The organism is Bradyrhizobium sp. FW305-F6 (assembly GCF_058782905.1).
The window spans coordinates 226,534-283,668 of record NZ_JBYSYD010000002.1; the positions used below are offsets into that span (position 1 = coordinate 226,534).

Below are 57,135 nucleotides of genomic sequence, written 5' to 3' on the forward strand. Positions count from 1 at the left end.
GCGCGGCGAGGTCCGTCAATGCACAAGAAGCAGGGCTCGCTTGCCAAGGGCCGTGACGGGATGCAAGACGGTGCCGGCGAACAGGCGAAAGCGCACCATGGCGGCGGAAGTGGCTGGAACATCATCGGAATCGGTCCCCTCGGACCGCTTGGCGGCGCGTCTGGCCCGGGAAATGACCGGCGACGTCCTGTTCGACCGCTTCAGCCGCGGCCGCTACGCCACCGACGCCTCGTTCTACCAGATCATGCCGGCGGGCGTGGTGGTGCCCCGGACCATGGACGAAGCCCTGCGGGCGCTGGCGATCGCCCGCGACGAAGGGGTCAAGGTCACGCCGCGCGGCGGCGGCACCTCGCAGTGCGGCCAGACCGTCAATGACGGCCTGGTGGTCGATCTCTCCAAGCATCTGAACAAGGTCTTGTCGCTCGATCTCGCGGGCCGCACCTGCGTGGTCGAGCCCGGCATCGTGCTCGACGACCTCAACCGTCAGCTGAAAAAGCACGGCCTGTGGTTTCCGGTCGACGTCTCGACGGCCTCGCGCGCCACCATCGGCGGCATGGCCGGCAACAATTCCTGCGGCGGCCGCAGCCTGCGCTACGGCACCATGCGCGACAACACGCTGACGATGGAGGCGAGCCTCGCCGACGGTACGCTGAGCCGCTTTGGCGAGGTCTCGCGCGATCTTTCCGATCTCAAAGCCGGAGACAGCGCCTGCGCCTTGTTCCGCGACATGCTCGATCTCGGGGCGCGCGAGGCCGAGGAGATCGCGGCGCGTTTCCCAAAAGTGCAACGCCGCGTCGGCGGCTACAATCTCGATGCGCTGGTGCCGCGCAACGCGCCGAACAACATGGCGCATCTCCTGGTCGGCTCCGAAGGCACGCTCGCCTTCACCACCAAGGTCGAGCTGAAGCTGTGGCCGGTGATCCGCAACAAGGCGCTCGGCGTCTGCCATTTCGGCAGCTTCTACGAGGCGATGGATGCGGCCCAGCACCTGGTCAAGCTGAAGCCGATCGCGGTCGAGCTGGTCGACCGCACCATGATCGCGCTCGGCCGCGATATCGCGATGTTCAAGCCGATCATCAATGCAGCGATCAAGGGCGATCCGGATGCCGTGCTGGTGGTCGAGTTTGCCGAGGAGGACCAGCCGGACAACCTAGTGCGCCTGAAGCAGCTCGGCGAGCTGATGGGCGATCTCGGCTTCGGCTGGACCAACGATCAGCGCAAATGGGGCGGCGTGGTGGAGATCACCGAGCCGGCGCTGCAGAGCGGCATTGCGGACTTCCGCGCCGCCGGGCTCAACGTCATGATGTCGATGAAGCAGGAGGGCAAGCCGGTCTCCTTCGTCGAGGACTGCGCGGTGCCGCTGCCCCATCTCGCCGACTACACGGCGCGCCTGAATGAAGTGTTCGCCAGGCACGGCACCAGCGGGACGATGTACGCGCACGCCTCCGAAGGCTGCCTGCACGTGCGGCCCGTGCTAAATCTGAAGCTGGAGAAGGACGTCAAGGCGATGCGCGCCATCGCCGAAGAGGCCTTTGCGCTGGTGCGCGAATACAAGGGTTCGCATTCCGGCGAGCACGGCGACGGGCTGGTGCGGTCGGAATTCCATGAGACCATGTTCGGCGAGCGTCTGGTCGCCGACTTCAAGCACGTGAAGCAGCGCTTCGATCCCACCGGTGTCCTCAATCCCGGCAAGATCGTCGATGCGCCCAGGATGGACGACCGCTCGCTGTTCCGCTTCAAGCCGGGCTATCGCGTCACTGAATTGAAAATGAAACTCGACTGGTCGGCCTATCCGGGCGCGGGCGGCGGTTTCCAGGGCGCGGTCGAGATGTGCAACAACAACGGCGCCTGCCGCAAGCTCGAGGGCGGCGTGATGTGCCCGTCCTATCGCACCACGCGCGACGAGAAGGACGTCACGCGGGGCCGTGCCAACACGCTGCGCCTCGCGATCTCCGGCCAGCTCGGCGCCGACGCGCTCGCCTCCGACGAGATGATGGAGACGCTGAAACTCTGCGTCTCCTGCAAGGCCTGCCGGCACGAATGCCCCACCGGCGTCGACATGGCCAAGATGAAGATCGAAGTGCTGGCGGCGCGTGCGGCGAGCCACGGCCTGACGCTGCGTGATCGGCTTGTGGGCTATCTCCCGCGCTATGCCGGGCTCGCCTCGCGCCTGGCGCCGCTCGCCAACTTACGCAACCGCAGCCCGCTACTGCGGAAGCTGCTGGAGCGCTTTGCCGGCATCAGCGCGCGCCGGGCGCTGCCCGCGTTCCGCAGCGACGTGTTCGTGCCGCCGGCAGAGGTGGTCGGCTCCGAGGGCGGCCGCGAGGTCGTGCTGTTCGTCGATACTTTCAACCGGATCTACGAGCGCGAGAATCTCGACGCGGCGCTACGCGTTCTGGTGGCCGGCGGCTATCGCGTGCATCTGCCCAAACCTGCGGGCGGCGGCCGTCCGCTCTGCTGCGGCCGCACTTTCCTATCGGCAGGTCTCGTCGACGAGGCCAGGTCCGAGCTCGACCGTCTCGTGGCCGCCTTCGCCCCATTCGCCGCGCGCGGCGTGCCGATCGTCGGCCTCGAGCCGAGCTGCCTGCTGACGCTGCGCGACGAGCTCGCTTCGCTGCGCAAGGACAACGACGCCAAGGCGGTCAGTGCCCATGCCCTCACCTTTGAGGAACTCCTGGTGCGCGAGGCCGAGGCCGGAAGGCTGCAACTGCCGCTCGGCATGGTCGCGGACAAGGCCGTGGTGCACGGCCATTGCCATCAGAAATCCTTCGGCGCCTTCAAGCCGGTCGAGCAGGTGCTGCGGCTCGTCCCGGGCCTCAAGGTCGAGACCATCGAGTCGAGCTGCTGCGGCATGGCCGGCGCGTTCGGCTATGGCGCCGACACCTATGATGCCTCGATCGAGATGGCCGAGCTGTCGCTGCTGCCTGCCGTGCGGCGCGTGGACCCAGATACGCTGGTCGTTGCCGACGGCACCTCGTGCCGGCATCAGATCAATGACGGCACGCAACGCGAGGCGCTCCACGTCGCGCGCGTGCTGGCGATGAGCCTCGATCGCGCCGAGACCAACTCCACTTCTCCAGCTGCAAAGGAAACCAATCATGGCTGAACTCACGCTCGACACCGCCCGCAAGATCCTCGATGCCGCCTTCGCGAAGGCCGGCGAGCTCAAGCTGAAGCCGCTGGTGGTCACCATCCTGGACGCGCGCGGCGTGCTCAAGCTCGCAGCCGCGCAGGACGGCACCAGCCTGATGCGCGCCGAGATCGCGCACGGCAAGGCCTATGGCGCGCTCGCCATGGGCATGGGCTCGCGCGCCCTGTTCCAGCGCGCGCAGGAGCAGGCCTATTTCATCGATGCCGTGAACACGATCGCCAAGGGCGCGCTGGTGCCGGTGCCCGGCGGCGTGCTGATCATGGACGGCACGACTCTGCTCGGCGCGGTCGGCGTCTCAGGCGATACCTCCGACAATGACGAGGCCTGTGCGGTGGCCGGCATTCAGGCCGCGGGGCTGAAGGCGAACGCGGGATAAGATCGTCGTTCCGGGGCGCGCCAACTTGGCGCGAGCCCCGGAATGACGGCGGAGGATGCGGCACGCGCGGCGGCGCGTCCGGGACACGAGAGCGGTGCCCTCTTCTACCTTCCCGTCCAGACCGGCTTGCGCTTCTCGCTGAACGCCTTCAGGCCTTCCTTGGCGTCCTCGGTCATGGCGAGCAGTGCGATCTGGCTTTCGGTGTAGGCGATGCTCTCGTCGAACGACATCGCTGAGATGGCGCGCATGGCGTATTTGCCGCGGCGGATCGCGGTCGGGGACTTGTCGACGATGCGGCCGATCAGCCAGTCGACCTTGGCATCGAGCTCGGCGGCGGGCACGACGTGGTTGAGGAGGCCCGCGGCCTGCGCGGCCCTGGCGTCGAACGGCTCGCCCGTGAGCGCCCATTCGTTGACGAGGCGCGGCGGCGCGATGCGCTGGAGCAGGCTCAGCACCTGCATCGGGAACACGCCGACCTTGACCTCCGGCAGGCCGAAGATGACGTTGTCGGCGGCAATCGCCATGTCGGTCATGCACAACAGGCCCATGCCGCCGGCCATGCAGACCCCGCCGACGCGCGCAATCGCCGGCTTGGTGGCGTTCTGCGACAGGCGCAGCAGGTCGGCATAATCGACATTCGGCCTGGAATGATCCATCGCGAAGGCCGCGCCGGAATTCTGCAAGTCCGCGCCCGCGCAAAATGCCTTGTCGCCCGCGCCCGTCAGCACGATGACGCGAACGTCCTTGTCGTCATGAGCCTCGCGATAGCCCTTGGTGATGCCGGCGATGACGTCGCCGTTCAGCGCGTTGCGCTTCTCCGGCCGGTTGATGGTGATCCAGAATGCCTGCCCGCGCTTCTCGGTGATGATTGCTGTGGTGTCGCTCATGGCACGCTCGCTTCCTTGGCTCCGTTTGCGGCCATTTGCGGCAGCTCGGGCAGGAGGTGCAAGGGCTATCTGCAGAGAGGCTCCCGCTTTAGCGCCTCGACGCAATTTGCAGCGCGATCGAAGCGTCAGCGCGCCTCAAACCGCGGCTGCTTTGCTGATCCAGACCTTGTTGTCGTGGAAGGCCGCGCCGCCGATTGGCGCGATGGTGTCCGCGCCCGTCAGCATGTTGATGCCACGGCCGCCGACATGGTTCTTGTTCGGGTGAACAGACTCCGCGATCAGCACGCCGCGCCGCACGCCGTCGAACAGCGTCGCGATCAGCGTGGTCTCGCCGCGGCTATTGCCGAGCGTCACGGTATCGCCATCGGCGATGCCGTGAGCGGCCGCGTCCAGAGGATGGATCATCACGCTGGCCCTGCCCTCGCGCGCTTGCGAGGACGGCGTTTCGTTGAACGTGGTGTTGAGGAAGCTGCGCGAGGGGCTCGTCGCGAGCCGGAACGGATGGGCCTGGTCGATGTGCTCGATCACCGCCCAATGGTCCGGCAGAGCAGGCATCTTGTCGAAATCGCCCATGGTCTGGCCGAACGGCGGATGCGCCCAATCGGCCTTGAAATGGAACTTGCCGTCGGCATGGGCAAATCCGTCGAGATAATGCGAGGTGCGGAAATCCGGCTGCAGGTCGCGCCAGAGATCGGCTTCGAGGCCGGCGATGTCGCCGTGATTGCTCAGCCTCAAGGTCGCGTCGATCAATTCGCGGGGCGTCATCTCGAAGCCCGGATGCCTGGCGCCGAGCCGCGGCGCCAGCGCCTGCAACACCTCGTGGTTGGAGCGGCATTCGCCGGGCGGATCGATCAGCTTCGGCCCCACCGAGATGTGCTGGTGGCCGCCGCCGTAATAGAGATCGTCATGCTCCATGAACATGGTGGCCGGCAGCACGATGTCGGCCATCTGCGCCGTCTCGGTCATGAACTGCTCGTGCACCGCGACGAACAGGTCCTCGCGCGCAAAGCCCTGCCGGACCAGCGACTGCTCCGGCGCCACCGTCACGGGGTTGGTGTTCTGGATCAGCATCGCCTTGACCGGTCCCCTGCCCTGGAGGGCTTCGGCATCGCCGGTGAGGATGCGGCCGATCTGCGATTGGTCCAGCGCGCGCGTGGTCTTGTCGATCGCATCATGGCCTTCGATGATGGATTCGTTGAAGTGCCACAGCGCGAAATTGTTGAAGAAGGCGCCACCGCCTTCATACTGCCAGGCGCCGGTGACCGCGGGAATGCAATTGGCCGCGTGCATCTGCGTCGCGCCGTTGCGGCTGCGCGTAAAGCCGTAGCCAAAGCGGAAGAAGGTCCGCTTGGTCTCGCCGACCGCCTTGGCAAAGGCCTCGATCTCCGCCACCGGTACGCCGCAAATAGCGGACGCCCATTCCGGCGTGCGCGTCTCGAGATGTGCCTCAAGCTCGGCGGGGCAATCGGTGTATTTGTCCATATAAGCGCGATCGGCATAACCGTCGCGGAACAGCACGTGCATCACGCCGCACGCAAAGGCCCCATCGGTGCCCGGACGCAGAATGATCTTGATATCAGCCTGTTTCATCGTGTCGTTGTCGTAGATGTCGACCGCCGCGATCTTCGCGCCGCGCTCCTTGCGCGCGCGTGAGGCGTGGGTCATCACGTTGACCTGGGTGTTGACGGGGTTGGTGCCCCAGATCACGACGAGGTCGGACAGCGCCATCTCGCGCGGATCGACGCCGGCGATCTTGCCGGTGCCGATCGCAAAGCCGATGCGCGCGACATTGGCGCAGATGGTTTGGTAGAAGCGCGAATATTTCTTCACGTGGGTGAGGCGGTTGAGGCCGTCGCGCATCACCAGACCCATGGTGCCGGCGTAGTAGTACGGCCAGACCGATTCCGCGCCGAACTCGCGCTCGGCTTCGTTGAAGCGATGCGCGATCTCGTCCAGCGCTTCGTCCCAGGAGATCCGTGCGAACTGTCCGGAGCCCTTCGCCGCCGTTCGGCGCATCGGATACATCAGCCGCTCGGGGTGATGGATGCGCTCGGCGTAACGGGCGACCTTGGCGCAGACCACGCCGGCCGTATAGGTCTGCTTTTTCGAACCTCGGACGCGGCCGATGCTGCGGCCTTCGATCACCTCGACATCGAGGGCGCAGGCCGAGGGGCAATCATGCGGACAGGTCGAATGGCGGATTTCGATCTTGGCGTGCTGGTTCATGGCCGGATTCGTAACACCAAAATACCAGCCAGCCGAGGGCATTTATCCGGCAGCGCCCATGCTATTTGCTCAAATCGCGCGCGTCGCAGTTCCTGCTGCGACCGCGAAGACGGCCCGGTCCGGCCTAACAGCGGCCGTGACGCGCCGGCCCAAGGCCCAAAACCGGCTGCACTACTTGTGCAGTTGGGTGAGACCGGTGGGCGGACCATCGACGGCGGTCCACCCGCCGTCAACGAACAGCGTGCTGCCGCTGACATAGCTCGCGGCGTCCGAGGCGAGATAGGCGACTGCGGTTGCAACCTCGTCGGCACTGCTCCAGCGGTTGAACACGGTGTGCCCGGCATAGAGATTGTAGATGTCGGGGCGCTGCTTGAACGGGCCGGTCAGTGCGGTCTCGGCGATGCTCGGCGCAATCGCGTTAACACGCACGCCAGCGTGGCCGACCTCCGAGGCAAAGCCCTTCACCAGGAGGCCGATCGCCGCCTTGGTCGAGCCGTAGACGCCGAGGCCGGGCTCGATGGTGACTGCGCGCACCGAGGAGCAGGCGATGATGCTGCCGCCCTTTTGCGCGACCATGATGCGGCCGAAGGCCTGGAAGAACCACACCGTGCCCTTGACGTTGAGATTGAGGACGCGATCGAGATCCTCCTCGGTGTAGTCGAGAATGGTCTTGCGGATGTTGAGCCCCGGTGTCGTCACGGCGATGTCGAGCCGCGGAAACTTCTGCATCACGGTTTTCGCCAGCGCGTTGACGTCCGCAGCGCTCGCGGCGTCGCAGCCAGCTGCCTCCGCCCAGCCGCCCTTGTCGCGAATGCCGGAGGCGGTCGCCTCCACCGCGTCTGGCGCACGATCGGCGCAGATCACGCGGGCGCCGAGATCTGCAAGCGCCTCGGCCGACGATCTGCCGATGCCGGAGGCGGCGCCGAGAACGACTGCGGTCTTGCCAGTGAGATCGAAGAGCTTGCGATAGTCAGTCACTGATTACTTCTCCGTGGTGCTGCCCCCTTGTAGCCCATCAAGAGGCGTCGCAGCCACAGCGACGATGCGAGCTGATCGGCATCGATCTATGCAGGAGTTGCATCGATCGATCTGACGCACCATGAAGACGACGTGACTTGACGCCGCCGATGACGGCCCCGCAAGATGCCGGAAACGCCGGAACCAGGTCGAGGGAATGCCTATGCCGCGCAAGCTGATCGATATTTCGGTGCCGCTCAGGAACGATGTGACGGCCGATCCGCCAGGCAATCACCCGACCATCCAGTATATCGATCATCAGCAGGGCCTGCCGCGCATGCTGCAGTTCTTCGACGGCCTGAAGGCGGAAGACCTTCCGGACGGCCAGGGCTGGGCCGTCGAGCAGGTCTCATTGTCCACCCACAACGGCACCCATCTCGATGCGCCCTGGCACTTCCATCCGACCATGAACCGCGGCGAGCGGTCGTGGACGATCGACGAGGTGCCGCTGGACTGGTGCTTCCAGCCCGGCGTGAAGCTCGACTTCCGGCACCTGCCCGACGGCTACGTGGCGAGCGCCGCCGACGTCGAGAACGAGTTGAATCGCATTGGACACACGCTGTCGCCGCTGGAGATCGTGGTCGTCAACACCAGCGCCGGCGCAAAGTTCGGCATGACCGATTACGTCAGCTCCGGCTGCGGCATGGGCTACGAAGCCACCATGTACCTGCTCGAACGCGGCGTGCGGCTGACCGGCACCGACGGCTGGAGCTGGGACGCGCCGTTCGTCTACACGGCCAGAAAATACGCCGAAACGAGAGATGCCGGCCTGATCTGGGAGGGGCACAAGGCGGGACGGCACATCGGCTATTGCCATCTCGAAAAGCTGCACAATCTCGATCGGCTGCCTTCGACCGGGTTCACGGTCTCGTGCTTCCCGGTCAAGATCGAACGTGCCTCCGCAGGCTGGACCCGGGCGGTCGCCATCATCGACGATTAGGTCAGGGGCGTCACTCGCCGTCGAGGCCGCTCTCGGCGAGGTCGCGCAGCGCATCCGTGTTCAGCACGACGATGGCGCCGTGCTCGAGGCGAACCCAGTTGCGGCCGGCCCAGGCGCGCAATTGCTTGTTGATGCTCTCGCGCGTCATCCCGACCATCTCGCTGATCTCCTGCTGCGTGATGGCAAGCGTTCCGCTGCCGGAATCGAGCTTGCGTTCTTCGGTGAGACCGAGCAGCGCGCTGGCCAACCGGCCCGGCAAATTCTGGAGGATCACCTGCTCGACCTGCTGACTGGTCCAGCGCAGGCGGGCGCAGAGCAGCTCGATGAATTTCATCGCGAGCGCCGGCTGGCTCTTCACGAAAGGCAGGAAGTCCCGGCGATCGATGACGTAGAGCTCGCAATTGGTGTTGGCCGTCGCATCCGCCGACCTGGGCGCGCCGTCGAGCACTGCGATCTCGCCAAAAATCTCCCCCGGGCCGATCAGATTGAGGATGGCATTCCGCCCGTCGGGCGACGAGGACGAGATCTTCACCGTCCCCGCGACGACCGCAAACAGGCTGTTGCCGGGATCGCCTTTGGCGGCGATCGTCGCGCCGCGCTTCACGGTGGTGTGCTTGGCATAGCGGCAGAGCTGATCGAGCGCCTCCGGCTCCAGATCCGCGAAGATCGGGTGCTTGCGCAGGACCGATAGTTTGTTGCCCGCCGACTGTCGGGCGTCTCCGGTCTTGTCCTGAGGCACGCCGCGGGGCTCCCAAGGCTACGAGGCACTGAGAGTCCCTGCCTAGTCAACGTTACCAGGCTTTTCAACCGGAAAGCACGATCGCGATTTGAGACAAATGCCAACAAAGCGGCCGCCAGCGCGCATCCGAAGGATGCGCCAATACACTAACATTGACGCAGAGTTGCAGATTGCGTAAGCCGCACTTGCGTTGAGATGCTGGCAAGCACTAACGCTGGACCGCGCAACGCGGGCCACGTAAGCCGGCTAAATCCTGCGATCTTCAGCTCTTGGAATTGGAATCGAGCCGGCCCGAACTCGTTTGCCGGTCTGCCCAGGCCAGAACACCGGCAAACACGACGAAGATCGCCACGACGGCAACAGTCACCAGCAACGCATCAGCAGGCATCATGCTCCTCCCAGATTTGTTTGCGGCATTATTTTACGGGGCATGACCGGCGTCATTGATCGGGATCAAATCGCCGAGAGCGTTGTGGACGGGACGTCAGGCTGCCGCCATGGCCTCGACGCGAGCCGGATCGAGCAGGCTGATGCCGCCGTGAATGATCTCGATCACACCCAAGCGCTCCAGCTTGGTGAAGGTGCGGCTGACGGTTTCGATGGTCAGGCCGAGATAGTCGGCAATGTCCTGACGGCTCATTGGAAGCGCTATCGTGTCTGACAGCCCCTTGAGCGCCGCAAGCCGCTCACGCCAGCCGAGCAGGAAAGTCGCGACCTTCTCGTCGGCCGAGCGCCGGCCGAGCAGGACCATATGGTCGCGAGCCTGGCTCAACTCGCGAATGGCGAGCTCGTTGATCCGCCTGAGCAGCTGCGGCCGGTCTTCGATGAAACGACTGAAGGGCGTCTTTGCGAATTGACACACGGTGACGACGCCGATCGCATCGGCGGAAAAATTGTGCCGGCCGGACAGATTCATCCCCAGAAAGTCGCCGGGCAAGGCAAAGCCGACGATCTGCCGCCGTCCGTCGGGCAGCAGCTTGTACAACCGCATGACGCCTTCGAGGACGTTGTAGAACGAGGTCGTGATGTCCTCCTCGGAAAACACGGTCGCGCCCGACTCGAAATGGACGCGACGGCCGAGATGCTCGAACTGCCTGAGCTCGACCGCATCCAGCGACGAGCAGACCGCCGCACCGCGCACGGCACAATCGTCGCAAAAATGCCCGTTCGGCTCAATCGTGACCATCCACTGCTCCTCGCGCGGCCGCTCCCGACATGAGGCCGAGCCCAGCGCCGCTGCATTTTACTGCACCGTGGCGCAGCCGATTGACTCAGATCAAATTTGAGTGGCATCCCCGTCTTATTCTGCCCCCACGGTTCGACGGGATCACCTTCCATGCTGCAAAGCGCTCTGCGTCACGGCCTGATCGGGCTGGTTCTGACTACGCCGGCGCTGGCGGCCCCTACGGCCGAGCAACGCGGCAAGGCCTTCGCCCAAGCCAATTGCGCACGCTGTCACGCCATCGACCGCGTCTCCAAAAGTCGGCTCGAGGCCGCGCCTCCGTTGCGCACCCTGCATCGGCGCTATGCCATCGACAGCCTCGGTGAGGCGCTCGCCGAGGGGATCTACACCGGTCATGCCGAGATGCCCGCCTTCGAGCTCGGCCCCGAGCAGATCCATGACCTGCTGTCCTACCTGAAGACGCTGGAATAGAAGGCCTCACACCGCCTGCACGGTCCAACCGATCAGCTCCTTCGCGAGGCGCGCGAAGGCGGCGTCGAAGGCAGCAACTGAAGCGACAGGCTCGAGCTTTTCGAGCTTCTCGCTGGTCTCGAGGAGGCGCGAGGCGACCACCTTGCCGCTCTTGTCGACGATGCGCGCCGACAGGGCGATCTCGGCCCGGGTGTCCCCTTCCGTCGCAATCCGGAAGCGCCGGATGTCGATCAGAAGCTGGTAGTCGGCCTGGCCGAGATCGTTCGTGCGCAGCGGGGCGTGGGCGATGTCAAAGTTCTCGAAGCCGTCGATCAGGCGCGCCTGCACCAGTTTCGGAATGCTGTCGGCCCAGAGGAAATCGGCAAAGCCCGGCCGGTCTCCGGCTGGCGCGAACAGCATGCGCTGGGTCTGCAGCATTGCGACGGCGGTCGGCTCAGGGATGGCCAGCGACGCCGACAGCGTCTTGCCGGCCGGCCCGAGATTGTCCGGCGTGCGCAGGTCGTAGGTGACCTTCTGCGCAGGCGCGCCGCCGCCGGTCATCTTCTCCAGGCCCGCCAGGATGCCGTCGATCTTGCCGGTGTTGCGCGCAAGCCCGTCGGAGAAGGTCTTGAAATTGGCCATGGTGTCCTTCAGCGGGCCGGAATTGTCCTGAAGCACCGTATCGACCCGCCGCAGCGCATCGCGCGCTGCCTGCGTCATGCTCTGGCCGGCGCCGGCCTCGGCGATCAGGATCGGGAGCTCGCCGGATTTGGCGACGATCACGCCGCCCTCCAACGTCACCACGGGCACGCCGGTGAGGCCCTGGAATTCGAGGCCGACCTTGGTGTCGGCCCGGACCGGTGTCGTCGTGGCAACCGAGATCGTCGCATTGACGAAGCGCGGATTATCAGGCGCAAGGCCGAGCTGGGTCACCTCTCCGACCCGAATGCCGTTGAACAGCACGCCCGCGCCGACGAGGAGACCGGGCACGGGACCCTGGAATTGCACGTGGTAGTTCGTGCGCGGCCCGATGCCGCCGGTGTTGTTCAGCCAATAGACGAATCCGAACACGGCGAGGATCGCGGCCAGCACGAAAGCGCCGATCAGCACGTAGGGAGCGCGTGTTTCCATCTTTCATCTCATCTCGTGTTGCAGCATCTGCGAGCGCTTGCCGTGGAAGTAGGCGCGCACCCAGGGATGCTCGGATTGCAGCAATTCGCGCATCGGTCCGATCGCCACGATCTTGCCGTCGGCGAGCGCGGCGACGCGGTCGCAGACGGTGGTCAGGCTCGCAAGATCGTGGGTCACCATGAAGACGGTGAGCCCCAGGGTCTTCTGCAGCGTCTTGATCAGCGCGTCGAACTCGCCGGCGGCGATCGGATCGAGGCCCGAGGTCGGCTCGTCCAGGAACAGGATCGGGGGATCGAGCGCGAGCGCGCGCGCCAGCGCCACGCGCTTGGTCATGCCGCCGGACAGCTCCGCCGGATATTTGTCGGCGTCTTCGGCGCGCAGGCCGACCATCTCGAGCTTGGCGATCGCGATCTCGTCCATCAGCTCCTGCGACAGCACGAGATTCTCGCGCAGCGGAAACTGGACGTTCTGGCGCACCGTCAGCGAGGAGAACAGCGCGCCCTGCTGAAACAGGATGCCCCATGCCATGGCTGCGCCCCGGCCGTGGCCGCCGGCGGGCTGCCCCATCACCTCGATGGTCCCGCTCCGGCGCGGGATCAGGCCGATGATGGTCCGCATCAAGACCGATTTGCCGCCGCCGGACGCACCCACCAGGCCGAGAATCTCGCCGCGACGAACATCGAGCGAGAGATGGTCCAGTACGGTCTGGCGGCCGAAGCCGACCACGAGGTCGCAGACGCGGATCGCGAACTCGTCTTGCGGTCCGTCCATCGTCACATTCCGATCGATGCGAAGAAGATCGCGAACAGGCCATCGAGCACGATCACCAGGAAAATCGACTTCACGACCGACGTCGTGGTCTGCCGCCCCAGCGACTCCGCGCTGCCCTTGACGCGCAATCCTTCGCTGCAGGCCACGATCCCGATCACCAGCGCCATGAACGGCGCCTTCAGGATGCCGACCTCGAAATGGGTGACGGAAATGGCCTCGTGCAGCCGCGCGATGTAGATTGCCGGGCCCATGTCGCCATAGAACTGCGCGACGAGACCGCCGCCATAGAGCGCGGCGATCGAGCCGATGAAGGTGAGGATCGGCAGCGCGATGACCAGAGCGGCAACGCGCGGCAGGATCAGGACGTCGACCGGATCAAGTCCCATGGTCGAGAGCGCGTCGATCTCCTCGCGCATCTTCATCGAACCGAGCTCGGCAGTGTAGGCGCTTCCCGACCGTCCCGCGACCATGATGGCGACGATCAGCACGCCAAGCTCACGCAATATCAGGATGCCGACCATGTCGACGGTGTAGGACTCCGCGCCGAACCTGCGGAAATGGAAAAAGCCCTGCTGCGCGATGATGGCCCCGATCAGGAAGGTGATCAGCGTGACGATGGGAATCGCCTGCCAGCCGATGCGGTAGAGCTGATACACCAGCGAGGTCAGCCGCAGCGAACGCGGCCGGCGCAGCACGCCGATGACGGCCATGAACAAGGCGCCGAGCATTTGAAGGAAGATCGTGACATCCTCCCGCGCCCCGACCGTGGACTTGCCGAGATCGCCCAGCCGCGCCAGAACCGGATTGGGCGCGGCCGCCGGAGCTGGCGTGCGGCGGTTGACCTGACGCACCTCGTCCATCAGCCCGCTGAAATGATCGGCGACGCCGACGAATTCGGCCGACCTGCCCGACGCCGACGCCCTGCGCGACAACTTCTCCAGAACCCAGGCGCCGAGGGTATCCAGCGCGCTGACACCCGACATGTCCAGCGTTACGGCACGCGAGCGATCGACGTCTGCCCCGACCGACCGGGACAAGGTCTCGAGAGCGACCACGTTCGCGGCGGTCCAGCGCCCTTCAGGGCGCAATCTCAGCACGTCGCCGGACGGCGTCGCGCGTAGCAGCGGTTCGTGGTTCACGTCTTCCACCTCGTCGGGACAATTGGTCCCCATTCAGCCGGTATTTCTAGGCCAGCATGTGGCGGCCGGCTTGACCTGTCTCAAGACCCCCGGCGCGATGCCTTTGACGCAAATCAAGCGTGATCGTGGGCCCGGGACTTAGGCTGGTCCCAATTCAACCAGGGCACCGGATCCATGTTAAACACCAACAGGGTAAGCGAAGAGCTGCGGGCGCTGAAGGTCGACGTCGCGCGCTTGTTGAGCACCGCCGGCGAAGAGATGTTCGAGAGTTCGAAAGATCGCGCCGAGGCGCTCGCAGATCAGATCAGAGCCGCGCTCGCCGAACTCGGCGAGACCGTCGAACAGGAGCAGGAGCAGCTCCAGGGCCTGGTTGCGGACCGTCCGATCACGTCGCTCGCCTCCGCCTTCGCGCTGGGCGTGGTCGTCGGTTTCATGTTGAGGAGACACTAGGTGAATACCGAGAACGTCGTTAAACATCTGCGCGTGCTGTGGCGCACCGACAGGATCATCGCCGATATCAGGCTGCGCCATTTGCTGATCGGCCTCGGCCTGCGCGCCTTCGCGGCGCTGATCGCAGCGTTCGGGCTCCTGATGCTGGAGCTGTCGGCCTATTTCGCGCTGGTGCAGATCTGGAGCGCTATCGCCGCGGCTGCCATCCTCGGCGCCGTCAATTTCGCCATCGCGGCCGCACTCTTCCTGATCGCCGGCCGCGCTCCGTCGGGGCGCGACATCGAGCTCGCCAACGAAATTCATGACACATCGATCGAAGCGCTCCAGCTCGAGGCACGTGCGCTCCAGGCCCAGGTGTCAGGCGCGGTGCATCATCCACTCAGCACGATCATGCCGATGCTGGTGCCGCTGATCGCAATCATCATCAAGAACTTGCGCGGAACGACAAAGACGGCCGCCGATGCAGATTCGGCCGCGGCGCGCTCATAACCGTCGCGCTCAGAGCTTCAGCCTGACATCGCAGATATCGGGCTCGGCCGGGTCCGGCTTCACCTCGAAGCCGAGTTGGCGGCACATCTCGAGCATCACGATGTTCTCCTGGAGCACGTCACCCGAGATGGTCTTCAATCCTTCCGACCGCGCGTAGTCGATGATCAATTGCATGAGGGCCCAGCCGAGCCCCCTGCCCTTGAGATCGGACCGCAGCAGGATCGCGTATTCGCCGCTCTCGTAGATCGAGTCGGAATGGAGCCGGACGACGCCGACCATTTCGCCGGTGGACTCGTCGAATGCGATGAAGGCCATCGCGCGCGCATAGTCGAGCTGGGTCAGGCGTGCGATGAACTCGTGGGTGAATTCCTTCATCGGCGCGAAGAAGCGCAGGCGAAGGTCGTGTGCCGTGACGTGACGCAGGAACTCGTGGATGGTTGGCTCGTCCTCGGGGCGCATGGGCCGCACGAAGATGCGCCAGTCCTCCTTGAGCTTGAGGCGGCGCTCCCATTGCGACGGATAGGCGCGAACGGCGAAATTCGACGGTCCGGAGCCGGCGAACTTCCGCTGCGGCGGCCCGACGGCCACGCGAGCGTCGACCGCGGTCACGCCGGTTTCGTCCGCCAGCAGCGGATTGATGTCGAATTCACGGATCTCGGGAATGTCTGCCGCCATCTGCGCCAGCTTGACCAGCACCATGGCGACGGCGTCCTGCTTGACCGCCGGCACGTCGCGATAGGCCTTTAGCAGCCGCGACACGCGCGTGCGGTCGATCAGGTCGCGGGCCAGTTGCAGATCGAGCGGCGGCAGCGCGAGCGCCTTGTCGTTGATGATCTCCACCGCAGTGCCGCCCCGGCCGAACACCACGACGGTGCCGAAGGTCGGATCGTCGGCCAGACCCAGGATCAGCTCGCGCGCCTTTGCCTTGACGACCATCGCCTGCACGATGACGCCGCCGATGCGCGCCTCAGGCCGCAGCTTCTTCGCACGCGCCATGATGCCCGTGGCCGCGCCTCGCACGGCTTCGGGGGTGGTCAGATTGAGGACGACGCCGCCAACATCGGATTTATGGGTGATGTCCCGCGACATGATCTTCAGTACGACGGTGCCGCCCTGCGCGAAAATGTCCTTTGCATAGGTTACCGCCTGCTCGACATCGGTTGCCGCATAGGTCGGCACCATCGCGATGTCGTAAGCTTCAAGCAGCTGTTTGATCTCGACAGGTTCGAGCCACTGGCGACCATCTGCGATCGCTGCGGTGACGATCTCTCTCGCCGCCTGGGCATCCGGAACGAAACTGTCTGGCATCGCGGGAGGCACCTGGCTCAGCTCCTCCACCACTTCGCGATGCCGGACCAGGTGCATGAAGCCACGCACGGCATCGTCCTCGGTCGGGTAGTTCGGCACGCCGGCATTGGATAGCGCCTGAATGATGTGCTGATCGGCGCCGACCCACGCCGCCAGCACGGGCTTCGCCCATCCGCGGTGCTGCTCGCGATACTTGCCGACGAGGTCCGTCAATGTCGCCGCGATCTCGGCGGCCGATGCGATCGCGGTTTGCACGTTGAGGACGAGGACTGCGTCGTTGTCGCGATCGGCCAGCAGTTCCGCCAGCGCCGCCGCATAGCGCGCAGCGTCGGCATCGCCGACGATGTCGACGGGATTTGCACCGGACCAGGTCGGCGGCAGCGCCGCATCGAGCTTCTTGTGCGTGTCAGTCGAGATGGTTGCCGGAATTCCACCGAGTTCGACCAATCGATCGACGGCGAGAACGCCGATGCCGCCACCATTGGTCAGGATGGCCAGACGCTTTCCGGCCGGCGATTCGACGCGGCCGAGCGTCTCGGCGCAATCGAACAGTTCGCGCAGATCGGACACCCGCAGCACACCCGCCCGGCGGAATGCCGCGTCATAGACGGCGTCGGCACCGGCGAGCGCGCCGGTATGCGTGGCAGCGGCCTTGGCCCCCTGGGCCATGCGGCCGGACTTCACCACCACGACGGGTTTCACGCGCGCCGCAGCACGCGCCGCCGACATGAACTTCCGCGCGTCCTTGATGGCCTCGATGTAGAGCAGGATCGCGCGCGTCTTGTGATCCATCGCGAAATGGTCGAGCAGATCGGCAATGTCCACGTCGATCTGGTCGCCAATCGAGACGATACCGGAGAAGCCGACGCCGCGTTGCGCGGCCCAATCCACCATGCCGGCGGCGATGGCGCCCGATTGCGAGATCAGCGCAAGGTTCCCCGCCCCGGGCATGTGCGCGGCGAAACTGGCGTTCAAGCTGGCGCCCGGCATCATGATGCCGAGGCAGTTCGGCCCGATCAGTCGCATGCCGTGCCGTCGGCCAGCAGCGCTCGTGGCCTCGTGCAGCGAACCAGGTCCCTGGCCGAGCCCGGCCGAGACGATCAGCGCACCCGCAGACCCTCGACGCCCGGCCTGCTCGACAATCCCAGGAATTTCGCCGGCGGGGGCGGTGATGACCACGAGCTCGGGCACGAAGTCGAGCCTGTCCAGGCTCTTCACCGCTGCGAAGCCACAGATCTCGGCATGGCGCGGATTGACGAGGCCAAACCGCCCCTTGAATTCGGCCTTGCGGATGTTCTCCAGGACCGCGCGTCCCACGGATGCCGGACGCGCGCTCGCGCCGACGAGCGCGACTGAGCGCGGCGACAGCAGGTTGTTCAAGCGATAAGTTGACATGAAGGAGAATACGCCGCGTCGACCGCGGTTCCGATGGTTGACGGTCAGATGGAAGAAGAAGCCTGGTTCGAGATGATAACCCAGCACGGTGGCTGGCCAATGACGGTCTTTGTCACACCGCCCCAGGCGATCTCGTTCAGGCGCGAATGACGGTAGGCATCCATCACAACTGCCTAGATGCCATGGGAATTCGCCCAGCTTCCCAATGCCTTGCCGATCGAGCTACGGCGTCGATCGGTGGTTTCGAACGCGGTACGGACGCCGTGTTCCCTGCGGGTCTTGTCCTCCGTCGCATCAGCACACAGACCAAGGCGGCCAGGATCGACCCGTGCTGTCGGCCGACAAGAGGCGGAAAGGCATCCCTGATGGGCATCGGATTCTCCTTGTCGCTACAGTAGGCCGGCAATCGCCGACGCCCTTGATCCGCGTCAAGCCAGGGAAAACTCCGGGCGGCGACCCGGGATCGGCGTTGACGGACGTCAAGGGATTGGCCGCCCGTTCAATCTATGAATAATTCTGTCGGAGCGGCTCGACCCGGAGAAACTCATGCGTGCGATGGTTTTGCCCGGCCCGCGGGCAAGGCTCCAGATGCAGGAGCGGCCTGACCCGATGCCGGGCGAGGGTCAGATCCGGGTCAAGATCAGCGCATGCGGTGTATGCCGAACCGATCTTCATCTCGTCGATGCCGAGCTCCCTGACATTCGCTACCCCATCGTGCCCGGCCACGAGATCGTCGGCCGGGTCGATCTGGTGGGGCCGGACGTGACGACCCATGTGCCTGGCGACCGGGTCGGCATTCCCTGGCTCGGCTTCACTTGCGGGACGTGTCGCTTCTGCCGCGAAGGCATGGAAAACCTCTGTGACGCGCCGCTGTTCACCGGCTATACGCGCGACGGCGGCTATGCAACGGACACCATCGCCGACGCACGCTATGCTTTTCCACTCGGCGAGGCCGGCAGCGACGTCGAGATTGCCCCTCTGCTGTGCGCGGGCTTGATCGGCTGGCGCTCTCTGGTTCTGGCCGGCTCCGCCGACAGGCTCGGCCTCTACGGGTTCGGCGCGGCCGGCCACATCATAGCGCAGGTCGCGGTCTGGCAGGGGCGAGCCGTCCATGCTTTCACCCGACGCGGCGACATCGCTGCACAGGACCTTGCACGTCGTCTTGGCGCCGTCTGGGCGGGGTCCTCCGACGAAGTGCCCGATGAGCCGCTGGACGCCGCCATCATCTACGCACCCGCCGGAGAGCTGGTCCCGGCGGCGTTGCGAGCCGTCCGCAAGGGCGGTCGCGTCGTTTGCGCCGGCATCCACATGAGCGACATTCCAAGCTTTCCGTATGAGTTGCTGTGGCAGGAACGGCAGTTGGTATCGGTCGCCAACCTGACGCGGCAGGATGGCGTCGATTTTCTCAAGGTCGCGCCGCAGGCCGGGGTGCGAACGGAGACGACCGCGTTTCCGCTCGATCGGGCCAACGAGGTCCTAAGCATGCTGCGGAGCGGCCAGATTCTCGGCGCGGCCGTGCTGACGCCCTGATGGTGCTTCCAATGTCCGCTTCGATGAAGGATGAAACAGCGGCTCAGGACCGCATCTTCCAGATGCTGACGGACCATCCGGGCGTGAGGCGGATCGACACGCATGGCGCCTCGGTATTCCTGGACGCAAAGCGCGCGCTGAAGATCAAACGCGCCGTGCGGTTTCCGTTCCTCGATTATTCGACCCTCGAAAAGCGAAAGGCGGCCTGCGAGGAGGAAATCAGGATCAACCGGCCGCTGGCGCCGCAGATCTATCGCCGCGTCGTCGCGATCACGGAAGAGCCGGATGGATCGGTGAAGGTCGACGGCGCTGGCCGGCCGATCGAGTACGCGGTCGACATGTCGCGCTTCGACGAAAACAGGACGCTGGATCATCTGGCCGAGACCGGCCCCCTTGACGCGAAACTCGCCTCGGCTGCCGCCGATGCAATCGCGGCTTCGCACGCGGCGGCGACACGCGCCGACGGAAAAGCATGGGTCTCTTCCATCCCGACCCTGATCGACGGCAACCTTGACGGCCTGCGGGCCGGCGGACATTTCGACGCGCAAGGGATCGAGAAGCTCGGCCAGGCTTCTCACGCGGCCTATCTGCGTATTCGTCCCCTGCTCCTGGAGCGTGGCCGCCAGGGCTTCGTGCGCCGCTGTCATGGCGATCTGCATCTCGCTAACATCGTTGTGCTCGATGACCGGCCCGTGCTCTTCGATGCGATCGAGTTCGACGCGCAGATGGCAACGGTCGACGTGCTCTACGATCTCGCATTCGCGCTCATGGACCTGCTGCAGCACCATCAGCCGGGCGCAGCGAACATGGTCCTCAATCGCTATCTCGCCGCGACGCCGACCGAAAATCTCGATGCGCTCTCGGCCTTGCCGCTGTTCATGTCGATCCGGGCGGCGATCCGCGCACAGGTGACGCTGGCACGGCTGCAACGGCCGCATTCGGGGAAACCCGGCATTCTCGACCAGACACGGCGCTATTTCGAGCTCGCGGGGACGCTGATCCGCCCACCTGCTCCGCGTCTGATCGCCGTCGGCGGTCTGTCCGGCACTGGAAAGACTGTCATGGCGCAGGGGCTCGCGCCGGACGTCGCGCCGCAGCCGGGCGCCGTCGTGCTGCGCAGCGATCTCGTCCGCAAGCAGATGTTCGCCGTCGAGGACACGCACCGCCTGCCGCCCTCCGCCTACACGCCAGAGGTCACGGCCCGGGTCTACGACACGCTGGCGCAACGCGCCCAGCGGGTGCTGGCGCAAGGCCATTCGGTGATCGTCGACGGCGTATTCGCCCGCGAGGACGAGCGCGATGTGATCGCGGCACTGGCGCGCGAGTGCAACGTGGCATTGAACGGTCTTTTCCTGGTGGCGGACCTCGCGACCCGACAGTCACGGATCGGGCGCCGCCGGGGAGACGCATCGGACGCCACGCCGGAGGTTGCCGCGCTGCAAGAGCACTATAATATCGGCCATGTCGGCTGGGCGACCATCGATGCATCCGGAACACAAGAGCAGACGCTCCAGAATTGCCGGAATGCCATCGCGGCGGGGGAAACAAGGCAATCAGATTGATGCGGGCAAGGAAGTCGCGACCCGGCACGAGCTCGATGCCGACCACGCGTGTCAAGCGGGCGGCGCCTGCCAAGCCGGCGGCGCGGCGCAACACGCTGCCCGCCCGCCTGAGCCCCGGCATGGCTTGCGACACGGCGTTCCGGATCATCGCGCGCCGGCACCTGGACGCCGTGATCGCTCAGCACGACGGCACCTGCCGCGGCGATCCTGATGCCCTGCATCAGATCCGGATCGCACTGACGCATCTACGGACTTCCATCCGCTTCTTCTCGCCGATGGTCGACGATACAGAGCGGCCGAATGTCTGGGCCGAACTGAAATGGTTGAACGGTCAGCTCGGCATGGTGCGCGATCTCGACGTCGCCATCGAGCGGGTCGTCGCCGAGAGTGGCGAGGAACTCGCCGTGGTTGCCGAGCTCCAGCACTGGAACGAGAAACGGGCGGAGAGCCACCGGCTGCTGGCGCGTGCGCTGCGATCTGCACGATACCGCCGTCTGGTCGAACAGACCTCGACATGGATCGAAAGCGGCCCCTGGTCGACCCGGCGCAGCAAGGAAACCATCCGGTTGCGCCGTCGCACGCTTGCCGACCACGCAACGGAGCGGCTGGCCGAGTGGGAGACGACGCTGCTCGAGAAGGCCCGCAAGCTGAAGAAGCTCGGTGTCGAGAAACGTCACAAGCTGCGGCTTCTCAACAAGCGGATGACCTATTCGATCGAGTCACTTTCGGACCTGTTCGCCGATGGGGCGGCGGCGAAGCAGAAGTCCGTCCTCAAACACTTGCGCAAGGCGCAGCGATCCCTCGGGCAATTGAACGACGATGCACGAGGACAGGCGCTGGCAGCGTCGTTGGACGGCGCCGGCCTCGATGCCGGCCGCCGCTTCCTCGACCGCAAGCGGGAGAAGAAGCTGTTGCGGACCGCTGCAAGGGCCTACCAGAAGCTGGACAAGGCCAAGCCTTTCCGCTCGTCAGACCTCGCGCCGCGGTCCGAGCCGGAGGTCTAGGTGTGGACGTAGTCACCCGGCGCATCCGGCAGGCCAAGGGTGTTTCCAATTCCGATCGGCGGCGGTTCACACGGGGTGCCCGAGCGCGCCGCCAGCCAATTGGTCCATTCCGGCCACCAAGAGCCTTCAACGCGCGGCGCCAGCTTGAGCCAATCGTCCGCACCGACATAGGGCGCATCGGCGGTCTTGGTCAGCACCTGATAGAAGTGCCCGGGCTCCCCTGGAGGCGCGACCACGCCGGCATTGTGGCCGCCGCTGGTCAACAGGAACGTCACATCGGCATCGACCTGATAGTGGATCTTGTAGACGGATCGCCATGGCGCAACATGATCGGCGAGCGTGCCGACCACGAACATCGGCGTGTGAATGTCGGAAAGTGAGACGCTCTTGCCATCGACGCGATAGCGGCCTTCGGCCAGATCGTCGTCGAGAAACAGCTTTCGCAGATATTCCGAGTGCATCCGATAGGGCAGCCGCGTGGCGTCGGCGTTCCAGGCCATCAGGTCGCTCGGCGGCGCGCTCTCGCCCATCAGATAGTCATGCGACAGCCGAGACCAGATCAGTTCGTTGGAGCGCAGCAGCTGGAAGGCGCCGGCCATCTGCGTCGTATCGAGATAGCCGCGCTGCCACATCATGTCTTCGAGAAAGCTCACCTGGCTCTCGTTGATGAAGAGCGTCAGCTCTCCGGCTTCGGTGAAGTCGGTCTGGGCCGCCAGCAGCGTGACAGTGCCGAGACGGTTGTCGCCGTCGCGCTCCATCGCGGCGGCGGCGATCGACAGCAATGTGCCGCCGAGACAATAGCCGAGCGCATGGGTCTTGCGGCCCGGCATGACCAAGCCGATCAAGTCCAGCGCCGCCATGACGCCGAGCTTGCGGTAGTCGTCGAAGGCGAGGTCCCGATCCCTCGCATCCGGGTTGCGCCAGGAAATCGCGAACACGGTGAAGCCTTGGCCGGTCAAATATTTGACCAGCGAGTTATGCGGGGACAGATCGAGGATGTAATACTTCATGATCCAGGCCGGCACGATCAGGATCGGCTCGGGCCGCACCTGCGCGGTGGTCGGATGATACTGGATCAGCTCGATCAGCTCATTGCGATAGACGACCTTGCCGGGTGAAATGGCCACCGTCTTGCCGACCACGAACTGCCCGTCGTCCGTCAGCTTCGCGTTGGAGAGCAGGCGCAAAAGATCGCTGCACCAGTTCTGCCAGCCGAAAACGAAATTCTCCCCGCCGCTCTGGAATGCCTTCTCCAGCACCTTCGGGTTGGTCACCGCAAAATTCGACGGCGCCAGCATGTCCAATACCTGGCGCATCGAGAATTCGACGATCGCCTCGTTTGCGGGGGACGCGCCGCGCACTCCTGTCGCAGCATCGCGCCACCAGTGCTCGACGAGCAGAAATGCCTGCGCGAGCAGATTGAAGGATGGGGTTTCCCATTGCGGTCCGCTGAAGCGGCGGTCCCGCTGCTGCGGCGCAATCACAGACCACGGCCTTTGCACCGGCGAGAATGCGTGCGCAGCAGCTTCAACGAGCCGGCCGGTGTCGCGAACGACTTTACGGCAAATCTCCACCTGGCGCTGCGGCGCAGCGGCGAGATGCGAACTCCAATCGAGCCAGGCGAGCGACAAAGCCAGCGGCGAAATCCCGCCCGTGAACCGCGCCAGCATCGCGTGAAGGGCGCGGTCGAGGGGATATGGCTCTGGTGCCGGCGAAGGGTCGCTGCCGGAAGGCGCACCTGCACCTTTTTCGGTGCTCACCAGCACCTGGGGACCTGCGGCGGAACTTGCAGGGAGGACCTGCACCGCCGGCTCTTCGGCTCGCGGAAAAATTTGCACGACGCTCATGACTCATATTCCTGCGGGCTCGATCTACGTCGGCAACAGGATATGGCGAGCCTCCCAATTCGTCTTGAGCTGCATCAAATGCGCAGCCGTCACAAACGCTCAATCGGAACGAACATGTTCACCGATTGACCTGAGTCAAACCGCACCTTGGTACCCGGGCTAGGTTTCGAGCATCGAAATTCCAAAAAGCCAGCGGAGTCGTCCATGCGCGCCCACCAGATCATGACCCGGTCGGTCATCTCGGTCACCCCCGATACCAGCATCGTCGAAGCGGCCAATATCATGCTGAAGCGGCACGTCAGCGGGCTCACCGTGGTCGACGATACCGGCAAGCTGATCGGCGTCGTTTCGGAAGGGGATTTCATCCGGCGCAGCGAGATCGGCACCGGGCGCAAGCGCGGGCGCTGGCTGCGGTTTATCCTCGGTCCCGGCAAATCCGCCAGCGACTTCGTTCACGAGCACGGCCGCAAAGTCTCGGAAGTGATGACCGACTCGCCCGTAACCATCACGGAGGACACCGCGCTCGCGGAGATCGTCGAGCTCATGGAGCGAAACAACGTGAAGCGGCTGCCGGTGGTGCGCGGCGACAAGGTCGTCGGAATCGTATCCCGCGCCAATCTGTTGCAGGCGGTGGCGGGGCTAGCCCGCGACGTGGCGGATCCGACCGCCGATGACGACCACATTCGCAATCGCATCATCGATACCATGGAGAAGACCGACTGGTGCCCGTTCGGGCTGAACGTCATCGTGCGCGACGGGATCGTCCATCTCAGCGGCGTCATCACCGAAGACCGCGCACGGCAGGCCGCGGTCGTCGCAGCGGAGAACGTCGAAGGCGTCAAGAAGGTGCACGACCATCTCTGCTGGGTCGACACTGTGTCCGGCGTCTATCTCAACTCCCCTGAGGACGATGAACTCGCCAAAGCGAGCTAATCAGCGCAAGCTGACCAAGGCGAGCCGCTCGCGGCGGAACTCAGCGAGCAATGACGGCGGTGGCTTCGATCTCGACGCGCGCCGCCTTCTCCACAAGGCGGACGACCTGAACCAGGGCCATGGCGGGATAGTGCGCGCCGAAGACGTCACGATAGACCCTGCCCAGCTCTTTCAGATTGGCCAGATACTCGTCCATGTCGACGACATACCAGGTCAGCCGCACGAGGTGCTCGGGCCGGGCGCCCGCCTCGGCCAGGATTGCGGCGATGTTCTCAAGGGTCCGACGCACCTGCGCGACGAAGCCGTCCGCAAGCCGCTCTTCAGCGTCCCAGCCAATCACCCCGCCGGTGACGACGATGCGTCCCTCGGCAGCCATGCCGTTGGCATAGCCCTTCGGCACCGGCCATCCTGACGGCTGGAGGGTCTGCGCCTTGATACGCATCCCGTCCTCGGCTGCTGTCGGCAGCACCGCGAGTTGCGGGCCTTTCGGCGTGGTCACGGACAAATCTCTATCCTTCCCTCATTCCGCCGCGACGCCGGATGACGTCGCCGCGGCTTCCGCCAACTGCCGCAGGGCAAAGCGCTTCAGCTTCCCGGTCTCGGTCTTCGGCAACTGCGTTACGAACTCGATTGCGCGCGGATATTTGTACGGCGCGATCTCGCGCTTGACATGCTCCTGCAACTCAGCCGCGAGCTGAGCGTCCGCCGTCACGCCGGGCGCGGCGATGACATAGGCCTTGACGATCATGCCGCGTGCCTCGTCGGGAGCGCCGACCACACCGCACTCAGCAACCGCCGGATGCGTGAGCAGCGCCACTTCGACGTCTGTCCCTGCGATGTTGTAACCAGCCGACACGATCATGTCGTCGGAACGTGACTGATACCAGAAGTAGCCGTCGCTATCCATCAGGTAGGTGTCGCCGGTGATGTTCCAGCCGTTCTGGACGTATTTCCGCTGCCGCTCGTCGGCGAGGTAGCGGCAGCCGGTCGGCCCGCGCACGGCGAGACGGCCCATCGTTCCGGGAGGCACGTCGCGCCCCTCGTCGTCGACAATCTTGGCCTCATAGCCCGGCACCGGCTTGCCGGTGGCGCCGGGGCGGATCTCGTCCTCGGTCGCACTGATGAAGATGTGCAGCATCTCGGTCGAACCGATGCCATCCATCAGCTTGATGCCGGTCGCCTTCAGCCACGCATCGAATGTCGGCTTGGGCAGTGTTTCGCCCGCGGAGACGCATTTGCGAAGCGAGGAGATGTCGCGGCCCGGAAGCTTGCCGATCATGGCGCGGTATGCGGTCGGAGCGGTGAAGCAGACCGTGGTCTTGTACTGCTCGATCGCATTCAGAATGTCGTCCGGCGTCGTCTTCTCCAGCACGACGAAGGAAGCACCGATATGCATCGGAAACAGCACGCCGCCGAAACCGAAGGTGAAAGCGAGCGGGGCCGAGCCGATGAAGCGATCGGTCTGCTCGGCACGAAGGATGTTGCGCGCGTAGCCATCGCACACCGCGAGCATGTCGCGGTGAAAATGCATGGTCCCCTTGGGATCGCCGGTCGTGCCGGACGTGAATGCGATCAGGCAGATATCGTCGGCGGCGGTATCGACGGCCTCGAAGTCGGGGCTTGCATCGGCGATCAGCGCCTCCAGCGAGCCTGCCGCGCCGTTGCCCCAATAGACCACCCGCTTGAGACCAGGCGCCGCGGCTTTCGCCTTCTCCATCTCTTCGGAGAGCTTTCCGTCGCACAGCGCCAGCGCGATCTCGGCCTTCTGGATCGGATAGGACAGCTCCTTGGCGCGCAGCAGCGGCATCGTTGCCACGCAGATTCCGCCGGCCTTGATCACCGCGAGATAGGTCGCGACCATCATCGGATTGTTGGCCGAGCGCAGCAGCACGCGCCCGCCGGTGACGAGGCCCAACTTGCCGACCAGCACATTGGCGATGCGGTTCACCAGCGCCTGCAGCTCGCGATAGGTGTAGCTGGCGGCGGGGCTGATGGCGCAAGGGGCGTCGCCATGGCCCTGCTCCACCCAGCGGTCGAGGAAGTAGCTGACGCAGTTCAGTCGCGGAGGATATCGCAATTCGGGCCGCGTGAACATGAACTCGGGCCAGAGCTCGCGCGGCGGCAGATGTTGCCGCGCGAATGTGTCGACATGAGCCGTCTCGGCATTGCCGTCATCCGAGCCCGGCACTTGCATCTTGGCGGCGTTGGCCATCGCACGCTCCTTTCAGCATGGATTGCACCCGGCAGCACGATCTGGAAACATTTTAGGTTTAAAACAATTTGGCGCAATAGCGGATTTTGGGCAGCCCGTGCTTTTTCCTGCGGCAAAAGGGATTGAGCCGGCCTTGCGCTTACGGCCGGCGCCGCGCGGCCGATTTCTGCGCCGAGGCCTTGGTCTTGGCCAAGAGGCGCATCAGCTCACGCACGTCCTTCGGCGAGAGGTCGGCGAAGAGATCGGCAATCCAGGTCTCATGTTCCGCAGCCATCCTGCGGAACTCGGCGCGCCCGAGCTTGGTGAGGCGGATCACCTGGACGCGACGGTCCGTCTCCGAGGTCCGCCGATCGAGATGACCCGAGTCTACAAGGCGCTCGACAAGCCCGGTCACATTGCCGTTCGACACCATCATGCGCTTGGAAACATCAGACAGCGTCATGCCGTCGGGCGCCTTGTCGAGCTGCGCCATCAGATCGAAACGGGGCAGCGTGACGTCGAAGCGCTGCCGCAGCCGGCCGCGAACCTCGCCCTCGATCAGGGTCGTGCAGGTCAAAAGCCGCAGCCACAGCCGAAGCTCTTCGGCGTGATCCTCCGGGGTCTCGACGGCCTTGGTCTCGGAATCGAGCATCTTATGCAATCATGGACGGCAGGCATTGGCGCCGGCGCGGATTCCCCCAACGTTTTGAGCTTCAAATAAATCGGGGCCGGCTGCAAGTCCAAAGCGCAACAATCGACCGCATGTCCCATTCCTTTAGGCTTCAAATAATTGGCGCGCCGCTTGCATGCAGAGGTGCCTGCGGGATGTTGCGCCTGGCGCTCGGCTTGCCGCGGCGGCCATCATCGGCATAAGCTCGAACTGAAATACGTGGCTTGCAGCGCGAGCCAATCGTCACGAGGGACAGATCATGAAGACGCAAATGACCTTGGCTGCAGCCGCAATGCTGCTGGGTACCGTGGTGACCCCTGCGCTCGCCCAGGACAAAATCAAGCTGGGCGTGATCGTGACCCTGTCGGGACCGGCCGCAGCGTTGGGGCAACAGGTTCGCGACGGTTTCGCGCTCGCGGTGAAGGATCTCGGCAGCAAGATGGGCGGCCGCGAGGTCGAGGTCGTCGTGGTCGACGACGAACTGAAGCCGGACGCGGCGGTCACCAAGGTCAAGGGACTTCTCGAGCGTGAGAAGGTCGATTTCGTGATCGGTCCGATCTTCTCGAACATCCTGCAGGCGATCCACCGCCCCATCACGGAATCGAAGACCTTCCTGATCAGCCCGAATGCGGGTCCGTCGACCTTCGCCGGCAAGGACTGCAACCCGTTCTTCTATGTGACCTCGTACCAGAACGATCAGGTTCACGAGATCCTCGGCAAGGTCGCGCAGGATCGCGGCTACAAGCGCATGTACCTGATGGTGCCGAACTATCAGGCCGGCAAGGATTCGGTTGCGGGCTTCAAGCTCGACTACAAGGGCGAGATCGTCGAGGAAACCTACATGCCGTTGAACACGCTGGACTTCCAACCGGAGCTGTCCAAGATCGCCTCGCAGAAGCCCGACGCTCTCTTCACGTTCATGCCGGGCGGCCTCGGCGTCAATCTCGTCAAGCAATACCGGCAGGCCGGGCTCGCCGACAGCATTCCGGTGCTCTCGGCTTTCACGGTCGATGAATCGACCCTGCCAGCGCAGCAGGACGCGGCGGTTGGCATGTTCGGAGGCGCGAACTGGGCGCCCAATCTCGACAATCCCCAGAACAAGAAGTTCGTCGCCGCCTATGAGGCAGCCTACAACGTCGTGCCCGGCACCTACGCCTTTCAGGCCTATGATGCGGCGATGCTGATCGACAGCGCCGTCAAAACCGTGAAGGGTGACCTCTCCAACAAGGACGCAGTCTCCGCCGCTCTGAGGAAGGCCGATTTCATCTCGCTGCGAGGCGCCTTCAAGTTCAACACCAACGGCTACCCGATCCAGGATTTCTACCTGACAAAGGTGGCCAAGCGCCCGGATGGCAAGTTCCAGACCGAGATCGTGCAGAAGGTTTTCGAGAATTACGGCGACCGCTATGCCAAGGATTGCAAGGCGAAGAACTAGGCGGCGTACCGCGTCAAGGGAGGACTGCAATGAAGAGTGAAATCACGGGCATAACCCGGGCCAATGAGGGCATCCAGGGAATCTCCTGGAACATCCTCGGCCAGACCTACGTGCCGAAGAGCTACGCCGAGCACAGCTTCTCCTGGCACGCGACGCTGCCGCCGGGCACGTTCGTGCCGCCGCACATTCATCCCGACCAGGACGAGTATCTCTACATGCTGGAGGGCAAGCTCGATTTCATGCTCGGCGGTTCGGAGGCGCAGGCGAGCGCCGGCGATCTGATCCGGCTCGGCATGGGCGTGCCGCACGGCATCTTCAACAAATCGGAGCAGACCGCAAAGGTGCTGTTCTGGGTCTCGCCGAGCCGCAGGCTGTTCGACCTGTTCTGGGGCCTTCACAACATGAAGGAGCAGAAGCCCGATGACGTGGTGGCGCTGGCCGCCGAGTTCAACATCCACTTCCTGCCGCCACCGCCCGGCGCCGGCTAGCTTCCGATCTCAAGCGCGCACCGCCGCAAGTCCCGGCACTGCGGCGAAGCCGGCCTTGGTGGCATAGCCGCGCACGATGGCTTCGCGCTGGGAATAGCTGAGGACGTTGTCGACATTGTCGAAACCGTCGGGCGCGAGCTGCTCGACCGCGTCGATGACACCTTCAGGGCCGCCGCGCCGATTAGAGCGGACGATCTCGGCCGTCATCGGCAGACGCTTCTTTTCGTATTCGAGCAGCGCCTGACGCGGATGTTCGGCCCGCATCAGCGCGTCCGCAATGCAGCGCGCATCGAGGATCGCCTGCGAGGCGCCGTTGGAGCCGACCGGATACATGGGGTGCGCGGCATCGCCGAGCAGCGTGACTCTCCCTGATGACCAATAGGGCAAGGGATCACGGTCACAGGTCGGATACTCGTAAAATTCGGGCGTCGCCGAAATCAGGCTCTTCACGTCGACAAAAGGCACCGAGAAGCGTGCGACATGCGGCATCAGCTCATCGCGCCGTCCTGGCCGCGACCAGTCTTCTTTCCGTGGCGGGGGCGCATTGCCTTCCCCCACTTTGACCAGCACCGCCCAATTGGTGAGGCGGCTCGCCGGGCTCGATCCTTCCGCGATCGGATAGATCACCACCTTGGCATTGAGGCCGCCGGCCACGATCATGGACTTGCCGGTGAGGAACAGCGGCCAATCGCGGGCGCCGCGCCACAACATCAAGCCGTTCCAGCACGGCGGCCCCTCGTCGGGGAACAGCGTTTCACGGACGCGTGAGTGGATGCCGTCAGCACCGATCAGGATATCGCCGCGCGCGGTGTGGACATGCGCGCCGGCGCGATCGAAGAAGTAGGCGGTGACGCCGCCCTCGTCCTGTGTGAAAGCACCGAGCCGGCATCCGGTGTGGATCGCCTCGCGACCCAGCCGCTCCTCGACGGCGCGATGGATGACGCCCTGAAGCCGGCCGCGATGGATCGAGAATTGCGGCACGTCGTGGCCGGCGTCGATGCCACGGGCTTCGCGCCAGACCTCCTGACCGTGGCGATTGAGATAGTAGAGCTGGTCGGTGCGGATCGCGACGTCGTCGAGCTTCTGCAACAGGCCGAGCCCTGCCAGCTCGCGCATGGCATGCGGCAGCGTGTTGATGCCGACGCCGAGCTCGCGAATGGTATCGGCCTGCTCGAAGATCTCGCAATCCAGGCCGCGCGAACGGAACATCAATGCCGTGGTGAGACCACCGATACCGCCACCGATGATAATCGCCTTCATCGCCCTAACTCCACTCGAAACAAAGGCAATGGGTTAACGTCGCACGGGCGGTCACTCCGCCGCAAGCGGCTTTGTCGCCTCCGCCTTCAGCTCGGCCCGGGTCTTGGGCTTAGCCTTAATTCGCAGCTCCTCCAGATCCTGCCGGTCGCGCACGCTGTTGCGGAAAATCTGGTCTTTCCCGGGCAGATATTGCGGGGGACAGAACGTGTCGTTCGCCCCGTACCACGCCGCCGCCCTCATGGTGAAGGAGGGGTCGACAAGATGGGGACGGCCGAGGGCGACGAGATCGGCCCGGCCGGCTGCCAGGATGGTGTTGGCCTGGTCAGCCGTTGTGATGTTGCCGACGCACATCGTAGCAACGCGCGCCTCGTTGCGAACCTGGTCGGAGAAGGGTGTCTGGAACATGCGCCCGTAGATCGGCTGTGCATCGCGTACGGTCTGGCCGGTCGAGACGTCGACGAGATCGACACCTGCCTCGGCAAAGGCGCGTGAGATGGCGACGGCATCATCGCCGGTGATGCCGCCGTCAGCCCAATCGGTCGCGGAGATGCGCACCGACATCGGCTTGCGCGACGGCCACACCGCGCGCAGCGCTTCGAAAACCTCGAGCGGGAACCGCAGACGGTTTTCGAGCGAGCCGCCATATTCGTCCGTACGGGTATTGGTCAGAGGCGAGATGAAGCTCGCGAGTAGATAACCATGGGCGCAGTGCAATTCGAGCATGTCGAAGCCGCAGCGCTCGCCGCGCTCGGCGGCCGCAACGAAGGCGTGCCTCACTGCAATCATGCCGGCGCGATCGAGTTCGCGCGGGACCTGACTGTCGGGGAAATAGGGCAAGGGCGATGCCGAAACGATATCCCAGCCGCCCTGCTCCAGCGGCCGGTCCATGCCATCCCACATCAGCTTGGTCGCGCCCTTGCGGCCGGCGTGCCCCAGCTGCAGGCAGATCTTTGCAGCCGAGTTACCGTGGACGAAGTCGACGATGCGCCGCCATGTGGCTTCCTGCTCGTCGTTCCAGAGGCCGGCGCAGCCAGGGGTGATCCGGGCCTCCGGGCCGACGCAGGTCATCTCCGTGAAGATCAGGCCTGCGCCACCGATTGCACGCGAGCCGTAGTGCACGAGGTGGAAATCGGTCGGGACGCCTTCCTTCGCCGAATACATGCACATCGGCGACATCACCGCGCGATTGGCGATCTCCATTTCACGCAGGCGAAACGGCTGGAACAGCGGCACCGCCGGCTTCTCCGTATCGACGTCAAAGCCGCTGTCGCGAACCCGTTTGGCAAATGACGTTTCGACTTCGGCCACGAAATCCGGCGCACGGAGCTTCAGATTGTCATACGTGATCGCCTTCGAGCGCGTCATGACGCCGAAGGCGAACTGCACCGGGTCGAAATCCCAGAAACGGTCGACATGCTCGAACCAGACCAGCGAGACGTCGGCGGCATGCTGCGTCTTCTCGACCTCCTCACGGCGGCCGTGCTCGTAGAGATCCAGCGCCGCCTTGACGCCAGGCGCCCTCTCCATCGCCTCGGCGAGCGCAATGGCATCTTCCATCGCGAGCTTGGTGCCGGAGCCGATCGAGAAATGGGCGCTGGCCTTGGCATCGCCGAGCAGGACCATGTTGTCCTTGACCCAGCGCTTGCTCCGGATCATCGGAAAGTTGCGCCACATCGACCGGTTGGTGAGCAGCTTGTGCCCATTGAGGAACCAGCCGAAAATCTCAGCCATCCGCGCAGCGGACTGCGTCTCGTCGAGACCCGTCAGCCCCGCGCGCTCGAACGTTGCAGGGTCTGTCTCGAAGATCCAGGTCGAGTGCCCGGCCTCGTACTGATAGGCATGGGCGATGAACGGCCCCCACTCCGTCTCCTGGAAAATGAACGTGAAAGCATCGAGCGGCCTGGTCGAGCCCATCCAGGCGAACTTGTTGGCGCGGACGTCGACCTCCGGCTGGAAATAATCGACGTATTTCTCGCGGAAGCGGCTGTTGATGCCGTCGGCGAGCAGCACCAGATCGGCATCGGCGAAGCGGGACTCGTCGTCGATATCCACCTCGAAATGCAACGCGACGCCGAGCTCGCGTGCGCGCTGCTGGAGGATCAGGAGCAACTTCTGCCGTGAGCAGCCGCAGAAGCCGTTACCACCGACGCGATGCACCGTGCCACGGAAATGCACGGCGATATCGTCCCAGTAGGCGAACTCCTGCGTGATGCGCCGGTAGCTCGGAAGATCGTGCTTCTCGAAATTGTCCAGCGTCGCGTCCGAGAACACCACGCCGAAGCCGAAAGTGTCGTCGGCCCGGTTGCGCTCATAGACGGTGATGTCGGCGCTCGGGCGCTGCTTCTTGAGCAGGATTGCAGCGTAGAGACCCGCAGGTCCGCCACCGATGATCGCGACTTTCATGGGAGCCTCGCCAATTCACCCGGCCATGAAAACTATTTTAAGCCTAAAATAATTCCGCGCAAGTCCCCGCTGCGGGTTGGCCGCCGCAAAGTGGAGCGCCTAATCGCCCCTGAACACCGGCTTGACCTTACTGGCGAAAGCCTCGAAGGCACGCTCGAAATCCGCCGTGGTCATGCACAGGGCTTGGGCAACGGCCTCCGCCTCGATCGCCTCCTCCACCGACATCGCCCATTCCATCGCCAGCATCCGCTTGGTCATGGTGTTGGCGAAGGTCGGCCCTTCCGCAATCTGCTTCGCAAGCACTTGCGCTTGGGGCAGCACCTGCTCCGGCGTGACGATTCGGCTGAAGAAGCCCCAGCGCTCCCCCTCCTCCGCGGTCATGAACCGGCCCGTGTAGAGCAGTTCCGAGGCGCGGGATTGCCCGATGATCCGGGGCAGGATGGCGCAGGCGCCCATGTCGCAGCCGGCAAGGCCGACCTTGTTGAACAGAAACGCCACCTTGGCCCCGCTTGCGGCGAGACGCATGTCCGATGCCATGGCGATGATCGCCCCTGCCCCGGCGCAGATACCTTCAACCGCGGCCACGATCGGCTGCGGGCAGGCCCGCATCGCCTTGACGAGGTCGCCGGTCATCCGCGTGAAGGCGGTCAACCCCTTGGTGTCCATCTTCACGAGTGGGCCGATGATCTCGAACACGTCCCCGCCCGACGAAAAATTGCCTCCGGCGCCGGTGACGACGACGGATTTGACCGCATCGTCGAAGGCGCAGGCGCGGAAGAAATCGGTCAGTTCCCGGTAGCTTTCGAACGTCAGCGGATTCTTCCGCTCGGGCCGATTCAGCGTCACCGTCGCAACACCGTCGACCACCGCCAGCAGGAAATGCTGCGGCGAATAATCTGCAAGCGGGAGGGTGACGGGATTGGCTGGTCTGCTCATGCGATCTCCTAGGATTCCCTGTTCCGCGTCTGCACACACGCGCTAGATTTCACCGCCCGCAATTGCGATCGCCTGTCCGGTGATGGCGCCGGCGCCCTCGCCGCACAGCCAGAGCACCGCGTCGGCCACCTCCTGCGGCGTGATTAGGCGCCCTTGCGGATTGTATTTCGCCAGTTCGGCGATCGCCTGCTCGCGCGTTCTGCCTGTCTTCCTTATGATGTTTTCGATGCTGCCGGCGACCAGGTCCGTGTCGGTGAAGCCGGGACACACGGCATTCACGGTCACATTGCTTGCGGCCATCTCGAGCGCAAGCGAACGCACCAGCCCGATAACGGCGTGCTTCGCCGCAGCATACGCGCTGACATAGGCATAGCCCTTGAGCCCAGCCGTCGAGGCGACTGCGACGATGCGGCCATAAGGACGATCTTTCATGCCCGGCAGCACGGCACGGACGGTGTGAACCACGCCCATGAAGTTGACATCCATCATGCGCGCAAAAAGGGCGGAGTCCGACTTCAAAAATGGCGCCGATTCAGCGCTGCCCGCGTTGGCGATCAGGATGTCGATCGGCTGACGGGCACTCGCGCCGGCAATGGCGGCTTTCAAAGATTCTTCGTCCGAGACATCGGCGACAGCCGCAAAGTGCGCAGCCCCCGCATTGACCGCTTCTTCGAGAGCCGCCGCGTTCCGGCCAAGCACGGTGACGGTCGCGCCGACGCCAACGAGAGAAGCAGCGATCGCGCGACCAATACCGCGACCACCACCGGTCACCAGGGCGTGCGGCGAATGCGGCAATCCGGACATGCGCTGGGCTCCCTCGGATCTCGTTGCGTTCTCCGGATATATTTTAACCTTCAAATTTTTGCAACGAGAGAGGCGCCCGGACGCTGCGACGAATGCGGCCCGGAAATTGCTTTAAGCATAAAATTATCGCTTCCCATCGCCTACGGGCCTGTTAGCATCACAGGGCCAAGCAAAAGGATGTCGCGTGTCGCAGCCTGTGCCAATGATAACAAAGGACGGACGCTTCGCCTACGAAGCCGCGGGCGACCCGAACGCTACACCGTTGATCTTCCTGCACGGCATCGGCGGCGCGGCGCGGGCCTGGCGTCGACAGCTTGCTGCATTCAACAGCCGCTTTCGCGCGATCGCATGGGACATGCCGGGCTACGGTGGTTCGGCGCCGCTTGCAAGCGTCAGCATCGCTGCCCTGGCGGAAGCGCTACAGCAGTTCATCGACCAGCTCGGCGCAACCAGACCCATCGTGGTTGGCCATTCGATCGGCGGCATGATCGTTCAGAAGTGGCTGGTGCAGTCCCCCAAACTGGCACGCGCGGTCGTGCTGGCGCAGACCAGCCCGGCCTTCGGGAAGGCTGATGGCGATTGGCAAAAATCATTCATCGCGGCGCGGCTCGGACCGCTGGATCGCGGGGAGACGATGAAGTCATTGGCCCCCTCCCTGGTGAAGGAACTTGTCGGCGACGATCCCGATCCGGACGGGATGGAGCTGGCGCGCGAATGCATGGGAAGCGTGCCCGAGGCAAGCTATCGCGCCATGATGCTCGCGCTGATCGGCTTCGATCAGCGCAGCACGCTTGGGGATATCTCCGTCCCGGCGCTGCTGTTGTCCGGCTCCAAGGACAACAACGCCCCCGCACCGATGATGGCGAAGACGGCCACCTTCATTCCAGGGGCAGAGTATGTCGAGCTCGCCGGGGTTGGTCATCTCGCCAATCTCGAACGGCCCGGCGCCTTCAACGAAGCTCTCGGCCGGTTTCTGAACGCACTCGCGACCACAGCTTGAGGTAACTGCGCGATGACCATGCAAGTCAGCAAGACCATCGGTACGACTGAGAAGGTCGCGCTGGATGCACCGATCTTCGATCCCATTGCATTTCGCTTGAGCGACGAACAGGCCGGCATCATCGCCCGCGCAAGGGAGATCGGCCAGACCGTATTTGCAGGTCGCGCCGCTACTTACGATCGCGAGGCGATCTTCCCGACCGAAAACTATCGCGACCTGCATCGCGTCGGGCTGCTCGGCATCGCCGTCCCCAAGAAGCACGGCGGACTCGGCGCGAACTACCAGACCTATGCCTTGGCGGCGGCCGAGATCGGCCGCTATTGCGGCGCGACCGCGCTCACCTGGAACATGCATGTCTGCTCGACTCTGTGGTCGGGCCCCCTTGCCGACGATCTCGACATGGATGCAGAAACGCGCGCCGAACACGAGCGGCGCCGTGCGGTCCACTACAAGCGCATCGTCGACGACGGGGCGATCTACTCGCAGCCGTTCTCCGAGGGCGGCGCTGCCGCTGCGGGCGGCGTCGCTTTCGGCACCGAAGCAAGGCCGGTCGCCGGCGGCTGGATCGTCAACGGCAAGAAGATCTTTGCTTCGCTCTCCGGCCATGCCGATTACTATGGCGTGCTTTGCACCGAGATCGAGGAGGGCGAGAAGGCCTCGCGCCGCAACACGCTTTACTTGGCGATATCAGCGAAATCAGACGGCGTCTCGGTGGTGGGCGACTGGGATCCGCTTGGCATGCGCGGCACAGTCTCGCGGACGCTGCTGTTCAAGGACGTGTTCGTGCCGGAGGATTCCGCGCTGATGCCGCGCGGCGTCTATTTCCAGGCAGCTCAACGCTGGCCGCACATGTTCCTGACGCTGTCGCCGACCTATATGGGCCTGGCGCAAGCCGCCTATGATTTCACGGTGCGCTACTTGCGCGGCGAGGTGCCGGGCATGCCGCCCGTCAAGCGCCGGATGTACCCGACCAAGCAGATCGCGGTCGCGCAGATGCAGATCAAGCTGGAACAGATCAAGGCGATCTGGTTCCAGGCTGTCACCGAAGCCTGCGCCAATCCGAGCAAGGAGCAGGTTCTGCGCGCCTATGCCGCGCAATATTCGGTGATGGAAGGCGCCAATGAGCTCGCCGCGCTCGCGATCCGCACCTGCGGCGGTCAGGCCATGCTGCGGTCGCTGCCGCTGGAACGGATCTATCGCGACAGCCGCTGCGGCTCGCTGATGCTGCCCTGGACCGCCGAGCTCTGCCTCGACCGGATCGGGCGCGAGGCGCTCTACGAGGCGGGTGAGACGGACGACTGACGGTGGACCTCTGTAGTCTGATCGAGCGGAACGCGGCGTTTGCGCCGGACAAGACCGCCATTGCCTTCGAGGGGAAGCGGCTGAGCTATGCCGAGTTCGCCGCGCGCATCGAACGAACCGCGACAGCCTTAAAGGGCGAGCTCGGCGTCGGCCGCGGCGACCGTGTCGCAATCCTCAGCCTGAACAGGCCGGATTACCTGGTTCTGCTCTATGCATGCGCGCGCCTCGGGGCGATTCTGGTACCGCTGAACTGGCGGCTGTCGGTCGCCGAGCAGCTATTCATCCTGAACGATGCCGGAGCCAAGGTTCTCATGCTCGAGGAGGCGTTTTCCGGAATGCTGGCCGAGCTTGGGCAGACCGCTCCGGGACCATCCGTCGTAGGCCTCGACTTCACGCCGCCGGCCGGCACGTCGTTCGAAGCTCTGCTGGCTAGGAGCAGCGGCACCAGCCGCAATCCGCACACCGATCTTTCCTGCCCGCTGCTCATCGTCTATACATCGGGAACGACCGGACGGCCTAAAGGCGCCGTGCTGCGGCAGAACGCGCTGTTCTGGAACGGCGTCATGAGCCAGCACATGCACAACATGACGTCCGATGATCACGTGCTGACGGTGCTGCCGTTCTTCCACGTCGGCGGCCTCAACATCCAGACCACGCCGGCGCTCCAACTGGGTGCCACTGTGACAGTGCACGCACGCTTCACGCCGGATACTGCGCTTGCCACTATCGAGCAGGACCGGCCGACGCTCACAGTCATGGTGCCTGCGGTCATCCAGGCGGTAAGCGAGCATCCCGCCTGGGCGGCCGCCGATCTCTCTTCACTCAAGGCCGTCGCCACCGGCTCGACGATCGTGGCGCCGCACCTGATCGAGCGCTTCGTCGCGCGTGGCGTTCCTGTGCTTCAGGTCTACGGCTCGACAGAAACCTGCCCCATCGCGGTCTACACCCGCCTCGGCGGCGATCTTTCGCGCACGGGATCGACCGGCCTTGCCGGCCTGTGCTGCGAGGCGAAAGTGATCGACCGGGCCGGCAACGAACTGCCTGCGGGCACGCCGGGCGAGATCGCGGTGCGCGGCCCAAACGTGTTCTTCGAATATTGGGGTAACGAGGGCGCAACGCGCGAGGCGTTGCACGACGGCTGGTATCGCACCGGCGATATCGGCCTTTACGACGCGGACGGCTATTTCTGGGTCCGCGACCGCAAGAAGAACATGATCATTTCCGGCGGCGAGAACGTCTATCCGGCCGAGGTCGAGCGCGTCCTGCTCGAGCACCCTGACGTCAGCGAATGCGCCGTGATCGGCCGGCCGGACCCGCGCTGGGACGAGGTGCCGATCGCCTATGTCATTGCGAAATCAGGCTGCCGGCTGGAAGCGGAAGAACTAAGGGCGCATCTTCAGGCGCAACTCGCGCGCTACAAGGTTCCGCGCGAGATCGTCTTCGTCGCCGACCTGCCGCGGACCGCGCTGGGCAAGGTCCAGCATTTCCTGCTGAAGCAGCTTGATGCGCAGTCGCGCCCGCAAGGAGAAGCATCTTGAAGATTGCGATTCTGGGTGGGGGAAACGGCTCTTTCGCGGCCGCGGGCGATTTTGCCCTGTCGGGGCATGAGGTGCGGCTCTGGCGCCGCGATGCCGATCAAGTTGCGGCTCAGCGCGCCGCCGGCTCGCGCATCCTGGTCAAGGATCACAACGGCCGTCACGACGTGAGGCTAGCTCTGGTCACGACGGACATCGCCGAAGCGGTCATTGGCACGGAGCTGATCTTGTGTCCCGCTCCCGCCTTCGCACAAGCGGATATCGCCCGCCTGCTCGCCCCGCACCTGCGAGACGGCCAGGTCGTGTTTCTGCCGCCGGCGACATTCGGCTCGATGATCTTCGCCCAGGCGGTCCGGAATGCCGGCAACCACGCCAAGGCCAGCTTTGCCGAGACCGGCACGCTGCCCTGGCTGACCCGCAAGCACGGACCGTTCGAGGTCGCGATTACCATCCGCGCCAAGCGCTTGCCGGTCGGTGTGTTTCCACATGATCAGGCGCCGCATGCACTCGACGTCATCGGACGCGCCTTCCCGGGCGTCATCGAGCCCTGCGGAGACGCCCTGTCCGGCGCGCTGATGAATGCAGGCCCGATCATCCATCCGCCGCTGATCGTGATGAACGCAGGGCCGATCGAACATTTCGAGCGCTGGGACATTCACAAGGAAGGCACGCAAGCTGCGATCCGGCGGGTCACAGACGCGCTCGACGCCGAGCGCATCGCGGTGCGCGAGGCGCTCGGTTACGGCGCACCGCATTTCCCGCTCGCTCATCACTACGCGAAGGAAGGCGAGATCTGGATGTATGGCCGCGGCTCGCACGATCGGCTGACCGATTCGGGTGACTGGCGCGAGCGGATCGTCCTGGCCGAGCACCGCTACCTGCGCGAGGATCTGCGGCTCGGACTGTCGCTGCTGGTGTCGGTCGCGAGCCTCGCCGGCGTGGCCACGCCGCTGGCCAAAGCGTTCCTGTCGATCGGCGGCGCGATCTGCGGCGAGGACTTTGCGCGAGGTGGCCGGACGCTCGAGACGCTTGGGCTCAGCGAGCTCAGCAAGGCCGAATTGCAGAAGCTGCTTCGCAATGGATTTGATCGATGACCAATCGCGCCAATATCGCCTGTCTCGGCGCCGGTCGCATGGGGCGCGGCATCGCCGTCGCGTTCGCCTATGCAGGCCACAGGGTCACAATGATCGATATCAAGACGCGTTCCACGGAAGATTTCACCAGGCTGGAAGCGGACGCGCTCGGCGAGGTCAGGAAGACTTTTGCCAGCTTGTCGAGGCTGGGGCTCTTGGCCGAAGCGGATGTCGATCCGCTTATCGCGCGCGTCTCGGTCGTCGCAGCCTCCGGACACGATGCGGTACTGGCCGAGGCCGGCTTGGTCTTCGAGGGCGTACCCGAGGTGGTAGAGCTCAAGCGCGAGGTATTGGCGGCAGCGTCAAGGCAAGTCAGCCCGGATACGGTCATTGCATCGACGACATCGACGATCCTCGTCGACGATCTCTCCGGCGCGATCGTCAATCCTCGCCGCTTCCTCAACGTGCATTGGCTCAACCCGGCCTATTTGATTCCGCTGGTCGAAATCTCGCCCGGCAAGGCGACCGACCCGACCGTCATCGACGACGTCAAGACGCTGCTCGAAGGCATCGGGAAGGTGCCGGTGGTCTGCGCCGCGACGCCCGGCTTTATCGTTCCACGCATCCAGGCGCTGGCAATGAACGAAGCCGCACGCATGGTCGAGGAAGGCGTGGCCAGCGCGGAAGAGATCGACAAGGCGATCCGCTACGGATTCGGTTTCCGCTATGCCGTGCTCGGGCTGCTCGAATTCATCGATTGGGGCGGCGGCGACATCCTCTACTACGCGAGCAGGTATCTGGAAGGCGCGCTTGGCAGCGACCGCTACCGTGCGCCAGACGTCATTTCACGCAACATGCACAAAGGCCGGATCGGCCTGCGCACGGGCGCAGGCTTCCTGGACTACGCCGGGATGGACGTCGATGCGTATCGCCTGAAGCGGCTTCAGGCCATGGTCGACCTGCTCCGGCACTTCGATCTGGCGCGCCCCCCGGTGCTCGACCGCAACTAGCCGAAGATATCCTGCAGCACGCCATCACGGACGACGGCAACGCCGTCGAGCTCAATGGTCGTTCCCATCATCGGCAGGTCGAAATGTCCCGCCGTGTAGCGTCCTGCGAACTCGTTCGCGCCGGTCGAGAACAGGAAATTGCCGGGGACGGCGCGAATTTCGGTGCCGTTGGTATCGCGCTGGTCGTACATCGAGAGCGCCTCATAGCGCGCCCCAGGGTTCATGCCGAAGCCGACATGCGAGACCGCATAAGCCTCGCGATCGCCCCATGCGGCGAGATAGGCGCGCATCATCGCGGCGTCCGTGCCGTCGCCTTCCAGCTCGACGACATAGTCGTCCTTCAAGGTCATCTTCACCGGCGAGGTCAAATAGCGCTTGAAGGTCAGGTTGATGTCGCCGGGCGCCATCACCAGCGTGCCGTTGATGGTTCCGCTCTTGGGAAAGCTGACGACGATGCCACCCGGCCAATGCGCCAGCGTCCCGGGCTTGTCGGTCCAGCCCCACACACCGACAGTGGAAGCCCCGACCATGTCGACGTCGAGCGCCGTGCCGGCTTTGGAGGTCACCCGCATGCGCTTCGTCCCGCGCAGCATCTTGGCCGCGGCACGAACACGCTTCTCCAGCGCGGGATCCGGTACCATCCGCTCCAGGGCCTCGGGATGTTCGTTCGAGATCACCAGGATCCGTGCTCCGGCTTTCAGGATTTCCGGTGTCTCGACCGCATGCATCAGGCCCTCAATGGTGCAATCCACCACAAAACCTGCCTGCTGCAGGGCGGTGATGACCGGGCCGAGCTTCTGGATTGCCTCGCTCGCCCCGGTGGAGCGAACTGGAACGATATTCCGGTTTCGGGGTGTCGGCATCACCACGTGAAACGGACGCGCCCCCATGCGCAGCAGGGCCAGCTCTGCAAGATGCACGTTTAACGCCCGCGACTGGGTTTCCGAGAGAATCGCGGCGGTATCGCCAGCCTTGACGCCGCAACGTTCGAAGATCTCGCAAAATGCGTCGATCCATTTTGCCTCGATGCGATCTGCCAGCATGGGTCACTCCCGGTCTTGTTTCTTCGTTTCAGATCACGCTTCTGGAAAGCCGCGCAAGAGGTACGATCGCAGGGCGCTCAGCAAGGCATTCAGGATCAACCCCAACAGCGAGATCGTGATCAGCGGAACGAACATGTCCACGGCCTGGAAGGTTCTTGCTGCCGTCACAAGCGCGTGCCCCAATCCGTCCGTCGACGTGATCATCTCGGCCAGAAACACCACGATGCAGGAAATGACAAGGCCGATCCGGCACCCGGTCAGGATCGATGGCATCGCTGCCGGCAGCACCACTTTGAAGAGAATTTCGCGGCGCGGCGTTCCCGCCGCCATGGCCGACCAGATCAGCTTCTGCTCGACCGTCGATGCACCGTAATAGGTCGAGAGCAAAATCGGAAAAAGCGCGTCGGCAGCCACGAGGGTGATCTTCGATCCATGACCAAATCCGAGCAGCAGCAGCAACGCCGGATAGAGCGCGACCTTGGGCAAAGGCGCCAGGACCCGCACGATCGGCCGGACAACCGCGTTGATCGCTGGACTGGCGGCAGCGGCGATGCCGACACTGACACCGATCACGACTGCAATCGCGAAGCCGGCAAACAGCCTGATCAGGGTCGCCGCGATCTCCTGCTGGAATGTTGAAGTCACAAGCTGCTGGAGCAGCCGGCCGAAGACGAAGCCTGGCGGCGGCAGCAGAACTGCCGGCGCGAAGCCGAAAGACACCAGGCCCTGCCACAACGCGACCACCATCGCGATCGGGGCAATTCCAAGGGCGACATTTTGGGAGAGATACCGTGGCATCATGAGAAACTCAGCGGCATGTCGAACTGAGGTTCGGACCAGCGCACCAGTCTTGCGCGCACCCGCTCGAAGATCGCGTCGAGGCAGATTCCCATCGCGCCCACGATGATGATCATCGCAAAGACCGTGTCGTATTGGCCCATGTCGAGCGCGTTGAACAGGATGTTCCCGGCGCCGGACTGGCGCGCAATCATCTCGCTGGTGATCATTGTGATCAATGCCAGCACCAATCCAGTACGGCACCCTGTGAGAATCTCCGGGAGCGCCGCCGGCAGCACGATGCGCACCAGGCGTTGCAGCGGCGAAAGCCCCATCGCAGCGCCCGACCACAGCATCTTCTCCTGGACCGCCTTGGCGCCTTGGAAGCTGTGGTAGATCACGGGCAGGCTGACACCGAGGAAGATCACCAATGTCTTCGTGAGATCGCCGACCCCCAGCCACAGCATGATGATCGGCATCAACGCCGCCTTGGGCACCGGGTAGATCACCATCAGGAGCGGATTGAAAAAGGCCGCCACCGCAGCGTTACGTCCCATCAAGAGTCCGAGAGGAATCGAGAAAAGCACGGCCGCGCCAAATCCCATCGCCATGCGCCGGAGCGAGGCCAAAATGTTAATCAGGGATTCTTTGTCCCCGAGAATGCTCGGGACCGCCCTGATCGCTTCGATCGCCGTCGGAAAGCTGTCGTTCTTCAGCGCCAGCGACGCAACCTGCCACACCGCCAGCAATCCGATGCAGGCCAACACCGGTGCGGCGCGCTTGGCCATGGCAGCCGATGACATCATAGGTCGGGCCCGGCTTCGTCGCTCTCGTCGAACATTCGCTCGATATCGACCACGTACTTCTGATAGCGGGGGTCGAGCAACAGCTCGTTGCGGCGGCGCGGTCGCGGCAGATCAATGTCGATGACCTGCCGGATTCGACCAGGCGATTTCGACATCATGACGACCTTGTCGGAGAGGAAGACAGCTTCGTCGACCGAATGGGTAACGAACAGCACGGTCTTGCGGTCACGCTCCCAGATGTTCAGCAGATCGTTCTGCAGGCGCGTCCTTGTATGCGCATCGAGCGCGCCGAACGGCTCGTCCATCAGCAGCACTTCAGGATGATAAGCAAGCGTCCGCGCCAGCGCCACGCGTTGCTTCATGCCGCCCGACAACTCCTTGGGGTAGAAATTCTCATAGCCCTTGAGACCAACCATCTCGATCAAGGCCCTGCTCTGCGCCTCGGCCTCGGCGGTGCGTATCCCCTGCTGGCGTGGGCCATACATCACATTGCCCAGCACGGTCTTCCAGGGAAACAGGGCAAACTCCTGGAACACCGGTCCGCGATCCGGCCCCGGTCCCGTGATCGCCCGCCCCTTCATCTTCGCCGCGCCGCTGGTCGGGCTGACGAAGCCGCCGACAATGTAGAGCAATGTCGACTTGCCGCAACCGGACGGGCCAAGGATGGAAACGAAGGCGCCCTCCTCGATCGTCAGGGAGATGTCCGAAAGCGCCACATGATCTTTGCGCGCCGAGGTCTGGAAGACCTGAGAGACGCGGTCGATCTCGATGATCGCAGAAGCCGGCTCTTGTCGCGCCACCGGTCTCACCCATTCGCTCGATCTCGCAGGCACTGCCATCATCCCGCCTTCCGCCTCGCTCGGACCAACATTCAGCGCAATGAGCTTAGCAAGAAGCCTGCCAGACAGGCCGTTATTCTCGCACAAGTGCGGCGCGTCATTCGAACCAGGGCCATTCCGCCGGGCCTTCATGCGTCACGGCGCCGCCCGGAGCCTGCCCGACCAGGCGCGCATATTTGGCGAGCGCACCTGCGCGGTGCCGGGGCGGACGTTGCGTCCAGTTAAGTTGCCGAGCGGCGAGTTCCTGCTCGTCGAGCAGGACATCCATCCGGCGGTTTGCGGCATCAATCCGGATCCTGTCACCGTCGCGAACGAGCGCCAAGGGACCGCCCACAAAAGCCTCGGGCGACACGTAGCCGATGCACATGCCGCGGGTTGCGCCGGAGAACCGGCCATCGGTGATCAGCGCCACTTTTTCGCCCATGCCCTGACCGTAGATGAGCGCTGTGACGCCGAGCATCTCGCGCATGCCGGGACCGCCGACCGGCCCCTCATTGCGAATCACGAGAACCTCGCCCGCCTTGTAGCTGCGGTCGCGAACCGCGGCGACGCAGGCCTCTTCATCCTCGAAAACTCGCGCGACACCTTCGAAAAACTGGCTCTTCAGGCCAGCTACCTTGATCACCGCACCATCGGGACAGAGATTTCCCTTCAACACCGCGACGCCGCCGTCAGGCATGATCGGCGCACCAGCCGCATACACGACCTCTCCGTCGGGCCCGTTAGCAGCGCCATATTCTTCAGCAAGCGTGTGGCCTGTGATCGTGATGCAGCGGCCATCGATATGACCGCTTTTGATCAGCTCGCGAATGATGACCGCAGCACCGCCGATGTCGTAGACATCCTTCGCCGTGTATTTGCCTCCCGGCCGTAGATTTCCGATCAGCGGCGTCCTGGCAAAGACTTCGCCCACATCATCGATGGTGAATGCAATCCCGGCTTCGTTCGCTATCGCCGGCAGGTGCAGCGCGGCGTTGGTCGAGCCGCCCGTTGCGGCGACGATTGCTGCGCCGTTCTCCAGGGATTTCCGCGTCACGATGTCGCGCGGCAACGGCCCGCCACGCTTCAGCATCTCCATGATGAGGCGTCCGGCGCGTCGCGAGATCTGGGCGCGCTCGGAATAAACACCGGGCACCATCGAGACGTTGGGAATGGTCAGCCCCATCGCCTCCGAAACCATTCCCATGGTGTTCGCGGTGAACTGGCCAGCGCATGCGCCAATCGTCGGCAGGCAGGCACGCTCGATCCGCTCGAGGGTCGCGCCGTCGATCTCACCGGTCATGAAGCTGCCGACAGCCTCGTAGGAGTCGAGCACCGTGAGCGTCCGCCCGTCCACGCGACCCGGAAGCGAGCTGCCGCCATAGATGAAAATGGACGGTACATTGCAGCGAACCATGCCCATCATGACGCCGGGAAGCGTCTTGTCGCATCCGCCGTATCCGATCAACGCATCATAGGCCAGGCCGTGAACGACAGCCTCGATCGAGTCGGCGATCAGCTCCCGCGAGAACAGCGAGAACTTCATCCCCTCATGATTCATGCTGATGCCGTCGGACACCGAGATCGTCGAAAACTCCCGCGGCGTGCCGCCGGCCTCCTCGATTCCGGTTTTGGCTGCAGCCACCTGAAAGTCATGGGTCATGTTGCAGGGCGTCTGCTCGCCCTTCATGCTGACGATGCCCACCATCGGCTTGGCAATCGCAGCGTCATCGAGCCCCATGGCACGCATGAATGCACGATGCGGGGCCCGGTCGAGCCCATCTGTCGTAACCCGTGATCGCAGCTTCTTCATATGTGCATCTTCTTCATGCAGCGTCCCGGAGGACCCGGAACGCCACGATTGTCGTTCAATCACCCATCCTGCTTCTATTGCAGCGGCGCGACGATCGACGGATGCTTGAACTGTGCGACATCCAGCTTAGGCAGCATTCCCGTCTCTGCATAGATATCCAGCATCTTCTGGATCGCGGGGAAGTTCGGCGCGGCGCCCGGATCGCGGCCGAAATCGTTGTCCTTGAGCAAATAGGTCTCGAGCACCGGAACGGGCGCCTTCAGCACTTCGGACACCACTTTCAAGGTCTCCTCTCGGTTGGCCAGCGCTTTCTTCATGCCTGACGTGATGTCGCGGACATAGGCTTTGACCAGTTCCGGGTTCTTGTCGACGAAATCGGCACGGCAGGCTTCCAGGATGTGCACGATGTTCGGCATGGCCTCGGACAGCGAAAACAGCTTCCTTGTGCCGCCCTTTGCCTCTGCGCGCGCGGCAAACGGCTGGTTCATGTTGACCGCATCGACGCGGCCTTGGCGCAGCGCGTCCTCGGAGACGGCGAAACCAACCTCGACCAGCTTGATGTCCTTGGCGGGATCGACGCCATTCTGCTTCAGGAGCAGGTTGAACGGGCCCTGCGTCCCACCACCAATCACCGAGATGCCCACCGTCTTGCCCTTGAGATCGGCAATTGTCTTGATCGGCGAGTCATCCTTGACGGCCCAGTAGACCGAGAAGCCGCCAGGCTTCTCGAAAACGTGCTGCGCGACGATATAGGCCTTGAGATTGCCGCCGACGACACCGTTGGAGAGCGACAGCGGCGCCTGGGTCGCACAGTCCAACGCACCGGCCGCCAATGCCTGCGTCATCGGCGCGGTGCCCTGAAATTGGGTCCATTCGATATTGTAGGTCTTGCCTAGATTGGGAAATTCAGCTGGCCTGCGCATCATCCAGTACTTGGATTCCTCCGCCGGAATCGTCCAGCCGACGCGGATCGTCTGCTGCCCCCATGATGGGCTTGCGCCCGCGCTCACGGCGGCTGCTGCCCCCAAAGCCAGGATCCACTTCGAAACGGTTCGCATCGTGCCACTCCGCTGCTCCGGCGCCGACAGGCGCCCCCAACCCGACCTCGTCAAATGTTTCATGGTTCAAACAATCAGGCAAGCCATGCAGGCCGGGCGGTTTCGCCGCGCGATGCGCCATGTATGGTAATGCGGCGTCGGAATGGACCGAAGGAGACAACCTGTGGCTGATGAGAGCAAGGCAAACCCGCGAGGCACCGAGAAGCTTGGTTATCTCGGCCTGGGACTCATGGGCACGCCGATGACCCGACGCCTGCTCAAGGCAGGTTATCAGGTCGCTATCTGGAACCGGTCGGAGGGCAAGGTGGCTCCCCTCGTCGCTGCCGGCGCCAAGCGTGCGATGACACCTCGCGACGTTCTGGTGAATTCGGACATTGTCTTCATGTGCGTCACGGACGCTACCGCCGTCGAAGAGGTGATTTTCGGGCCCGAAGGCCTGGCGGCTGCGCCCGGCGCAGGCAAGCTCGTCGTCGACTTCTCGTCCATACATCCGGACGCTGCTCGCGATCTCGCAGCGCGACTGAAAGAGGCGAATGGGGCGGGCTGGATCGACGCGCCGGTGTCCGGGGGCACGAAAGGTGCGGAAGAAGGCACGCTGGCGATCATGGCCGGCGGAGAAGCCGGCGACATCGAGAGGGTGCGGCCCTATGTGCTGTCCATGGCCCGCCGATTCACCCACATGGGCCCAACCGGCGCCGGCCAGACCACGAAGTTGTGCAATCAGGTGATCGTCGGTTGCGCGATGGCGGTTCTCGCGGAAGCAACGCGCTTGGCCGTGAACGCGGGTATCGACGCCAACCGGTTGCCCGAAGCGCTCGCCGGAGGCTTTGCGGATTCCATTCCACTCCAGCTGTTCGTGCCGAGGATGGCGCAGGGCATTCACAGCCCCCCGCTCGGCCACATCGCAACGATGCTCAAGGACCTCGATACGGTCGCCGATGTCGCGCAGGCGACCTCGACTCCGGTCCCGATGGCCTCGCTTGCCGGACAACTGTTCAGGCTGGCGAAGGCCGCGCGCGGCGCGGAAGCGGACGCATTGGAGATCTACAAGCTTTCGGCGACAGAGCACCGGTCTGGGGCGAGCTGAAGCGCCTCATGGCGACTTTTTCCGCTCATCGTCGGCTATGAAGCGACCGAACGTCCCTCGCGCGAAAAGCAGCGGCTCTTTCGCAGTGTAGGTGTAGGCCTCGACCGCACCGAGAAAGATGACGTGGTCGCCGCCATAGTAGCGATTCGCTGAGCGGCATTGGAAACTGGCGACGCTCTCGGCGAGCACGGGCGCCCCGCCGAGGCCAGGCGCCCAGTCGACGCCGGTGAACTTGTCGTCCGATGATTTCGCGAACTTGTTCGCAAGCGCTTGTTGCGAAGCGCCAAGAACATTGACGGTAAAATGGCTGGCGTTCTGGAAGATGGTCAGGCTGGAGGAATAGACGACGAGGCTCCACAACACCAGTGGTGGATTGAGCGAGACCGAGGCGAACGAATTGCACGTCAATCCGTAGGGCTTGCCGTCAGGCGCGGCGGCCGTGATGATCGTCACGCCCGTCGCGTAAGTGCCGAGCGCGTTGCGAAAGTCGCGGGGATCGATCTGCGAACTGTCGCTCGCGAGCTCGTTGGCGGGATCGGGAGCGCCGGGCTGCCTCGGCTGATCATTCATCGACCGGGCCTCACAGCGTGAGATTCTCGGACGGCAGGCCCAGGGCTACACGTCCATAATTGGTTCCTGCCGCGTCGAAGTTGAACGCCAGATGCGAATTGATCGCGTGCGCGTCGCGGAATTGCCGCTGCAAGACGCCGCTCGTGAACAGACCCCGCGCGCCGCTCGCGGCAAACAGCATCGAGACCGCGTCCGTGCACAAGTTCACCGAGAAGGATCCATCGCGCCGATACCGGGTTTTGGTCGCCATGTCGGGGATATGACCCCGCCGCGCGCCTGCCATGGCATCGAGGCAGACCGACCGCATGATCAGGCGTGCGGCGTCGATCTTGGCCGAGGCCTCCGCGATCTTGATCTGCGTGCTCTGGAAATCGCTCAGCTTGGCGCGGTTGTAGGTCGAAATGCGATGACGGGCGACCTCGGTATAGTCGTCGAGACACGCTCGAGCATTCCCGAGCGCGACACCGGAAAGGACGTATGGGAAGAGTGAGAACACCGGCAGCGTATAGAGCGGATTCGGATTGACCTTGCTTCCCGGCGTCGGCCCACCAGAGAGATCACCGACCGCGACCGTCATGTGGCTGGCCACGAAGGTCTCCCTGACCTCCACGTCGCAGGACCCCGTCCCGCGCAATCCGGCGACATTCCAGGTGTCCAGCACCTTGTAATCGCTTTTCGGCAACAGGAAGATTCGATATTCGATGCCATCAGCCTCATCGTCGGAATAGACCACGCTCGCAAGCATGTTCCATTCGCAGGAGGCAACGCCGGACGAGAACGGCCAGCTGCCATGCAGCCGGTATCCGCCCTCGACCCGCGTGGCCCGTCCAGCCGGAAAAATGAACGAGGATGCGATCAGCGTGTCCGGATCACCGCCCCAGACCAGATCCTGCGCCTTCTGCTCGAACATGCCGAGCATCCAGTGATGGCTCGCCAGGTTGGCGAAATTCCAGGCGACCGACGCATCCGCCTTTCCGAGCAACTCTGCGCAATCGACGAGGGCGACGTAGTCGAGCTCGGCGCCGCCGACCCGGGCCGGCTGGAGCATTCGGAACAGGCCGGTGTCGTGGAGATCCCCTTCCGTTTCCGGCGGAAGATGCCGCAGCTCTTCCGTCCGCGCCGCGCGCTCTCTCAGTCGCGGCAGGAGCGCCCCAGCCTTCGCAATCATGGCCGCATAGACCTCTCCACCGGCTTGTCGGCCGGCGGTCTGGATCATGCTTGGCTCCTGGCCAGGCGCCATTCGGGTCCCTCGCTCTCACACATTTATGCGGCGGGACCTTTGCCAAATCAAGCCGAGGGATCTCTCAAGCCGAAGTTGGGGGCTTGACCGCGCCAAAGGCGCCTTTCTCGGCGAACTCCGCGATCCGACGTTCGTCGTAGCCGAGCGTATCCTGCAGGACTTGCTTCGTGTGCTCGCCCAACAGCGGGGCCGCAACGGGATCGATCGCGCCGGTCAGGCTCATCAAGATCGGCGGCTCGATGTTCGGCACCCATTCAGCCGTGGGGTGCGGAATCCGGCTCAGGCGATGGCGCTCACGAGCCTCGGGCGCATTGAAGCCCTCTTCGACTGTCCGGAGATAGCCCACCGGAATATTGGCCAGCTTCATCTTTGCCATCCAGTTCTCGAGGGTATCGCTCGCGAAAACATCCGCAATGGCAGCCCGGAGGAGCTCCTTGTTCTCCGAACGGGCCTTGCGCGTCGCAAACTGCGGATCGGTAATGAGATCGGGCCGGTTCAGCACCTCGACCACGAGCCGTCGGTAGAGCCGGTCGTTGGCGCAGGCCATGTAGAGCGGTCCGTCAGAGGCCTCATAGACCCCGACCGTGGGTGACCCGCTCGGCGAATTCCCGAAGCGACCGGGGTTTTCGCCGTTGATGAGGTAGGCCATCCCATAGAAACCGGTCATTCCGATCGCGACGTCGAACAGGGCGACTTCGACATGCTGCCCGCGGCCGAGCCGGTCGCGTGCCAGCAGCGCAAGCAGAATGGCGTTGCAGGCGGACATCCCAGTCGCCATGTCCACGATGGGCGGGCCGGTGCGCACCGCCGGGCCGTCGGCAAATCCGTTGAGCGACATGAAGCCGCTTTCCGCCTGCGTGATGGGATCGAAGCCAGGCCGCGAGGCGAACGGTCCAGTGCGTCCGTAGGCGGAGATCGAGCAATACACTAGCCGTGGATTGAGCGGCGCGACCGACTCATAGTCGAGCCCGAACTTCTTCATGACCCCGCTCGAGAAATTCTCGACGACCACATCCGCCTTGCGGATCAGGTCGATCGCGATCTGGCGGGCCTCCGGCACGGCAAGATCGAGCGCAATGCCACGCTTGTTGCGGTTCAGGCTGAGAAAGGCGGCGCTTTCGCCGCCGATTTCGGCCTGCTCGTAGGCGCGCGTGTCGTCGCCGCCGTCGGGATTCTCGATCTTGATGACGTGCGCGCCGAAATCGGCAAGCGTCTGGGTACAGGCCGGTCCGGCGACCACCCGCGTAAAATCGACGACCAATAGACCATCGAGCGCAGCCGGCTCGCCTGTCCCTCTCATTGAACGTTCCGGCAATTGAGGTTTGGTGGGCATCGATAGCGCTCCTTACATCGGCTTATGGCCGCCGAATTTCCCGCAAGAGCAAACTTAAAGCCCGGCGCCTCCGTCTTCGCAAGTCCCCCGCCCACATCGCTTCAGTACGCAAAAGGGACCCCGCAGCCGCCAGGCTGCCGGGTCCTCGGACGTTCCAACTATGCGAGGTCGCGCTACATCGCGTACTGCCCATTCCATGCGACACGTTCCGTGCGGCGGAAACCCCGCTCAGCGAAGCCGCTTTCTCCAATAGAGCGTATGCGCCCACGCCCATGGCGTCTCGGGCTCGAAGAGCCGATAGCCTGCCTGGATGAAGTTGTTGGCGGATACTGCGTTGTCCGTTGTGTCGGAAACGATGCTGTCCCAGCCGAACCGCCGTCCCCTTGCCTCGACGACACGCATCAATCTGCGCTGAAGGCCGTTCCAGCTCGCCCACAGCTCGGAGTCCTTGGCACGGATCGTCGGCCGCAGCAGCGCGAGGCTGCGCGCGCTCAAGGATTGCGCCTCGTCGATCCAGGCAATGCGAAATCCCTCCAGGGATTTGATCGAGTCGGCCGTGTGATCCTGAAGTCCGCGGAAAATGATGAGCCCGTCGCCGGGCGTCTCGATCTTGTCGCTGAACAGCTTGAAGCCATGCCCGAGGCGAAGGCTTGCAATCTTGCCTTCTATCAGACGCTTGGACGATTGCGCCAGCGTGCGCTGCGCCTCGCGAATACAGACCGCGAGCGTGCCGCGCTCGGCCTGGCAGGTCTCGACCAGGAGCTCGCCGAAGAAATGCGATTTGCCCGAGCCGCGTCCGCCATAAACGCCCTTGTAGCGGACCGGTTGCAGCAATGGCTCGAAGATCTTCGCCGTTGGAATTCTAAGGATGGACAATGGCTGCGCTCGCTCGCCCTAGGGCAGGCCAGTGCGCCCTGCGCCACATCGCGGACCAGTCTTCGTTGTCGAAGGTCTCGGATTGGCCTTGTTGGGTTCGGGTCAAGTCGGGAGAGGCGTCGTGCTCCGAGAAAGGCGGCCAAAGTCCAAGAAGCCTCCTGAAATGGTTTTCAATAGCGGATGGACGGGAAGAATTGGAGCCGCTGTAGGGCACCTCAACGGGCTTCGAATTGAATGACGACCGCTCCGTTGCGCGGTCGGGTATTCCCCTCAGAACTCTCACATCTTTTCGAGACGTTGCAGGAATGGCGCCTGCATCGCGCATATAGTGGCGATACTCGTCAACATAGGCATGAGCCGCCGGATTTGGATCTATTGGTCCTTGCCGCTCCCAGTACGCCTGAGGATTGAGTCCACGACCGGCGGGGTCCTTCAACTGATAATGAAGATGATGATCGCCGCTTTCGATATACGGTTGGATCACGCCTGTATTACCCATCGTGCCGACCAGTTGCCCAGCAACGACCGGATCGCCTACGTTGACAAATCTGCGGTGCGTGTGCCGAAGCTCGTGCGATATGCCATTTGCGTCTCTGATCGCGATTCTACCGGCCGTACCTTCGCCCGCGTTTGTCACGATGCCGTCGACTGGGGAGCGCAACACAGGGTGCTTCAGATTGATTCCCCGCTGCCCATTCGGGCCGACGTTGTAATTTCCGTCTACGCCCTGATGGGGTGAAGTGCCACGGTCCCGTGTCGCATTATATGGGCTCGTTGTGTGAGGCTCGAAACCCGCAAGTGGGGGTAACATTCGCCGCAAGGCATCATGCCAAGACATTCCACTCTCCAATGCTGCGAAGCATAGTCTTGAGACCCGCGCGCGATACCGCGCACGAGCGAACCCTCTTGCTCAACTTGTGGCTGTTCCACTATTCTGAACGCAAAGCTGCAACATGTCGGCGAACGGCTCGACATCCAAACGCGGGAGCGATTCGTGGGCCCTGATGAGAGAAGACGTGGCGCGTCGTTCATGGCGATCATCGTTCTTCTGACGTCGACAACCGATCTGTCGGCTGTTGCTCGAGAAGCATCTCCGATGACCGCCGAAAAATGGCGCCCGAAGTCCGGCGTCTATGCGGAGCTCGGCAAGAATTTCCAATCGTCCTGCAATGAAAGCGGCGATCTTACCATCGATCTTGGCGAGAAATCGATCAACGGTTACGAATGGGGCTGCAAAGTCAAAAAGGTCATCGATCTCGCGCCAGGCTCGCTGAAGGTCGGAATGGTCTGCGACGACTACAATCTGGCGCAAAACCTCAATCCTCGCGATCCCAATTGGGAGAACAGGCAATTCAACGAAGTCATGTTCGTCAAGCGGATCGATGATACGACGATCTCCGTTCAGAAAAGTTTGAACGGGAAGGTCAAAGATCCTCCCTGGCGTGCCGCCTACTGCCCTCTGAAGACACAGCGCGCGATTGCCGAAGCCACGCTGAGAGCCAAGTTGGAAGCAAAGCGGAAGGCCGACCAGGAGCGGACCCTCAAGGAAGCCCATCCGCGGGACGGCGTCTACGCGGCGGCCGGCGCCGGTTTCGAGGAGCGCTGCACCAAGTTCAACGACACCGTCGTTGCGTTCTCCGGAAAGTCGATCACGACTGCCTCGAACATTTGCAAGATCGAAAGGACGCGGGTTCAGCTTCCCGATACCGTCAGAGTGGGCGCCGATTGTAAATTGCAGCCGGCTCCAGACAGAGACGCCGTCACCGTACAAAATGTGGACACGACTCCGGACCGCGAGAACCTGATGTTCAAGAAGATCGACGACAAGACCGTCATCCTCTGGATCATCGACAACGGGCGCTTCACCGGCGACGGCCGAAAGCTGTCCTATTGCAGCGACCAGGTGCAGCGCGCTTATGGCGGGCGGCGTCCGGCCGATAAGCAGACCAGGAATTAGAAGGCATCAAAAGAAAACCCGCACCGGATTGCATCCGCGCGGGCAACACCAACTTCTGCCGATGATGCCATTCTGCCAGTGTTTTGCCCGACGGGTCAACCGATCAATCCATCTCAATTCGAGATGCCCGATGGATCAAGTATCGAGCGCAGCGCCGCGTCAGCCGGAAACGCCTTGTAGCGCGCGGGTATCAGTAACGGCTTAAAGATCTCGACCGTCGGGATTTTCAGGATGGACGCTAGATGCGATTGCTCGCCCTAAGGCAGGCCGGTGCGCCTGCGCCACATCGCGGACCAGTCCTCGTTGTCCGGAGTGTCGGATTGTCGCTGCGGCACTTGATTGAAGCCAGCAAAGACACCGCCTGCGGAAGGCGAAGGCCAATTTCCGTACCGTCTTTCGAAGTCGGATTGTGGCGAAGATGGAAACGAAGCATCGGGCGGAATAGCGGGCACCACCGGTACGGGATCATTCGAGTTGAAAGCGGATTGATCCGATTTTCCGGCAGGCATCCTCCTCAGGATCCGCACATCTTCGGGACGGATCCGCGGCACCATATCCGCGTTTTGCAGATACCGCTGATACTCCGGAACGTAGGCCGGCGCGGGAATTGGATCGAACGGTCCCAGTGCATCCGCAAACGCACCGGGGTCAAGAACATTACCTGCGCGATCCTTGATTTGATAATGGACGTGGTGGTGCCCTGGATTGCCCTTCATATCAAAAAGACCGGTATTACCCATCGTGCCAATCACTTGGCCCGCCGCAACCACATCGCCGACCTTAACGTGCCGAGAGTTGGTATGCAGGATCTGATGCCGCAAGCCGTTATTGTCTCTGATTGAGATTGTTCCCCATTGATCATCACCGGCGCTCTCAACGACGCCATTCACGGGAGACCGCAACTCCGGGTGGTTCGTGTTCAGCCGAGCGCTTTGACCACCAACATAATTGAAATCGATGCCCCGGTGCGGGTTGCTTGATCCACGCGGCCTACCTGTCACCGCGCCGTATGGACTCGTAACATGAGGCGAGATGCCCCTGGCGGGCTGAAGAATACGTCGCATCATGTCATCCCACATGCTGAGAATCCTTCTGAAAGCGAGAGGGCTTCACGCGAATTGACAAGCAGCTGTCCTCGCCGTTTCGCCAGCGGGCGACAGCTTGCTCAACTCTTGTTAATCCATTAACTATTTCGCGCGCGGTGGTTTCATGAAAGACATGCGGCATGCGTCGAGGAATGAGGGGACTTGCGTGAACAGAGTCATTCGTCGCAGAATTCTCGGTCAGGCTATCTCTGCGGCTACGCTGGTCGCTCTAGCACTTCCTGCCCTCGCACAGGAGCCGCTCGCTCCGACATTGGACAAATGGCGTCCCAAGCCCGGTGTCTACGCCGAACCTGGCAAGAATTTCCAGTCGAACTGCGATGAAAGCGGCGGCCTGATAATCGATCTCGGCGGGAAATCGGTCAGCGGTTACGAATGGATCTGCGACGTCAAGAAGATCACCGACCTCGGCCCGGGCTCGCTGAAGGTTGACATGGTCTGTGACGATTACAATCTAGCACAGAACCTCAACCCTCGCGATCCCAACTGGGCGAACAGAAAATTCAACGAGGTCATTTTCATCAAACGGCTCGATGCGGCGGCGATCTCCGTCCAGAAGAGCCTGAATGGGAAGCTCAAGGATTCTCCCTGGCGTGCGGCCTACTGCCCTCTGAAGACACAGCGCGCGCTTGCTGAGGCCACGCTGAGAGCCAAGGCAGAGGCCAAGCAGAAGGCCGAAGAAGCCAAGCGGAAGGCCGAAGAGGAACTCACTCTCAAGAGCGCTCATCCGCAAGATGGCGTCTACGCCGCGGTGGGTGCCGATTTCGAGGACCGTTGCACGAGATTCAGCGACACGGTCGTTGCGTTCGCCAGGAAGTCGATCGTTACTGCCTCTAACAAGTGCGATATCCGCCGCACGCGTGTTCAGCTTCCCGACACCGTCAGGGTCGACGCCGCCTGCACATTGCGAGCTCCTTCAGACCCTGAAGCCGTCAGCGTGCAGGACCCGAACACCATTCAGGACCGCGAGAACCTGATGTTCAAGAAGATCGATGACAAGACCGTCATCCTCTGGATCATCAAGGATGGACATTTCACCGGCGGCGGCCGAAAGCTGTCCTATTGCAGCGACCAGGTGCAACGCGCCTATGCCGGGCAGCGCCGGACCGGCAAGCAGACCAGGAATTAGCCGAGGCATCGAATTAAAAGCCCGCGCCGGATTGCACCGCGCGGGCAACACCAACTTCTGTCGATGACGCCATTCTGCCAGTGTTTTGCCCGACGGGTCAACCGATCAATCCGAATCTCAAATCGAGATGCCTGGTAGATCAAGTATCGCGCGCAGCGCCGCGCCCGCCGTAAACGCCTTGTCCGCGCGGGCATCAGCAGCGGCTCGATGATCTCGGCCGTCGGGCTCTTGAAGATGGACAATGGATACGCTCGCTCGCCCTAAGGCAGGCCAGTGCGCCTGCGCCACATCGCGGACCAGTCTTCGTTGTTCAGTGAGTCGGAGGGGCTTTGCGGAGCTTGATAGACACCAGCAAGGACGCCGCCGGCAGGTGCCGGCCACGAGCCGAACCGCCTCTCGAAGTCGCTTTGTGGCGAGAGCGGAAACGACTCGTCGGGAGAGACAAAAGGCACCGGCGCACCGTCGCTCGAATTGAAGACGGATCGATCCGACTTTCCGGCGGGCATTCTCCTCAGAACCCGCACGTCTTCGGGACGGGTCCGAGGCACGCGATCCGCGTCTCGCAGATACCCTAGATACTCCGAAATGTATGCGGGCGGGCCCGGGTTGAGATCGACTGATGGCTGCACGTCAGCACGAGACGCGGGATTCGTGAACCCATCTGCGGGATTCCTGACAGACCGCTGGTAGTCACGTCCCGCGCGGTCGTTGATCGCATTCCAGCGGTCGGAGAAGCTAGCTGGCCCATCAGCCAACGCTCGAATGATCGCAGGTTCGTTTGCGAGATACGTTGCTCCGGCGCCGTCAACACCTATCCGGGGAACATAGGGGACACCGTTCTGCGCCGCGATCATCGAATTTTTCAGCGCGAGCTTCGGTGTCGGACCTTG

At 63.7% G+C, this 57,135-nt stretch carries 50 protein-coding genes and 3 pseudogenes (1 of these 53 only partly in view); 20 read left to right on the top strand and 33 right to left on the bottom strand.

Going from position 1 to position 57,135, the window contains the following annotated elements; translation table 11 throughout:
• Positions 1-97 precede the first annotated feature (97 nt).
• On the top strand, positions 98-3,106 hold the full coding sequence (locus AC3WLX_RS12290; protein WP_492336124.1) for an FAD-binding and (Fe-S)-binding domain-containing protein: 3,009 nt from the start codon (positions 98-100) through the stop codon (positions 3,104-3,106).
• Positions 3,099-3,527 carry a GlcG/HbpS family heme-binding protein gene (locus tag AC3WLX_RS12295; RefSeq protein WP_492336125.1) on the top strand — a complete coding sequence of 143 codons (429 nt, stop codon included), beginning with the start codon at positions 3,099-3,101 and terminating at the stop codon, positions 3,525-3,527. The genes AC3WLX_RS12290 and AC3WLX_RS12295 overlap by 8 nt, the downstream gene beginning before the upstream one ends.
• A gap of 104 nt (positions 3,528-3,631) precedes the next feature.
• Here AC3WLX_RS12295 and AC3WLX_RS12300 read toward each other — a convergent pair whose 3' ends face one another.
• From AC3WLX_RS12300 to AC3WLX_RS12310, 3 genes are all read right to left on the bottom strand, one after another.
• Positions 3,632-4,414, bottom strand: a complete 783-nt coding sequence (locus AC3WLX_RS12300) for an enoyl-CoA hydratase/isomerase family protein (protein ID WP_492336126.1) — start codon at positions 4,412-4,414, stop codon at positions 3,632-3,634.
• A gap of 135 nt (positions 4,415-4,549) precedes the next feature.
• Positions 4,550-6,640: a molybdopterin oxidoreductase family protein gene (locus AC3WLX_RS12305; protein WP_492336127.1), complete on the bottom strand. Its 2,091-nt coding sequence runs from the start codon at positions 6,638-6,640 to the stop codon at positions 4,550-4,552.
• A gap of 171 nt (positions 6,641-6,811) precedes the next feature.
• Positions 6,812-7,618, bottom strand: coding sequence for an SDR family NAD(P)-dependent oxidoreductase (locus AC3WLX_RS12310; RefSeq protein WP_492336128.1), 807 nt, complete (start codon positions 7,616-7,618; stop codon positions 6,812-6,814).
• A 202-nt stretch (positions 7,619-7,820) separates the two neighbouring features.
• Here AC3WLX_RS12310 and AC3WLX_RS12315 point away from each other — a divergent pair, with 202 nt between their 5' ends.
• Positions 7,821-8,597 (top strand): cyclase family protein, encoded by a 777-nt coding sequence (locus AC3WLX_RS12315; RefSeq protein WP_492336129.1) that lies wholly within the window; start codon positions 7,821-7,823, stop codon positions 8,595-8,597.
• 10 nt (positions 8,598-8,607) lie between these two features.
• On the opposite strand, the gene AC3WLX_RS12320 is transcribed toward AC3WLX_RS12315, so the two are convergent.
• The 3 genes from AC3WLX_RS12320 to AC3WLX_RS12330 all read right to left on the bottom strand — a co-directional run bounded on the left by AC3WLX_RS12320 (position 8,608) and on the right by AC3WLX_RS12330 (position 10,522).
• Complete coding sequence (locus tag AC3WLX_RS12320) at positions 8,608-9,336, bottom strand: Crp/Fnr family transcriptional regulator (protein WP_492336130.1); 729 nt, start codon at positions 9,334-9,336, stop codon at positions 8,608-8,610.
• Positions 9,337-9,598: 262 nt separating this feature from the next.
• Positions 9,599-9,727, bottom strand: a complete 129-nt coding sequence (locus AC3WLX_RS12325) for a hypothetical protein (RefSeq protein WP_492336131.1) — start codon at positions 9,725-9,727, stop codon at positions 9,599-9,601.
• 93 nt (positions 9,728-9,820) lie between these two features.
• The gene (locus tag AC3WLX_RS12330; RefSeq protein WP_291628394.1) at positions 9,821-10,522 is read right to left on the bottom strand and encodes a helix-turn-helix domain-containing protein; all 702 of its coding nucleotides are present in this window, start codon (positions 10,520-10,522) and stop codon (positions 9,821-9,823) included.
• Between the two features lie 150 nt (positions 10,523-10,672).
• Between AC3WLX_RS12330 and AC3WLX_RS12335 the strand changes: the two genes are divergently transcribed.
• Positions 10,673-10,990: a c-type cytochrome gene (locus tag AC3WLX_RS12335; RefSeq protein WP_492336132.1), complete on the top strand. Its 318-nt coding sequence runs from the start codon at positions 10,673-10,675 to the stop codon at positions 10,988-10,990.
• A gap of 6 nt (positions 10,991-10,996) precedes the next feature.
• Here the strand turns inward: AC3WLX_RS12335 and AC3WLX_RS12340 are convergent, their stop codons facing one another.
• Genes AC3WLX_RS12340 through AC3WLX_RS12350 form a run of 3 tightly spaced genes read right to left on the bottom strand, consistent with a single transcriptional unit; the run spans position 10,997 to position 14,010 of the window.
• Positions 10,997-12,100: an ABC-type transport auxiliary lipoprotein family protein gene (locus AC3WLX_RS12340; protein WP_492336133.1), complete on the bottom strand. Its 1,104-nt coding sequence runs from the start codon at positions 12,098-12,100 to the stop codon at positions 10,997-10,999.
• Positions 12,101-12,103: 3 nt separating this feature from the next.
• Complete coding sequence (locus AC3WLX_RS12345; protein ID WP_492336134.1) at positions 12,104-12,871, bottom strand: ABC transporter ATP-binding protein; 768 nt, start codon at positions 12,869-12,871, stop codon at positions 12,104-12,106.
• Between the two features lie 2 nt (positions 12,872-12,873).
• A complete protein-coding gene (locus AC3WLX_RS12350; protein WP_492336135.1) occupies positions 12,874-14,010 on the bottom strand; it encodes an MlaE family lipid ABC transporter permease subunit in 1,137 nt (378 codons plus the stop codon).
• A 174-nt stretch (positions 14,011-14,184) separates the two neighbouring features.
• Here AC3WLX_RS12350 and AC3WLX_RS12355 point away from each other — a divergent pair, with 174 nt between their 5' ends.
• Together AC3WLX_RS12355 and AC3WLX_RS12360 are read left to right on the top strand one after the other, a co-directional pair.
• Positions 14,185-14,460 (top strand): hypothetical protein, encoded by a 276-nt coding sequence (locus AC3WLX_RS12355; protein ID WP_291628387.1) that lies wholly within the window; start codon positions 14,185-14,187, stop codon positions 14,458-14,460.
• Positions 14,461-14,949, top strand: coding sequence for a phage holin family protein (locus tag AC3WLX_RS12360; protein WP_291628386.1), 489 nt, complete (start codon positions 14,461-14,463; stop codon positions 14,947-14,949).
• Between the two features lie 9 nt (positions 14,950-14,958).
• Here the strand turns inward: AC3WLX_RS12360 and AC3WLX_RS12365 are convergent, their stop codons facing one another.
• A complete protein-coding gene (locus AC3WLX_RS12365; protein WP_492336136.1) occupies positions 14,959-17,652 on the bottom strand; it encodes a bifunctional acetate--CoA ligase family protein/GNAT family N-acetyltransferase in 2,694 nt (897 codons plus the stop codon).
• A gap of 44 nt (positions 17,653-17,696) precedes the next feature.
• Positions 17,697-17,924, bottom strand: a pseudogene (locus AC3WLX_RS12370) (adenine nucleotide alpha hydrolase family protein); the annotation flags it as partial.
• A 274-nt stretch (positions 17,925-18,198) separates the two neighbouring features.
• On the opposite strand from AC3WLX_RS12370, the gene AC3WLX_RS12375 reads away from it, so the two are divergent.
• From AC3WLX_RS12375 to AC3WLX_RS12385, 3 genes are read left to right on the top strand one after another with little or no spacing between them, the layout of a single operon-like run.
• Complete coding sequence (locus AC3WLX_RS12375) at positions 18,199-19,182, top strand: zinc-dependent alcohol dehydrogenase family protein (RefSeq protein ID WP_492336137.1); 984 nt, start codon at positions 18,199-18,201, stop codon at positions 19,180-19,182.
• 23 nt (positions 19,183-19,205) lie between these two features.
• The gene (locus AC3WLX_RS12380) at positions 19,206-20,744 is read left to right on the top strand and encodes a bifunctional aminoglycoside phosphotransferase/ATP-binding protein (RefSeq protein WP_492337273.1); all 1,539 of its coding nucleotides are present in this window, start codon (positions 19,206-19,208) and stop codon (positions 20,742-20,744) included.
• Positions 20,745-20,779: 35 nt separating this feature from the next.
• Positions 20,780-21,748 (top strand): CHAD domain-containing protein, encoded by a 969-nt coding sequence (locus AC3WLX_RS12385; protein ID WP_492336138.1) that lies wholly within the window; start codon positions 20,780-20,782, stop codon positions 21,746-21,748.
• Here AC3WLX_RS12385 and AC3WLX_RS12390 read toward each other — a convergent pair.
• Positions 21,745-23,595, bottom strand: a complete 1,851-nt coding sequence (locus AC3WLX_RS12390) for a PHA/PHB synthase family protein (protein WP_492336139.1) — start codon at positions 23,593-23,595, stop codon at positions 21,745-21,747. The two genes, AC3WLX_RS12385 and AC3WLX_RS12390, sit on opposite strands and share 4 nt — an antisense overlap.
• Before the next feature lie 204 nt (positions 23,596-23,799).
• Here AC3WLX_RS12390 and AC3WLX_RS12395 point away from each other — a divergent pair, with 204 nt between their 5' ends.
• Positions 23,800-24,528 (top strand): CBS domain-containing protein, encoded by a 729-nt coding sequence (locus tag AC3WLX_RS12395; RefSeq protein WP_492336140.1) that lies wholly within the window; start codon positions 23,800-23,802, stop codon positions 24,526-24,528.
• Positions 24,529-24,568: 40 nt separating this feature from the next.
• Here the strand turns inward: AC3WLX_RS12395 and AC3WLX_RS12400 are convergent, their stop codons facing one another.
• From AC3WLX_RS12400 to AC3WLX_RS12410, 3 genes are all read right to left on the bottom strand, one after another.
• Positions 24,569-25,027: a RidA family protein gene (locus AC3WLX_RS12400; RefSeq protein ID WP_492336141.1), complete on the bottom strand. Its 459-nt coding sequence runs from the start codon at positions 25,025-25,027 to the stop codon at positions 24,569-24,571.
• A 21-nt stretch (positions 25,028-25,048) separates the two neighbouring features.
• Positions 25,049-26,740: a benzoate-CoA ligase family protein gene (locus tag AC3WLX_RS12405; RefSeq protein ID WP_492336142.1), complete on the bottom strand. Its 1,692-nt coding sequence runs from the start codon at positions 26,738-26,740 to the stop codon at positions 25,049-25,051.
• 139 nt (positions 26,741-26,879) lie between these two features.
• Entirely contained in the window at positions 26,880-27,371 is a 492-nt protein-coding gene (locus AC3WLX_RS12410; RefSeq protein ID WP_100232950.1) for a MarR family winged helix-turn-helix transcriptional regulator, read from the bottom strand.
• Between the two features lie 277 nt (positions 27,372-27,648).
• Here AC3WLX_RS12410 and AC3WLX_RS12415 point away from each other — a divergent pair, with 277 nt between their 5' ends.
• Positions 27,649-28,824: an ABC transporter substrate-binding protein gene (locus tag AC3WLX_RS12415; protein WP_492336143.1), complete on the top strand. Its 1,176-nt coding sequence runs from the start codon at positions 27,649-27,651 to the stop codon at positions 28,822-28,824.
• 29 nt (positions 28,825-28,853) lie between these two features.
• Positions 28,854-29,312: a cupin domain-containing protein gene (locus AC3WLX_RS12420; RefSeq protein ID WP_492336144.1), complete on the top strand. Its 459-nt coding sequence runs from the start codon at positions 28,854-28,856 to the stop codon at positions 29,310-29,312.
• 9 nt (positions 29,313-29,321) lie between these two features.
• Here AC3WLX_RS12420 and AC3WLX_RS12425 read toward each other — a convergent pair whose 3' ends face one another.
• The 4 genes from AC3WLX_RS12425 to AC3WLX_RS12440 all read right to left on the bottom strand — a co-directional run bounded on the left by AC3WLX_RS12425 (position 29,322) and on the right by AC3WLX_RS12440 (position 34,715).
• On the bottom strand, positions 29,322-30,572 hold the full coding sequence (locus AC3WLX_RS12425) for a flavin-dependent oxidoreductase (protein ID WP_291618196.1): 1,251 nt from the start codon (positions 30,570-30,572) through the stop codon (positions 29,322-29,324).
• Between the two features lie 51 nt (positions 30,573-30,623).
• On the bottom strand, positions 30,624-32,975 hold the full coding sequence (locus AC3WLX_RS12430) for a bifunctional salicylyl-CoA 5-hydroxylase/oxidoreductase (protein WP_492336145.1): 2,352 nt from the start codon (positions 32,973-32,975) through the stop codon (positions 30,624-30,626).
• Positions 32,976-33,074: 99 nt separating this feature from the next.
• Entirely contained in the window at positions 33,075-33,911 is an 837-nt protein-coding gene (locus tag AC3WLX_RS12435; RefSeq protein ID WP_492336146.1) for an enoyl-CoA hydratase family protein, read from the bottom strand.
• A 42-nt stretch (positions 33,912-33,953) separates the two neighbouring features.
• Positions 33,954-34,715: an SDR family NAD(P)-dependent oxidoreductase gene (locus AC3WLX_RS12440; RefSeq protein ID WP_492336147.1), complete on the bottom strand. Its 762-nt coding sequence runs from the start codon at positions 34,713-34,715 to the stop codon at positions 33,954-33,956.
• 184 nt (positions 34,716-34,899) lie between these two features.
• Here AC3WLX_RS12440 and AC3WLX_RS12445 point away from each other — a divergent pair, with 184 nt between their 5' ends.
• The 5 genes from AC3WLX_RS12445 to AC3WLX_RS12465 are packed head-to-tail and all read left to right on the top strand — an operon-like array spanning position 34,900 to position 40,635.
• Positions 34,900-35,715: an alpha/beta fold hydrolase gene (locus tag AC3WLX_RS12445; protein ID WP_492336148.1), complete on the top strand. Its 816-nt coding sequence runs from the start codon at positions 34,900-34,902 to the stop codon at positions 35,713-35,715.
• 12 nt (positions 35,716-35,727) lie between these two features.
• On the top strand, positions 35,728-37,017 hold the full coding sequence (locus AC3WLX_RS12450; protein WP_492336149.1) for an acyl-CoA dehydrogenase family protein: 1,290 nt from the start codon (positions 35,728-35,730) through the stop codon (positions 37,015-37,017).
• 2 nt (positions 37,018-37,019) lie between these two features.
• On the top strand, positions 37,020-38,555 hold the full coding sequence (locus tag AC3WLX_RS12455; protein ID WP_492336150.1) for a class I adenylate-forming enzyme family protein: 1,536 nt from the start codon (positions 37,020-37,022) through the stop codon (positions 38,553-38,555).
• Positions 38,552-39,646, top strand: coding sequence for an NAD/NADP octopine/nopaline dehydrogenase family protein (locus tag AC3WLX_RS12460; protein ID WP_492336151.1), 1,095 nt, complete (start codon positions 38,552-38,554; stop codon positions 39,644-39,646). Before AC3WLX_RS12455 ends, AC3WLX_RS12460 begins: the two co-directional genes overlap by 4 nt.
• On the top strand, positions 39,643-40,635 hold the full coding sequence (locus AC3WLX_RS12465; RefSeq protein WP_291618179.1) for a 3-hydroxybutyryl-CoA dehydrogenase: 993 nt from the start codon (positions 39,643-39,645) through the stop codon (positions 40,633-40,635). The genes AC3WLX_RS12460 and AC3WLX_RS12465 overlap by 4 nt, the downstream gene beginning before the upstream one ends.
• Here the strand turns inward: AC3WLX_RS12465 and AC3WLX_RS12470 are convergent.
• From AC3WLX_RS12470 to AC3WLX_RS12495, 6 genes are all read right to left on the bottom strand, one after another.
• Positions 40,632-41,678 (bottom strand): 2,5-dihydroxypyridine 5,6-dioxygenase NicX family protein, encoded by a 1,047-nt coding sequence (locus AC3WLX_RS12470; protein WP_492336152.1) that lies wholly within the window; start codon positions 41,676-41,678, stop codon positions 40,632-40,634. The genes AC3WLX_RS12465 and AC3WLX_RS12470 overlap by 4 nt on opposite strands.
• A gap of 33 nt (positions 41,679-41,711) precedes the next feature.
• Positions 41,712-42,479, bottom strand: a complete 768-nt coding sequence (locus AC3WLX_RS12475; protein WP_492336153.1) for an ABC transporter permease — start codon at positions 42,477-42,479, stop codon at positions 41,712-41,714.
• Positions 42,476-43,261, bottom strand: coding sequence for an ABC transporter permease (locus AC3WLX_RS12480; RefSeq protein WP_492336154.1), 786 nt, complete (start codon positions 43,259-43,261; stop codon positions 42,476-42,478). The genes AC3WLX_RS12475 and AC3WLX_RS12480 overlap by 4 nt, the downstream gene beginning before the upstream one ends.
• The gene (locus AC3WLX_RS12485; protein WP_291618172.1) at positions 43,258-44,103 is read right to left on the bottom strand and encodes an ABC transporter ATP-binding protein; all 846 of its coding nucleotides are present in this window, start codon (positions 44,101-44,103) and stop codon (positions 43,258-43,260) included. Before AC3WLX_RS12485 ends, AC3WLX_RS12480 begins: the two co-directional genes overlap by 4 nt.
• A 94-nt stretch (positions 44,104-44,197) precedes the next feature.
• Positions 44,198-45,892 (bottom strand): dihydroxy-acid dehydratase, encoded by a 1,695-nt coding sequence (ilvD, locus tag AC3WLX_RS12490; protein WP_492336155.1) that lies wholly within the window; start codon positions 45,890-45,892, stop codon positions 44,198-44,200.
• Between the two features lie 74 nt (positions 45,893-45,966).
• Positions 45,967-46,950: an ABC transporter substrate-binding protein gene (locus AC3WLX_RS12495; RefSeq protein WP_291618167.1), complete on the bottom strand. Its 984-nt coding sequence runs from the start codon at positions 46,948-46,950 to the stop codon at positions 45,967-45,969.
• A gap of 163 nt (positions 46,951-47,113) precedes the next feature.
• Here AC3WLX_RS12495 and AC3WLX_RS12500 point away from each other — a divergent pair, with 163 nt between their 5' ends.
• The gene (locus tag AC3WLX_RS12500) at positions 47,114-48,037 is read left to right on the top strand and encodes an NAD(P)-dependent oxidoreductase (RefSeq protein ID WP_492336156.1); all 924 of its coding nucleotides are present in this window, start codon (positions 47,114-47,116) and stop codon (positions 48,035-48,037) included.
• A gap of 6 nt (positions 48,038-48,043) precedes the next feature.
• On the opposite strand, the gene AC3WLX_RS12505 is transcribed toward AC3WLX_RS12500, so the two are convergent.
• The 6 genes and pseudogenes from AC3WLX_RS12505 to AC3WLX_RS12530 all read right to left on the bottom strand — a co-directional run bounded on the left by AC3WLX_RS12505 (position 48,044) and on the right by AC3WLX_RS12530 (position 52,894).
• Entirely contained in the window at positions 48,044-48,607 is a 564-nt protein-coding gene (locus AC3WLX_RS12505; RefSeq protein ID WP_492336157.1) for a flavin reductase family protein, read from the bottom strand.
• Between the two features lie 10 nt (positions 48,608-48,617).
• Positions 48,618-49,847, bottom strand: a complete 1,230-nt coding sequence (locus AC3WLX_RS12510; RefSeq protein ID WP_492336158.1) for an acyl-CoA dehydrogenase family protein — start codon at positions 49,845-49,847, stop codon at positions 48,618-48,620.
• A gap of 64 nt (positions 49,848-49,911) precedes the next feature.
• The gene (locus AC3WLX_RS12515) at positions 49,912-51,180 is read right to left on the bottom strand and encodes a CaiB/BaiF CoA transferase family protein (protein ID WP_291618159.1); all 1,269 of its coding nucleotides are present in this window, start codon (positions 51,178-51,180) and stop codon (positions 49,912-49,914) included.
• Between the two features lie 228 nt (positions 51,181-51,408).
• A pseudogene (locus tag AC3WLX_RS12520) lies at positions 51,409-51,600 on the bottom strand (GNAT family N-acetyltransferase); the annotation flags it as partial.
• Positions 51,601-52,056 (bottom strand): annotated as a pseudogene (locus AC3WLX_RS12525) (phage terminase large subunit); the annotation flags it as partial.
• Positions 52,043-52,894, bottom strand: a complete 852-nt coding sequence (locus tag AC3WLX_RS12530) for a M23 family metallopeptidase (protein ID WP_492336159.1) — start codon at positions 52,892-52,894, stop codon at positions 52,043-52,045. The pseudogene AC3WLX_RS12525 and the gene AC3WLX_RS12530, both read right to left, overlap by 14 nt.
• 258 nt (positions 52,895-53,152) lie before the next feature.
• Between AC3WLX_RS12530 and AC3WLX_RS12535 the strand changes: the two genes are divergently transcribed.
• On the top strand, positions 53,153-54,013 hold the full coding sequence (locus tag AC3WLX_RS12535) for a hypothetical protein (protein ID WP_492336160.1): 861 nt from the start codon (positions 53,153-53,155) through the stop codon (positions 54,011-54,013).
• Between the two features lie 257 nt (positions 54,014-54,270).
• On the opposite strand, the gene AC3WLX_RS12540 is transcribed toward AC3WLX_RS12535, so the two are convergent.
• A complete protein-coding gene (locus AC3WLX_RS12540) occupies positions 54,271-55,092 on the bottom strand; it encodes a M23 family metallopeptidase (RefSeq protein WP_492336161.1) in 822 nt (273 codons plus the stop codon).
• A gap of 130 nt (positions 55,093-55,222) precedes the next feature.
• On the opposite strand from AC3WLX_RS12540, the gene AC3WLX_RS12545 reads away from it, so the two are divergent.
• Positions 55,223-56,245 (top strand): hypothetical protein, encoded by a 1,023-nt coding sequence (locus AC3WLX_RS12545; RefSeq protein WP_492336162.1) that lies wholly within the window; start codon positions 55,223-55,225, stop codon positions 56,243-56,245.
• A 260-nt stretch (positions 56,246-56,505) separates the two neighbouring features.
• Here the strand turns inward: AC3WLX_RS12545 and AC3WLX_RS12550 are convergent, their stop codons facing one another.
• Positions 56,506-57,135: the 3' portion of a hypothetical protein gene (locus AC3WLX_RS12550; RefSeq protein ID WP_492336163.1), read on the bottom strand. The gene runs 648 nt beyond the window's last position; 630 of the gene's 1,278 nt are visible here — the last part of the coding sequence; its start codon lies beyond the right edge, outside the window — the gene reads right to left on this strand; it ends in the stop codon at positions 56,506-56,508.

Coding starts and splice junctions, on each gene's coding strand:
- AC3WLX_RS12425 (WP_291618196.1), bottom strand. CDS start 30,572: ATGAAGGCGATTATCATCGGTGGCGGTATCGGTGGTCTCACCACGGCA.
- AC3WLX_RS12325 (WP_492336131.1), bottom strand. CDS start 9,727: ATGATGCCTGCTGATGCGTTGCTGGTGACTGTTGCCGTCGTGGCGATC.
- AC3WLX_RS12470 (WP_492336152.1), bottom strand. CDS start 41,678: ATGCTGGCAGATCGCATCGAGGCAAAATGGATCGACGCATTTTGCGAG.
- AC3WLX_RS12315 (WP_492336129.1), top strand. CDS start 7,821: ATGCCGCGCAAGCTGATCGATATTTCGGTGCCGCTCAGGAACGATGTG.
- AC3WLX_RS12440 (WP_492336147.1), bottom strand. CDS start 34,715: ATGTCCGGATTGCCGCATTCGCCGCACGCCCTGGTGACCGGTGGTGGT.
- AC3WLX_RS12300 (WP_492336126.1), bottom strand. CDS start 4,414: ATGAGCGACACCACAGCAATCATCACCGAGAAGCGCGGGCAGGCATTC.
- AC3WLX_RS12435 (WP_492336146.1), bottom strand. CDS start 33,911: ATGAGCAGACCAGCCAATCCCGTCACCCTCCCGCTTGCAGATTATTCG.
- AC3WLX_RS12545 (WP_492336162.1), top strand. CDS start 55,223: ATGAAAGACATGCGGCATGCGTCGAGGAATGAGGGGACTTGCGTGAAC.
- AC3WLX_RS12515 (WP_291618159.1), bottom strand. CDS start 51,180: ATGCCCACCAAACCTCAATTGCCGGAACGTTCAATGAGAGGGACAGGC.
- AC3WLX_RS12450 (WP_492336149.1), top strand. CDS start 35,728: ATGACCATGCAAGTCAGCAAGACCATCGGTACGACTGAGAAGGTCGCG.
- AC3WLX_RS12415 (WP_492336143.1), top strand. CDS start 27,649: ATGAAGACGCAAATGACCTTGGCTGCAGCCGCAATGCTGCTGGGTACC.
- AC3WLX_RS12480 (WP_492336154.1), bottom strand. CDS start 43,261: ATGATGTCATCGGCTGCCATGGCCAAGCGCGCCGCACCGGTGTTGGCC.
- AC3WLX_RS12530 (WP_492336159.1), bottom strand. CDS start 52,894: ATGTCTTGGCATGATGCCTTGCGGCGAATGTTACCCCCACTTGCGGGT.
- AC3WLX_RS12475 (WP_492336153.1), bottom strand. CDS start 42,479: ATGATGCCACGGTATCTCTCCCAAAATGTCGCCCTTGGAATTGCCCCG.
- AC3WLX_RS12430 (WP_492336145.1), bottom strand. CDS start 32,975: ATGAAAGTCGCGATCATCGGTGGCGGACCTGCGGGTCTCTACGCTGCA.
- AC3WLX_RS12485 (WP_291618172.1), bottom strand. CDS start 44,103: ATGATGGCAGTGCCTGCGAGATCGAGCGAATGGGTGAGACCGGTGGCG.
- AC3WLX_RS12535 (WP_492336160.1), top strand. CDS start 53,153: ATGACCGCCGAAAAATGGCGCCCGAAGTCCGGCGTCTATGCGGAGCTC.
- AC3WLX_RS12410 (WP_100232950.1), bottom strand. CDS start 27,371: ATGCTCGATTCCGAGACCAAGGCCGTCGAGACCCCGGAGGATCACGCC.
- AC3WLX_RS12390 (WP_492336139.1), bottom strand. CDS start 23,595: ATGAGCGTCGTGCAAATTTTTCCGCGAGCCGAAGAGCCGGCGGTGCAG.
- AC3WLX_RS12395 (WP_492336140.1), top strand. CDS start 23,800: ATGCGCGCCCACCAGATCATGACCCGGTCGGTCATCTCGGTCACCCCC.
- AC3WLX_RS12345 (WP_492336134.1), bottom strand. CDS start 12,871: ATGGACGGACCGCAAGACGAGTTCGCGATCCGCGTCTGCGACCTCGTG.
- AC3WLX_RS12365 (WP_492336136.1), bottom strand. CDS start 17,652: ATGTCAACTTATCGCTTGAACAACCTGCTGTCGCCGCGCTCAGTCGCG.
- AC3WLX_RS12375 (WP_492336137.1), top strand. CDS start 18,199: ATGCGTGCGATGGTTTTGCCCGGCCCGCGGGCAAGGCTCCAGATGCAG.
- AC3WLX_RS12380 (WP_492337273.1), top strand. CDS start 19,206: ATGAAGGATGAAACAGCGGCTCAGGACCGCATCTTCCAGATGCTGACG.
- AC3WLX_RS12335 (WP_492336132.1), top strand. CDS start 10,673: ATGCTGCAAAGCGCTCTGCGTCACGGCCTGATCGGGCTGGTTCTGACT.
- AC3WLX_RS12540 (WP_492336161.1), bottom strand. CDS start 55,092: ATGTGGGATGACATGATGCGACGTATTCTTCAGCCCGCCAGGGGCATC.
- AC3WLX_RS12290 (WP_492336124.1), top strand. CDS start 98: ATGGCGGCGGAAGTGGCTGGAACATCATCGGAATCGGTCCCCTCGGAC.
- AC3WLX_RS12330 (WP_291628394.1), bottom strand. CDS start 10,522: ATGGTCACGATTGAGCCGAACGGGCATTTTTGCGACGATTGTGCCGTG.
- AC3WLX_RS12420 (WP_492336144.1), top strand. CDS start 28,854: ATGAAGAGTGAAATCACGGGCATAACCCGGGCCAATGAGGGCATCCAG.
- AC3WLX_RS12505 (WP_492336157.1), bottom strand. CDS start 48,607: ATGAATGATCAGCCGAGGCAGCCCGGCGCTCCCGATCCCGCCAACGAG.
- AC3WLX_RS12340 (WP_492336133.1), bottom strand. CDS start 12,100: ATGGAAACACGCGCTCCCTACGTGCTGATCGGCGCTTTCGTGCTGGCC.
- AC3WLX_RS12305 (WP_492336127.1), bottom strand. CDS start 6,640: ATGAACCAGCACGCCAAGATCGAAATCCGCCATTCGACCTGTCCGCAT.
- AC3WLX_RS12385 (WP_492336138.1), top strand. CDS start 20,780: ATGCCGACCACGCGTGTCAAGCGGGCGGCGCCTGCCAAGCCGGCGGCG.
- AC3WLX_RS12465 (WP_291618179.1), top strand. CDS start 39,643: ATGACCAATCGCGCCAATATCGCCTGTCTCGGCGCCGGTCGCATGGGG.
- AC3WLX_RS12295 (WP_492336125.1), top strand. CDS start 3,099: ATGGCTGAACTCACGCTCGACACCGCCCGCAAGATCCTCGATGCCGCC.
- ilvD (WP_492336155.1), bottom strand. CDS start 45,892: ATGAAGAAGCTGCGATCACGGGTTACGACAGATGGGCTCGACCGGGCC.
- AC3WLX_RS12510 (WP_492336158.1), bottom strand. CDS start 49,847: ATGGCGCCTGGCCAGGAGCCAAGCATGATCCAGACCGCCGGCCGACAA.
- AC3WLX_RS12495 (WP_291618167.1), bottom strand. CDS start 46,950: ATGCGAACCGTTTCGAAGTGGATCCTGGCTTTGGGGGCAGCAGCCGCC.
- AC3WLX_RS12405 (WP_492336142.1), bottom strand. CDS start 26,740: ATGGCCAACGCCGCCAAGATGCAAGTGCCGGGCTCGGATGACGGCAAT.
- AC3WLX_RS12355 (WP_291628387.1), top strand. CDS start 14,185: ATGTTAAACACCAACAGGGTAAGCGAAGAGCTGCGGGCGCTGAAGGTC.